Genomic DNA, 57,671 nt, shown 5'->3' with positions numbered 1-57,671 from the left:
TTCCCCGGCGCCTATATTCCTCGTCAACAGTGATGGTTGTGGGAAAGGCGTAAAGCCATGTTGCAGCAGCAGCGCACGAACAGCCGGGGTGAAAAGTACGTCATCGGTCCGACCGGTGCGCCTCTAACCCTGTCGGATCTTCCGCCCCCGGAAACCCAGCGTTGGGTGATCCGGCGAAAGGCAGAGGTGGTGGCCGCCGTCCGCGGTGGTCTCCTCTCGCTCGACGAGGCGTGTGATCGTTACAAGCTGACCAACGAGGAATTCCTCGCCTGGCAGCAGTCGATCGATCGCCACGGTCTGGCGGGTCTGCGGACCACCCGGCTTCAGCAGTACCGCTAAACGGCGGAAAAACTGAAAGGGCGCGAGGGGTTATGCTCCGTAAAGCGCCCGAACGGTCTGATCAGCGGCCGCGCCCCCCAGGGCGCGGCCGCGACCATTTGGCGCCTATGGAGGCGGGTTCTCGCCTCAAATCTAAAGCCGTCGTTAACCATCGACTGGGTAAATCCTGCCTAGCGACGGCGGACTTCCATCCGTCTCGCTTGCGATCCGTTCGGACGCAGTTTGAGGGACAGGCCCAGTGGATAAATTCCTGAGCGCGATTCAGAAGTTCGGCGTCGGCCGACTGGCCGCCCTGGCGGGCGTCGCCGTCGGCTCCATCGCCGTGCTGGCCGCGGTCGTGATGATGCTGGGCAAGCAGCCGAGCGAGCTGCTGTATTCGAATCTCGACCTCAAGGAAGCTTCGGCCGTCACCCAGGCGCTGGACCAGGCTGGCATCAAGTACGAGACCAAGGGCGACGGCTCGACCATCATGGTCGCCCGCGACAAGGTCAATTCCGCCCGCCTGCTGGTTTCGGGCAAGGGTCTCGTGACCTCGGGCTCGATCGGCTACGAGATCTTCGACACCGGCAACGCCATCGGCCAGACCGACTTCGTCCAGCAGCTGAACCGCCAGCGCGCCCTGCAGGGCGAGCTGGAACGCACCATCCGCGGCTGGCAGGGCGTGCGCGACGTCCGCGTCCACCTGGTGCTGCCCAAGCGCCAGCTGTTCGAGGAAGACGCCGAGCAGCCGTCCTCCGCCGTCACCATCGGCACCGCCGGCCGCGAGCCGTCGTCGGACATGGTCGCCGCCGTCCAGAACCTGGTCGCCGGCTCGGTCCCGGGCATGAAGCCCGAGCGCGTCAACGTCATCGACGACCACGGCAAGACCCTGTCGGCCGGCGGCGACGAGAGCCTGGCCGGCCGCCTGGCCCAGGACCGCAAGTCCGAGGCCGAGGCCCGCATCTCCAAGAGCGTCAAGGAAATGCTCGACGGCGTCCTGGGCCCGGGCAAGGCCCGCGTCACGGTCACCGCCGACCTCGACCTGAACCGCATCACCACCCAGGAAAAGCGCTACGATCCGGACGGCCAGGTCGTGCTGTCGGAAAGCACCAGCGCCAACAACGCCTCCGAGACCAAGAACGACGACACCGGCGGCGTCACCGCCACCCAGAACATCCCCGGCGCCGCGCCGGCCGGCATGCAGCCGCTGGGCTCGACCTCGGGCGCCAATGAGACGACGACCAACTACCAGAACTCCGAAACCGTCCGCACCGAAGTGGTCGAGCCGGGTTCGATGAAGAAGGTCGCCGTGGCCGTGGCCGTGGACGGCGTCACCGCCGCTCCGGGCAAGGACGGCAAGCCGGGCGCCTACACCCCGCGCACCGCCGAGGAGATCGCCCAGATCGAAGAACTGGTGAAGACCGCCATCGGCTACGACGCCGCCCGCGGCGACCAGGTGAAGGTCACCAACATCCGCTTCCCGACCGCCGAGGACCAGGGCCTGGACGGCAAGGGCGGTCTGATGGCCGGTTTCGACAAGAACGACCTGATGCGCGTCGCCGAGATCGGCGTCCTGGCCATCGTCGCCCTGCTGATCCTGCTGTTCGCCGTGCGCCCGTTCATCAAGAGCCTGACCCAGCCGGCCGGCCAGCATCCGATCCAGCTGGCCCTGGGCCAGGGCGACCAGCCGGTGACCCGCCTGGTCACCCTGTCGGACGGCACGACCCAGCAGGTCGTCGTCGACCAGTCGGGCGAGCCGATCGCCATCGCCGGCCCGGTTTCCGACATCGACCAGCGCATCGACATCGCCAAGATCGAAGGCCAGGTGAAGGCCTCGTCGATCAAGCGCGTGTCGGAGTTCGTCGAGAAGCACCCCGAAGAGTCGGTCGCGATCCTGCGCAACTGGCTGCACGAGTCGGAGTGATCGGATGAAGGCCGCCGTCACAGACATCGCCAAGCTGGCCGGGCCCGAAAAGGCCGCCATCGTCCTGCTCGCCCTGGGTGAAGACCACACCAAGATCTGGGAAGCGCTGGACGACGAGGAGATCAAGGAAGTCTCCCAGGCCATGGCCAGCCTGGGCACGGTTTCGGCCAGCGTGGTCGAAGAGCTGCTGGTCGAGTTCGTCTCGGGCATGAGCTCGACGGGCGCGATCATGGGCTCCTACGAGCAGACCCAGCGCCTGCTGATGTCGTTCATGGCGCCCGAGAAGGTCGACCAGCTGATGGAAGAGATCCGCGGTCCGGCGGGTCGAACCATGTGGGACAAGCTGGGCAACGTAAACGAGGCGGTGCTCGCCAACTACCTGAAGAACGAATACCCCCAGACCGTCGCTGTCGTGCTGTCGAAGGTGAAGAGCGACCACGCCGCCCGCGTTCTGGCCTGCCTGCCGGAAGACTTCGCGCTGGAATGCGTCACCCGCATGCTGCGCATGGAGCCGGTGCAGCGCGAGATCCTGGACAAGATCGAGCAGACCCTGCGGATCGAGTTCATGTCGAACCTGGCGCGCACGTCCAAGCGCGACAGCCACGAGATGATGGCCGAGATCTTCAACAACTTCGACCGCCAGACCGAGGCCCGCTTCATCGCCGCCCTGGAAGAGCGCAACCGCGAGGCGGCCGAGCGCATCCGGGCCCTGATGTTCGTGTTCGAGGACCTGTCGAAGCTGGATCCGGGCGGCGTGCAGACCCTGCTGCGCGCCACCGGCAAGGAGCAGCTGGCCCTGGCCCTGAAGGGCGCCTCGGACAAGCTGCGCGAGATGTTCTTCTCCAACATGTCCGAACGCGCCTCGAAGATCATGCGCGAGGACATGGAAAGCATGGGTCCGGTGCGTCTGAAGGACGTCGACCAGGCCCAGGTCGCCATGGTCCAGATCGCCAAGGACCTCGCCGCCAAGGGCGAGATCATGCTGGCCGGTTCGGGCAGCGACGACGAGCTGATCTACTGAGGCGCGCGGGATGAGCAACGGAACCTATCAGCGCTTCGCCTTCGACACGGTCTTCGACGACCGTGGCGGGGTGGCCTACGAGGCCCCCAAGGTGAAGAAGAGCTTCACGCCAGAAGAGGTCGAGGCCGCTCGCGCCGAAGCCTTCGCCGAGGGCGAGCGTTCGGCCGTGGCCCGCGCCGAGCAGGAGGCCGCCCAGGCCATGAACGCGATCGCCCACGCCGTGCACGGCGCGCTGGCGACCCTGACGGCCGTGGCCCACGAGCACCGCGAGCATTCGGCCCGCCTGGCGCTCGCCTGCGCCAACAAGATCGCCGACGCGGCTCTCGACCAGTTCCCCGAGGCCCCGGCCTCGGCGGCCCTGCTGGCCCTGGCCCGCGAGGTCGAGGCCCAGCCCAAGCTTTCCGTCCGCGTCGCGCCGCACTTGGTCGAGCGCACCCAGGCGGCCCTGGAGCAGACCGCCCAGGCCATCGGCTTTCCGGGCGCGATCGTCGCCCGCGCCGACGGCGCCCAGCCCCCCGCCGCCTTCGTCCTCGACTGGGGCGATGGCCGCGCCGAGTTCAATCCCGACGAGGCGGCGCAGCGCGTCGCCCAGGCCCTGGAAGCCGCCATCGCGGCCGAGGGCCTGCACGCCGAACCCCTGCTTCCTAGCGAAGGCTGACCGCCATGTCCGACGACCTGACCCTCAACGATTTCAACGGCGGCATGCTGGCCTCGGAAATCCCGGTCGAACTGAGCGACAAGATCGCTTCCGACCTGGCGCCGGTGTTCGACGTGCCCGTCAACATCTCGGCCGTGCTCGGCCGCTCGAACATGTCGGTGGCCCAGCTGCTGCAGTTGCAGGCCGGTTCGATTCTCGAGCTGGACCGCAAGGTCGGCGAGGCGATCGACATCTACGTCAACAACCGCCTGGTCGCCCGGGGCGAGGTCGTCGTCGTCGACGAGCGCCTGGGCGTGACCATGACGGAAATCATCAAGGACGGCGACGCCGCGGGCTGATCCCCGCAGCTTCTCGTCCACCCCAGTCCGCGCCTTCTGAAAGAGGGCGAAGCAGTAGAAGATCGGTCCGGAAGGGCCGCCCGGAGACAAGACAATGCGCCTCTTGGTCGTTGGTAAACTGAACGGTCAGCTCTCGGTCGCCGTGAAGATGGCGATGAACGCCGGGGCCAAGGTTTCGCACGTCGAGACGACGGAGCAGGCGACCAACGCGCTGCGGGCCGGGCAGGGCGCCGACCTGATGATGGTCGACTACGGCCTGGACATCGCCGGCCTGATCGCCGCCAACGAAAGCGAGCGCATCCGGGTGCCGGTCGTGGCCTGCGGCGTCGACGCCGATCCGATGCGCGCCGCCGGCGCCATCAAGGCCGGGGCCAAGGAATTCATCCCGCTGCCGCCGGACGCCGAGCTGATCGCCGCCGTCCTGGCCGCCGTCACCGACGACAACCGTCCGATGATCGCCCGCGACCCCAACATGGAGCAGGTGATCAAGCTGGCCGACCAGGTCGCGCCCTCGGACGCCTCGATCCTGATCACCGGCGAAAGCGGTTCGGGTAAGGAAGTGATGGCCCGCCACGTCCACGCCAAGTCGCGTCGGGCCAAGGCGCCGTTCATCAGCGTCAACTGCGCCGCCATTCCCGAGAACCTGCTGGAAAGCGAGCTGTTCGGCCACGAGAAGGGGGCCTTCACCGGCGCCCTGGCCCGCCGCATCGGCAAGTTCGAGGAAGCCAACGGCGGCACGCTGCTGCTGGACGAAATCTCGGAAATGGACGTGCGTCTGCAGGCCAAGCTTCTGCGCGCCATCCAGGAGCGCGAGATCGACCGCGTCGGCGGCACCAAGCCGGTGAAGGTCGACATCCGCATCCTCGCGACCAGCAACCGCAACCTGGCCGAGGCGGTCAAGGAAGGCGTGTTCCGCGAAGACCTGCTCTATCGCCTCAACGTCGTGAACCTGGCCCTGCCGCCGCTGCGCGAACGCCCGGGCGACATCATCAATCTGTGCGAGCACTTCGTGAAGAAGTATTCGGCCGCCAACGGCATCGACCTCAAGCCGATCTCGGCCGAGGCCAAGCGTCGCCTGATCGCCCACCGCTGGCCGGGCAACGTGCGTGAACTGGAAAACGCCATGCACCGCGCGGTGCTGCTGTCGACCGGCGCCGAGATCGAGGAGTTCGCCATCCGCCTGCCGGACGGCCAGCCCCTGGCGCCGGCCCCCGACGCAGCCGTGGCCCGCGGCGCCTCGATGGCGGCGGCCGAGGCCGTGGCCAGCGCCGCCGCCCGCAGCTTCGTCGGCCAGACCGTGGCCGAGATGGAGCAGACGCTTATCATCGACACCCTGGAGCACTGCCTGGGCAATCGCACCCACGCGGCCAACATCCTGGGCATCTCGATCCGCACCCTGCGCAACAAGCTCAAGGAGTACGGCGACGCCGGCGTCAACGTGCCCCCGCCGCAGGGCGGCGTCGGCGCGGCCGCCTAAACCTCAAGTGTAGAATCTGTTCGGCGCCCGCGACGATCGGTCCGGCGCCGAACATGGCTAATTTCGATTAAGGAGATGGCGGGCCGTCACAAATCGCTTCAAGCGGAACGGTCCACCTCAGTCGACAGCAGCAAGGCTTTCCATGGCTGACGCCGCCGCCCCCAAGGCCGCTTCCTCGATCCCCAGCGCCAGGTCGCTGTGGGAAGGGATCCTGCGCGGCGAGATGGGCCTGGCCGTCGGCGTCGTGGGCATCATCGTCCTGCTGATCCTGCCGGTGCCGCCGGCGCTGCTCGACATCCTGCTGGCCGTGTCGCTGACCGGCTCCGTGCTGATCCTGATGACGGCGGTGCTGATCAAGAAGCCGCTGGAATTCACCTCTTTCCCGACCGTCCTGCTGGTCGCGACCCTTTACCGCCTGGGCCTCAACATCGCCTCGACCCGCCTGATCCTGGGCAATGGTCACGAGGGCGGCCACGGGGCCGGCGCGGTCATCGCCGCCTTCGGCAACCTGATGATGCAGGGCAACTTCGTCATCGGCGTGATCATCTTCATCATCCTGGTGGTGGTGAACTTCATGGTCGTCACCAAGGGTTCGGGCCGCATCGCCGAAGTGGCCGCGCGCTTCACCCTGGACGCCATGCCCGGCAAGCAGATGGCCATCGACGCCGACCTGTCGACGGGCCTGATCGACCAGGACCAGGCCAAGATCCGCCGCAAGGAACTGGAGCAGGAAAGCACCTTCTTCGGCGCCATGGACGGCGCCAGCAAGTTCGTGAAGGGCGACGCCGTCGCCGGCCTGATCATCACCGGCATCAACATCGTCGGCGGCATCCTGATCGGCGTCGTGCAGCACAAGGTGCCGATGGGCGAGGCCGCCTCGACCTACACCCTGATGACCATCGGCGACGGCCTGGTCAGCCAGATCCCGGCCCTGATCATCTCGATCGCCGCCGGTCTGGTGGTGTCGAAGGCCGGCGTCGAAGGCAGCGCCGACAAGGCCCTGACCACGCAGCTGGCCATGAACCCGGTCGCGCTGGGCATGGTCTCGGCCTCGTCGGGCGTCATCGCCCTGATCCCCGGCATGCCGCTGCTGCCGTTCGCGGGCCTGGCCGTTGGCGCGGGCTTCCTCGCCTATCGCCGCGCCCAGCAGGCCAAGGAAGCGCCGGCGAAGGAGGCCGCCGCCGCGGCGGCCGCCGCGGCAGCCGAGGCGCCTTCGGAGCCCGAAGAGGAGCCGATCAGCGCGGCCCTGGCCATCGACGACGTCAAGATCGAGCTGGGCTACGGTCTGCTGACCCTGATCAACGACCTGGAAGGCCGCCGCCTGACCGACCAGATCCGCGCCCTGCGCAAGACCCTGGCCACCGAGTTCGGCTTCGTCATGCCGCCCGTGCGCATCCTCGACAACATGCGCCTGGCCAACCAGGGCTACGCCATCCGCATCAAGGAGATGGAAGCGGGCCTCGGCGAAGTGCGCCTGGGCCACCTGATGGCCATGGATCCGCGCGGCGGCCAGGTGGAGCTGCCCGGCGAGCACGTGCGCGAGCCCGCCTTCGGCCTGCCGGCCACCTGGGTCGCCGACGACCTGCGCGAGGAGGCGACGTTCCGCGGCTACACGGTCGTGGATCCGGCCACGGTGCTGACCACGCACCTGACCGAGATCCTCAAGGAGAACATGGCCGACCTGCTCTCCTACGCCGAGGTGCAGAAGCTCCTGAAGGAGCTGCCGGAAAACCAGAAGAAGCTCGTCGACGACCTGATCCCCGGCGTCGTCAACGCCGCCACGATCCAGCGTGTGCTGCAGGCCCTGCTCAAGGAGCGCGTCTCGATCCGCGACCTGCCGCAGATCCTGGAAGGCATCGGCGAGGCCGCCCCGCACACGGCTTCGGTCACCCAGCTGGTCGAGCAGGTGCGCGCGCGCCTGGCCCGCCAGCTGTGCTGGGCCAATCGGGGCGAGGACGGCGCCCTGCCGATCATCACCCTGTCGGCCGACTGGGAGCAGGCCTTCGCCGAAGCCCTGATCGGGCCGGGCGAGGACAAGCAGCTGGCCCTGGCCCCGTCGCGCCTGCAGGACTTCATCCGCGGCGTGCGCGACACCTTCGAGCGCGCCGCCCTGCAGGGCGAGTCGCCGGTGCTGCTGACCAGCCCGGGCATCCGCCCCTATGTCCGTTCGATCATCGAGCGCTTCCGCGGCCAGACCGTGGTGATGAGCCAGAACGAGATCCACCCCCGGGCCCGCCTGAAGACGGTGGGGATGGTCTAGGGACGGGCGAGCCGACTGCTTGCGCGATCCGTGGCGGACGTTGGATGCTCCCCCTCTGGGGGAGCTGTCGCGGAGCGACTGAGGGGGTAGGCGCCGCGCCGGCCCCCTCCGGCCCTCCGGGCCACCACCCCCAAAGGGGGAGGATCTCGTGCACCCTTAGCCGGCAGTCAGTTCTTCAGCTCCGCGGGGGCGTTGAAGGTCCCGGCGCCCTAAGCCCCGAACGCCGTGTGGTAGGTCACCGCGCCGCGCGGCGGGCGGCCCTTGAACACCAGCCGCTGCAGGTAGGGCGAGGACTCGCCGCCGTAGGTCAGGGCCTCGTCGGCCACGAAGCCGAACCGTTCGTAGTATTTGGGTGAGCCCAGCAGCACGCAGCCGGCCGCGCCGCGCGCTTCCAGCTGTTTCAGGCCCTCGCGGATCAGGGCCTGGCCAAGGCCCGTACCCTGCTGGTCGGGGCTGACCGACACCGGACCAAGGCCGTACCAGTCGCCTGACGAGACCTCGATGTCGACCGGCGAGAAGGCGATGTGGCCGGCGACCTGGCCGTCGACCTCGGCCACCAGCGATAGCGACAGCGCGCCCGCCGCGCGCAGGGCGGCGACGATCAGGGCCTCGGTCTGGCTGCTGTAGGGGCGGCCCAAGAAGGCGGCGGACGTCACCGCGCCGATGGCGGCGACGTCTTCGGGGCGCTCGGGACGGATCAGCATGGCTCAGGCTTCCAAGGTGGCGAGGACGAAGTCGGCGCGGGCGGCCACCGACGTCTTTGGCAGGACGACGACCTCGTAGTCGAGGGCGGGCAGGGCGGCTTCCAGGCGGCCATATTCCTCCAGCGCCGCGTCGAGGCCGTGGCGGCGCTCGGCGTCGGCGACGTGGATCTGCGGCCAGGGCGGGGCAAGAAAGACCCGGCGATGATAGCGGTGGGCGCGGTCCAGCGCCCGCAGGCTGGGCTCGCCGGTGGCGGCCTCCAGGGCGCTGGCGGCGTCGACCAGGCCGCGGTCGAAGAACACCCAGCCATGCAGCCCGCGCGCGGCCTCGCGATCGGCCAGGGCCAGCTCGACGGCGCGGCGGGCGAAGGCGGCGGGATCGTTCCAGGGCAGGACGGGGTCGTCGGGGCCTTTCGCATGCCGGACGATGCGGCGGCCGGGCTCCTCGACGACGGCGTAGCCGCGGGCGGCCAGCTGCGCCAGCAGGCTGGACTTGCCGCCGCCCGAGCAGCCGGTGATCAGGACGAAGTTGTCGGCCATGAGTCGCCCTCCGGCCGTGATCCTAGCCTAGCGGGTCATCCAGGGGCGCGACTTGCCGGTCGGCGCGACGGCGTCGGCCTTGTCGACCTTGCCGCTGGAGGCCTTGGGCCCGTGGCCATGGCGACCCTGGGCGGCCTTCTTCAGGCGCAGGGCGCGCTGCATCGGGGTTTCGTTCGGCGGGGCGTCGTTGGTCTCGTTGCTCATCGGCGCGCTGTAGCACGCCTGGACGCCCCGCGCCCGCGCTTAGTGCCCTCCCGAGCGGTCCGGGTGGGGAACCTTCGCCACGTCGGCGGCCGTCACCGGCTTGGCGTAGGCGTTGCCGAAGTGGGTGCGCACATAGGTGACGACCTGCGCGATCTGGTCGTCGTCCAGCGTGCCGGCGAAGGGCGGCATGCCGCCCTGGCCGCGCACGACCACCATGGAGACGTAAGGCACGGCGGCCAGTTTCGGATTGCCGGCCAGGGCGGGAATCGTCCCCGCGCCGGTTCCGCCCTTGGCGTCGGCCATGTGGCAGGCCTGGCAGACGGCCTCGTAGACCTGCTGGCCGGTGATCGGCTTTTGCACGCGGACCACGCCGCCGCCGGTGTCGCCGCCGGGCGGGGCCTGGGCGACGGCGGGGATGGCGCAGGCGAGGGCGGCGATGAGCGCCGACGCCGCGACGAGAACGGGACGGGTCATGCTTCAGGCCTCCAGGGCGCGCTTGTGCAGGCGGGTGATGGCGTCGAGAGACGAGAGCAGGGCGCCCTCCATCCAGCAGCCGACATAGGAGGCGTGCTCGCCGGCCAGCACGATCCGCCGGTCCATGGCCACCAGGGTCTGGTAGTGCTCTTTACGGGTCTCCTCGGTCCAGCGGGCGCAGCAGCCCAGGGCCCAGGGCACGCGGCTCCAGGCCACCGAGGCGCCGTTCGAAAATTCCTTGCGATAGCTCTGCGGGTGCAGGACCGAGCCCTGTTGCAGGGCGACCTCGATGCGCTGCTGCGGCGTCATGCCGGCCAGGCGATAGGCCCCCATCTCGCGGGCGAAGGCCCCCAGCAACACGGCCGGCCCGTTCCCGAACAGATTGTTGTTGGGATAGGAGATCAGGGCGATCTCCTGGTCGGTGAAGCTGTGGCCGCCGTAGATGGAGTCTTCCTCCTCCCAGAACCGCCGTTTCATCTCCAGGCCGATCTTCACCTGGCCCGAATAGGGCACGGCCTTGATGGCTGCGGCCAGGTCGTCGCTGATCTCGCTGTCGATCTGGCCGAGGATGGAAAGTGGAATGGTGCAAACGCACCAGTCTGCTTTGGCGGTCTCGACCTTGCCCGTGGCGGTGTCGCTGAAGGTGACGGCCACGCCCTTGTCGTCCTGGGCGATCTTCGTGACCTTGGCGTTGAAGGTCGTCAGGCCCTCGACCTGCCTGGCGAAGGCCTTGCCGATCATGTCCATGCCGCCGACCGGCTGGAACATGGTGGTCTGCATCTCGTGACCCATGAAGAAGGCCATCGAGGTCCAGACCTGCGGGTCGAGCACGTCGTGCAGGGCGTAGAGGTCGGACGGGATCGGCGCGCCGTCGATGCCGCCGCCGGGCGGCCGGTCGTAGCCTCGGTGGGCCGAACTGCGCAGGCCCTTGGCGTAGCGATAGTCGCCGTCGAGCATGCCCCAGCCCTTCAGGGCCTCCAGCAGCTTTTCTCGGTCCTCGGGCGTGACCGCATCATCCAGCGCCTTGGTGTTGATCGATTTGGCCAGCAGCTCGGCGACATTGCCCTCGAAGTCGGCCGCGGCCGACTTGAAGCGCACGGGCTTGCCGTCGAACGCGGTCGAGGAGTGGACCCAGGTGTTGTGGTTGAACTGGATGAACGGCTCCAGCACCACGCCGAACTGCTTGCAGTAGTGAAGCAGGGTGCGGTGATGGTGCGGGATGCGCCACGGGCCGGGGTTGAAGTAGTTGCCGGTCGCGAAGCCGACCTTCTGGGTCGCGCCGCCCAGCTCGGTATAGGTGTCGCCGCCCCGCAGGGACCAGTTCCGGCCGCCCGCGCGGCCCTGGTATTCGAGGATCCGCACCTTGTAGCCGGCGCGGGTCAGCTCATAGGCCGCCAGCAGGCCGGCGAGGCCCGCCCCCAGCACCAGCACCGAGGCGCCGGGCCTGGCGCCCCCAAGGTTCGGCGGGCCGTGGAACTGGGTCTCGGCGGCGTGACCAAGGGTGGTCATGGCCTGGTACAGCGCCGCCGTGCCGCCCACCTGGGCGATCGCGGTCAGCAGCTGTCGTCTGGTCGGTACGCGGACTCCGTCTGGCATCGTGCTCGGCCCTATCCCCTTCGCCGCCGCCCGCGACCGGGCGGCTCGCGAGGCCGAGCTAAGCAGGGCGGCTTGCGCCCCCGCCGCCCACTTTGTTGGCGTGGCGAGCGGATGGGTTCGCGGATCACCGTTCCGCAGCGTTCGGACGATGGGGCTGCGCAGGAAACGGGCAGGCTGGAAGCGGGGGCTCGCCTTGGTTAGGGTTTCTCTCGTTAAGCGGGAGTCGCCTTGAGCTTCGCGGATTGCATCGTGTTCGCCGACGAGAGCGGGTCGCCGGTCCTGGAAAGCCCGGACCCGACCTTTCCGCTATTCGTCTTGAATGCTGTCCTGGTCGGCAAGGAGGCCTATGCGGCAACGATCGTACCTCGCCTGCAGCGCCTGAAGTTCGACTTCGTGGGTCATGATCAGTTGATTTTGCACGAGCGAGACATTCGTCGTCAGCAGAATGCCTTCGCCTTTCTCCAGGCGAGCGTGGAGAAGCGAGAAGCCTTTATCGAGCGCATCAACGAGATCGTGGCGATCAGTGATTTCGAGATCGTTGCGGCTGTGATCGACAAGGTCCGGCTGGTTGATCGCTATGCCGATCCGTGGAGTCCCTACGAACTCGCGCTGCATTTCTGCCTGGAGAAGTTGCTGGAGCGTCTTCTTGCGTTGGGGCAAGCAGGGCGGCTCGTACATGTCGTCTTCGAAGGCCGTGGGCGGAAGGAGGATGCGGCCCTGGAGCTGCACTTTCGGCGTATTGTCTCCAACGAAGTACGCTGGGGCTATCGGCAACCCGATTTCAGGCAGGTTCTCTGGGAGCCGCTATTCGTCGACAAGAAGAGCAACTCGTCGGGCCTGCAGTTGGCGGATCTTATGGCCAGACCGATCGGATTGAAGGTTTTACGGCCGGTGCAGGAGAACAGGGCGTTCGAAATTCTTCGACCCAAACTGGCGTTCGGCGGCCTGAAGATCTTTCCATGAAGCAGAAGGGCCCCCGAGAGATCCCAGGAGCCCGACGCCGACCGAGAAACCCCAGTCCATTTGCAATACATAATAGTCGCTGAGAGCTGTCTCGGCAACGCCCGGCGATCTACGGAACCTCAGGCACCGCCCACGGAGCGAACGCCTGCCGGCTCTTCAGGCGGGCGTAATAGGCCTCGACCGCCGGCAGGGCGTCGCGGTCGATGGGGGAGGCGGCCCAGCGGTGGACCGAGACGCCCAGCACCACGTCGGCCAGGGTGAAGGTCTCGCCGGCCGCGAAGGCGCCGGTGCGCTCCAACTGGCGATCGAGCAGGGCCATGGCGCCGTTCCAGGCGCGGACGCTGGCGGCGATCTGGGCCGGGTCGTCGAAGCCGGGCATGCGGCGCACGAGGCCCGCGAAGGCGTAGCGCCAGGCGGTGTTCAGCTCGGTGGCCTGCCAGTCCATCCATTGCTCGACGGCGGCCCGGCCGCGTGGCTCGGTCGGCAGCAGGGCTTCGCCGCCGACGTGGCGCGAGGCCAGATAGCGGCAGATGGTGTTGGATTCCCACAGCGGCCCGTGCTCGTCGATCAGCACCGGCACCAGGGCCTTGGGATTGAGGGCCAGGAAGGCCGGATCGCTCGTCGAGGCATAGCCCATGCCCCAGTCCTCGCGCTCGTAGGCGAGATCAAGCTCGCCGCAGGTCCACAGCACCTTGCGGACGTTCAGCGACGAGGTGCGGCCCATTATCCTGAGCATGGGGATCTTGAGCATGTGGCCTCCTGAAGCGCCTTGATCTCTAGCATTTCGGAGACGGGCGGCCGGCGGAGAAAATCTGCAAGGCGCGGCGGGCGGCGACTCGTTATGTGGTTGGCTTACATAACGAGGGGATTTCATGCTGTTTCGCTCCGTACTGCTCGCCGGTTCGCTGCTGGCCGGCGCCGCCCACGCCCAGGGCGACGTCTATGCGCTGGGCGAGGTGCAGGTGACCGCCCGCAACGCCGCCGGCGAAACCGTGGGCGGCAGCACGGTCAAGGGCGAGGCTCTGCGCAAGTTCGACAAGGCCAGCGTCGACCAGGCGCTGGACCTGATCCCGGGGGCGGCGGCGGGCAACAGCGGCGGCTCGCGCAACGAGCGGCTGGTGTTCATCCGCGGTTTCGACCGCTTCCAGACCACCCTGTCGATCGACGGCGTGCGGGTGTTCCTGCCGGCCGACAACCGCATCGACTTCGCGCGCTTCCTGACGGCCGACCTCTCCGAGGTCCAGGTTTCCAAGGGCTATGTCTCGGTGCTGGACGGTCCGGGCGGCCTGGGCGGGGCGATCAACCTGGTCACCCGCAAGCCGTCGCAGCCCTTCGAGGGCGAGATCCGCCTGGGCGCGGGCTTCGACGGCGACGGCTCGCTGAACAGCAACACGGTGTCGGGCCGCATCGGCGGCAAGACCGACCGATTCTACGTCCAGGCCAGCGGCGCACGCAGCGAGCGCACCCACTGGCGGCTGCCCGACGACTACAAGGCCACGGCGCTGGAGAACGGCGGGAACCGCGACCACTCCGAAAGCGAGGACTGGCGGGTCAATCTCAAGGCCGGCTTCACGCCCAACGCCACCGACGAATACTCGATCACCTACGCCCGCCAGGAGGGCGAGAAGAACGCGCCCTACCACGTCACCGACACGGCCAGCACCCGTTACTGGTCCTGGCCCTACTGGAACATCGACAGCCTGGCCCTGCTGACGCGGACGCAGATCGCCGACAACGCCGTGCTGAAGGCCCGCGTCTATCGCAACACCTTCGAGAACGCGCTCTATTCGTGGGACAACGCCCGCCAGAACAGCCAGATCCTGGGGCGGGCGTTCCGCTCCTATTATGACGACGTGGCCTATGGCGGGAACCTGGAGCTGGACGTCGACGTCACCGCCAGCAACACCCTGAAGGCCGCCGCCTTCTACCGCCGCGACGAGCACGTCGAGTGGCAGCAGAGCTTCGCCCCGGCCGGGACCGAACCGCGCCAGACGGTGATCGAGGACACTACCTCGGTCGCCCTGGAGGACACCCAGCGCTTTGGCGACAAGGTCGACCTGGTGGTCGGCGTGTCGCGCGACCGCCGCGACCTGGTCACAGCCCAGGACTACAACTCGAACGCCTTCGTCTTCTATCCGCTGACCGACGACGTGGCCTGGAACGGTCAGGCGGCCCTGGTCTGGCGGCCGCTGCCCGACGTGCAGCTGCATGGCAGCGTCTCGTCGCGCGCCCGCTTCCCGACCCTGTTCGAGCGCTATAGCGCCCGCATGGGCCAGGCTGTGCCCAATCCGGACGTCAAGGCCGAGCGGGCGATCAACTACGAGCTGGGCGGCGCGGTCGACTTCACGCCGCTGCTGAAGATCGAGGGGGCGGTGTTCTACAGCGACGTGCGCGACGCCCTGATCTTGATCCCCGTGGCGCTGGGGCCGCCCTATGGCACGGTCAACCAGACCAAGAACGCCGGCGACGGCGAGTATTACGGTCTGGAAGGCGCGGCGACCTTCAAGGCCGGCGACCACCTGACCCTGGGCGGCAACTACACCTACCTGCACCGCAAGCTGACCGACCCGACCAACGCCGCCTTCCGCCCGACCGGCACGCCGGACCACAAGCTCTTCGTCTATGCCGACTGGACCCTGAACGACCGCCTGTCGCTGACGCCCAGCGTCGAGGCGGCGTCCAGGCGCTGGACGGTGACCTCGAGCTCGCTGGTCAGCCCCGCGCGCTACTACCGCACCGGCGGCTACGTGCTGGCCAACCTGACGGCCCAGGTGACGGTGACGCCGAAGATCGACGTCATCCTCGGCGCCCGCAACCTGCTGGACCAGAAGTACCAGCTGGTCGACGGCTTCCCCGAGGAAGGCCGCAACTTCCGCGCCGACCTGCGGGTCAAGTTCTGAGGAGCTCCGACATGCGTCTTGCCCTGATCCTCGCCGCTGGCCTCGCCCTGGCCGCGCCGGCCGCCTTCGCCCAGACGACGCCGGACGCGGCCTGTGCGCCCGGCGTCGAGGCCGGTCTGCCGCCAGAGCTGGCGGCCTGGTCGGCCAGGGCCCCGCTGGCGGCGGCGACTTCGTTGGCTGGACTGCCCAGGGCCGTGCTGGCGCCCGGCCATGCCTATGCCGCCGCCCTGTCGCCGACGCCGGACGTCGCCTACGCCGTCCAGCCGGAAAAGCCCGGCGGCACGGTCAGCAGGGGCGGCCTGTTCTCGCTGAAGGTCGAGACGGCGGGCTCCTATGTGATCGCGCTGGGGACCGGCGCCTGGATCGACGTGCTGAAGGACGGCGCGGCCCAGCGCTCCACCGCCCATGGCCGGGGTCCGGCCTGCTCGACCGTGCGCAAGATGGTGACCTTCGACCTGACGCCCGGCGACTACCTGATCCAGATCTCGGCCAACGCCCAGGCCGAGCTGCCGATCATGGTCGCCCGCAAGCCCTGACGCGACGGGGAGGGGCGTGAAGCTGGAGGCCTATGGCAAGGCGCTGGCCCTGGCGGCCGGCCTGTTGCTGACCGCCGCCTTCGCGCCCGCCGCCGTATCGGGCTTCGACTGGAAGCTGCCGGCGGGCGCAGCGCCGCCACCGGTTCCGGCCGACAATCCGATGTCGGAGGCCAAGGTCGCGCTGGGGCGCAGGCTGTTCTACGACGCCGACCTCTCGATCGACGGCACGATGTCGTGCGCCACCTGCCACGAGCAGCGGCGCGGCTTCACCGACAGCAACCGCACCCATCCGGGCGTGCATGGCGACCCGGGCAAGCGCAACGTCCAGACCCTGGCGAATGTGGGCTACTTCCGCGCCCTGACCTGGGGCGATCCGGGCGTGAAGACGCTGGAAGCCCAGGCCCTGATCCCGATCGCCGGAACCAAGCCGGTCGAGATGGGCTTTGCCGGCCAGGAGGCCGTGCTGACCGCGCGTCTGGCCGGCCAGGGCTGCTATCGCAGGATGTTCGGCGAAGCGTTTCCGGAAGCCGGCGGCGAGGTCAGCATGACCACCATCGCCAAGGCCCTGGCCGCCTTTCAGCGCACGCTCGTCTCGTTCGACAGCCCCTATGATCGGCGTCGACGCGGCAAGGCGGTCGCGGTGTCGGCCGAGGCCTTGCGCGGCGAGCGGCTTTTCAAGGCAACCTGCAGCGGCTGTCATGCTGGGCCGCTGTTCACCGACGCCGACAAGGCCCGCTTCCACCGCATCGATGCACCGTTCACCGGTGACCAGGGCCTCGCCGATGTCACAGGCGAGGCGGCCGATGCTGGGCGCTTCCGCACGCCTTCGCTGCGCAATGCAGCCCTGAGCGCGCCTTATCTGCACGACGGCTCGGCCCCGACGCTGGAGACGGCGATCCGCCGGCACCGCGTGGCGATGCGGCTGGAGGATCGCCAGGTCGCGGAGCTCGTCGCGTTTCTGGGTACGCTGACCGAAGAGGCCTTCGTCACCGATCCGCGGTTTTCCCTGCCCAAGTCTGGGTGCGGATCCTAGTCTTCCGGAATGGTCCCCGCCGCAGCCGCCAGGGCGGCCGCGGCCGCGGCTTGAAATTGGGCTGCGACCTGGGTCTGGGCGATGGCGGCTTGGAGGGCTTGGGCGGCCCGTTGCATCGCCGCCTGCACTGCCGCGTTCGCCGACGCCATGGCGGCTTGAGCGGCTTGGTTGGCCTGTTGCATCGCCGCCTCCTGCGCCGCCAGGGCGGCTTGGATGGCCTGTTCCATCGCCGCCTCGGAAGGGGCGCTCGGCGGTGCAGGCGGGGTGGCGGCAAGGATATTCTGGGTCGCCTCGCCGGCGCTGGCGGTATCGACCGACAGCAGCGTCGAGACGCCCTGCGTCGTCGAGGCCTGCATCGTCACGTTCGACTGCTGCTGGCTTTCCGTCGCGTTGTGGGCGGCGTTCGCCAGGGCCTGGGCGGTGGCCTGGAACAGGTTGCCCATGGCGATGGCGGGCGCGTCGCCCAGAACCTTGGTGTTCACCTGGCTGACGGAGTCGGTGATCTGGGCGTTGACGTTGGTCGGGAAGGCCATGGCGCGTCTCCGTACTGGATCGGGCGGCCTTCAAAGGAAAACCGCGGCTCATCCACTATGGATGGCCGCGGCTTTCGGAATAGGAAATTTCGCACAAGGGAGGGCGCAGGGCCCCGACCATCAATCCTCGTCCATCTTGAGGGCGGCGATGAAGGCTTCCTGCGGGATCTCGACCTTGCCGAACTGGCGCATCCGCTTCTTGCCTTCCTTCTGCTTGTCCAGAAGTTTGCGCTTCCGGCTGGCGTCGCCGCCGTAGCACTTGGCGGTCACGTCCTTGCGCAGGGCGCGGACGGTCTCGCGGGCGATGATCCGGCCGCCGATGGCCGCCTGGATCGGGATGACGAACATGTGCTGCGGGATGAGTTCCTTCATCTTCTCGCACATGCCGCGGCCGCGGCTTTCGGCGCGGCTGCGGTGGACCAGCATCGACAGGGCGTCGACGGGCTCGCTGTTGACCAGGATCGACATCTTTACCAGGTCGCCGGCGCGATAGTCCTCGAGCTGGTAGTCGAAGCTGGCGTAGCCCTTCGAGATCGACTTCAGGCGATCGTAGAAGTCGAACACCACCTCGTTCAGCGGCAGGTCGTAGATGACCATGGCGCGGTTGCCGACGTAGGACAGCTCGCGCTGCATGCCGCGACGGTCCTGGCAGAGCTTGATGACGCCGCCCAGGAACTCGTCCGGGGTGAAGATCGTCGCCTTGATCCAGGGCTCGGCGATCTCCTCGATCTGCATCACGTCCGGCAGGTCGGCCGGGTTGTGCAGCTCGATCTCTTCGCCGTTGCGCATCTTGATCTTGTAGACCACCGAGGGGGCGGTCGCGATCAGGTCGAGGTCGAACTCGCGGCTGAGGCGCTCCTGGATGATCTCCAGGTGCAGCAGGCCCAGGAACCCGCAGCGGAAGCCGAAGCCCAGCGCGGCCGAGCTTTCCATTTCGAAGGTGAAGCTGGCGTCGTTCAGGCGCAGCTTGCCGACGGCGGCCCGCAGGTCCTCGAAGTCGGCGGCGTCGACCGGGAACAGGCCGCAGAACACCACCGGCACGACTTCCTTGAAGCCCTTCAGCGGTTCGGCCGTCTGCTTCTTCTCGTCGGTGATGGTGTCGCCGACGGCGGCGTCGGCCACTTCCTTGATCGAGGCGGTGAAGAAGCCGACCTCGCCCGGGCCCAGCAGCGCCACGTCGGTGGCCTTGGGCGTGAACACGCCGACCTTGTCGATGCGGTGGGTGGCGCCGGTCTGCATCATGCGGACCTGCTGGCCGGCCTTCAGCGTGCCGTCGAAGATGCGCACCAGCACGACCACGCCGAGATAGGCGTCGTACCAGGCGTCGACCAGAAGGGCCTTCAGCGGCGCGTTGACGTCGCCCTTGGGGGCGGGCAGGCGGGTGACGATGGCTTCCAGCACGTCGGGAATGCCGATGCCGGTCTTGGCCGAGCACTCGACGGCGTCGCTGGCGTCCAGGCCGATGACGTCCTCGATCTGGGCCTTGACGCGATCGACGTCGGCGGCCGGCAGGTCGACCTTGTTGAGGACCGGCACGATCTCGTGGTTGTTGTCGATGGCCTGGTAGACGTTGGCCAGGGTCTGGGCTTCCACGCCCTGCGAGGCGTCGACGACCAGGATCGAGCCTTCGCAGGCGGCCAGCGAGCGCGACACCTCGTAGGCGAAGTCGACGTGCCCGGGGGTGTCCATCAGGTTCAGGACGTAGGTCTCGCCGTCGGCGGCCTTGTAGTTCAGGCGCACGGTCTGCGCCTTGATGGTGATGCCGCGCTCCTTCTCGATGTCCATGTTGTCGAGAACCTGGGCGCTCATCTCGCGCGCGGTCAGGCCGCCCGTGGTCTGGATCAGGCGGTCGGACAGGGTCGACTTGCCGTGGTCGATGTGGGCCACGATCGAGAAATTGCGGATTTTATCCAGGGGCGTAGAGCTCATGCGCGTGCGTCTATCACATTTGCACCGGTTCGCGAGGGGGCGTGACGGGTTTGCGTCATCGACCCCGTTCACGGCGGCCGTCAAATCGTCTAATCCGACGCGATGATCCAGCGTCGACGACCCGTCCCCTTCGAACTCGGCCCCGTGCACTTCATCGGCATCGGCGGCATCGGCATGTCCGGCATCGCCGAGATCATGATCCGCATCGGCTACACCGTGCAGGGCAGCGATGCGAAGGCCAGCGCCAATACCGAACGGCTCGAGAAGCTGGGCGCGCGCATCTTCGTGGGCCACGATGCGGCCAATGTCGAAGGCGCCTCGGCCATCGTCTATTCGACGGCGGTGAAGGCCGATAACCCCGAGATGGTCGCCGGCCGCGACAAGCGCCTGCCGCTGGTCCGCCGCGCCGAGATGCTGGCCGAGCTGATGCGGCTTCAGTTTTCGGTCGCCGTGGGCGGCACCCACGGCAAGACCACGACCACCTCGATGGTGGCGGCCCTGCTCGACGCGGGCGGTCTCGACCCCACGGTCGTCAACGGCGGCATCATCAACGCCTACGGCACCAACGCCAAGGTCGGCGAGGGCGACTGGATCGTCGTCGAGGCCGACGAGAGCGACGGCTCGTTCCTGAAGCTGAAGTCGACGGTGGCCATCGTCACCAACATCGACGCCGAGCACCTGGACCACTGGGGCGACTTCGACGCGGTGAAGAAGGGCTTCCAGGACTTCATCGAGAACATCCCGTTCTACGGCTTCGCGGCGGTCTGCACCGACCACCCCGAAGTGCAGGCCCTGACCTCGCGGATCGAGAACCGCCGCCTTGTCACCTATGGGACCAATCCGCAGGCCGAGGTGCGCGTCTCCAACGTCGAGATGGGCCCGGAAGGCGCCAGCTTCGACATCGTGATTTCGCCGCTGGAAGGCGAGGCGATCCGCTACGAAGGCCTGAAGATGCCGATGGCCGGGCACCACAACGTGCTCAACGCCACCGCCGCCGTGGCCGTGGCCCGCGAGCTGGGCGTCGACGCCGACGGCATCCGCGCGGGCCTGGCGGCCTTCGGCGGGGTCAAGCGCCGGTTCACCACCACGGGCGTGGCCAACGGGATCCGCGTGGTCGACGACTACGGCCACCACCCGGTCGAGATCGCCGCCGTGCTGAAGGCCGCCCGCGCGGTTTCGACGGGCAAGGTGATCGCCGTGGTGCAGCCGCACCGCTACACCCGCCTGCGCGACCTGATGACCGAGTTCAGCAGCTGCTTCAACGACGCCGACACCGTGGTCGTCGCCGACGTCTATACGGCCGGCGAGCAGCCGATCGAGGGCGTCGACCGCGACCACCTGGTCGAGGGCCTCAAGAAGTTCGGCCACCGCCGCGCCCTGCCGCTGGAAAGCCCGGCGGCCCTGCCGGCGTTGATCGCGGCCGAAGCGACCAGCGGCGACCTGGTGGTGCTGTTGGGCGCCGGGGACATCACATCCTGGGCCTACGCCCTGCCGGGCCAGCTGGAAGCCCTCTCCAAGTAAGGGATGGCGAAGTAAGCCCGATGACCTGGAAGACCAATCTCCCCGCCGTGCGCGGCAAGCTGCTGATCGACGAGGCCCTGGCTCCGTTCACCTGGTTCCGCGTCGGCGGCCCGGCCGACGTGGTGTTCCTGCCGGCCGACGAGCAGGACCTGGCCGACTTCCTGAAGGCCCTGGACCCCGCCGTGCCGGTCATGGCCATCGGCGTGGGGTCGAACCTGCTGGTCCGCGACGGCGGCGTCGAGGGCGTGATCATCCGCCTGGGCAAGGGCTTCAACACGGTCGAGGCCCTGGGCGACAACCGCATCAAGGCCGGCAGCGCCGTGCCCGACGCCATCCTGGCCCGCAAGGCGGCCGAGGCCGGCATCGCCGGCCTCGAGTTCTACGCCGGCATCCCCGGCACGATCGGCGGCGCGGTGATCATGAACGCCGGCTGCTATGGCTCGGAGACCGTCAATGTCGTCAAGTCCGTGCGGGTCATGGACCGTGCGGGCGTGGTGCGCGAGCTGTCGGTCGGCGACCTGCACTACACCTACCGTCACAGCGTCCTGCAGGACGGCGACACGGTGATCGTGCTCGACGCGACCTATGAAGGAACCGCCGACGAGCCGGCTGCGATCAAGGCCCGCATGTCCGAGATCACCAGCCGCCGCGAGACCACCCAGCCGATCCGCGAAAAGACCGGCGGCTCGACCTTCAAGAACCCGCCGGGCCACTCGTCGTGGAAGCTGGTCGACGAGGCCGGCTGGCGCGGCAAGCTGTTCTCTGTAAGTGGGAAAGAGGGGGGAGCGATGTTCTCGCCGCTGCACAGCAACTTCCTGATCAACACCGGCGAGGCCAGCGCTGCCGACCTGGAAGGCCTGGGCGACACGGTCCGCGCCGACGTGCTGGCCAAGACCGGGGTGCAGCTGGACTGGGAAATCAAGCGGATCGGGCGTCCGTAAGACCCCCTCAGTCGCTCCGCGACAGCTCCCCCAAAGGGGGAGCATCTCGAGCCGGCGCCGATAGATCCTCCCCCTCTGGGGGAGGTGGCCCGGAGGGCCGGAGGGGGGACGTTTTCAGCTTGCTCGGAGGTGGCCGGCTTCGCAGCCGCTTCCCCATCCGTCGGCTGCGCCGACACCTCCCCCTTCAGGGGGAGGATCTCGCTAGACGTCCTTCTTCGACAGATACTCCGCCACGTCGATCTCCTTCTCCCACCGCGCCACGGCCGTGGCGATCGACAGGTCGCAGGTGACGTTGGGCACGGTGCGGATCATGTCGAGGATGCGGTCGAAGGGCAGGATGAAGCCGACGATGATCGCCGTCTGGGTGGGGCCGACGCCGATGGTGGCCAGGACCGCGGCCAGTACGAACAGTGAGCCCGAAGGCACCGGCGCTACGCCCATGGCCACGATGGTCGTAGTGACCGCCACCAGGGCGTAGTCGGCCAGGGTCAGCGGCACGCCGAAGGCCTGGGCGGCGAACATGGTCAGCATGGCCACGTACATGGCCGTGCCATCCATGCCGATGGTGGCCCCAAGCGGCAGGACGGTGGACGAGATCGACGGCTTCACGCCCAGGTTCTCTTCCGCCACCCGGATCGCCACCGGCAGGGTCGCCGAGCTGGACGAGGTCGAGAAGCCGACCAGGATGGCGTCCATGCAGCCGCGGTAGAACGGCAGCAGCGGCAGCCAGGCGCCCAGCCGCACCACGGCGGCGTGGGTGACGAAGGTCTGGATGGCCGCGCCGATGATCACGCAGACCCCCAGCTTGGCCACGTGCAGGAAGGTCTCGGGCCCGTTCGTGCCCATCACCACGGCGATCAGGGCGAACACCCCGAACGGGGCGGCCTCCATCACGAAGCCGACGATGCGCAGCATCACCTCGCTGGCGCTGGCCAGCAGCCGGGCGACCGGCTCGCCGTCCTTGCCCGCGACTATCACGCCGGCCCCCACCAGCACGGCGAAGAAGATTATCGCCAGGGTCTCGCCTTCGGCCAGGGCCTTGATCGGGTTGAGCGGCACGATGCCGATGAACAGCTCGGCCGGCGACTTGGGCGGGGCCACGGCCTGGGGGGCGGTGTTGTGCAGGTCGGCGCCGACGCCGGGCCCCAGAAGGGTGGCGATGGCCAGGCCGATGCTGACCGCGATCAGGGTGGTCAGCACGTACATGGCGATGGTCTTGACGCCGATGCCGCCCAGCCGCCGGGCGTCGCCCAATTGGGCCACGCCCGATGCGATGATCACGAAGACCAGCGGGGCCACCATCATGCGGATCAGCCGCACGAAGATGTCGCCCATCCACTTCAGGCTCGTCGCGCCCTCACCCCAGAAATAGCCGACCACGGCCCCGACCACGAGGGCGGCCAGGATCCGTTTCCACAGCGAGATTCCGAACCAGACCTGCAGCGGGTTCCTGCGGCCGGGTGGCGGAGGCGGGGGCGGCGCGTCGGCTGTTCTTGGGGCGAGGGCGTCGGTCATGCCCGCCAGAGCACGGCGTTATGCGAGGTGGGTCAAGCGTCTTGCGCCAGGTTCCGCTGATCGGTGCTCGGCGGCTGCGCCTACCGAACCCTCTCCCAGAGGGAGAGGGAGGGCTGCTCACAGCCACAGCCCTTCGGCGTCGACGCCGTCGCCCCAGAACCCCGTCGCCGGCGGCGTGATCCGGCCGTTCACGACGCGCAGGCCGCCGGGGTGGTCTTCCTTCAGCCACCACGGTCCGTCGAGGTCGGCGAAGGCGCATTCGGCGGCCAGGTGCAGCGCCGGCGCGATGGCGAGAGACGAGGCGACCATGCAGCCGGTCATCAGGGTGAAGTCCAGGTCCTTGGCGGCGCGCAGCATGGTCAGCGCCTCGGTCAGGCCGCCCGACTTGTCGAGCTTGAGGTTCACCGCCTGGTAGCGCGCGCGCAGGGCCGGCAGGTCGGCGGCGGTGTGCACCGACTCGTCGGCGCAGATCGGGAAGGGGGGCGCATAGCCCTCCAGGGCGGCGTCCTCGCCGGCCGGCAGGGGCTGTTCGACCAGGGCGATGTTCAGCCGCGACAGCTGGTCTTCCAGGCCGCGCAGGATGTCGAAGGTCCAGCCCTCGTTGGGGTCGACGATCAGGGCGGCGTTCGGCGCGGCGGCTGCGACGGCGGCCAGGCGGGCGGCGGGGTCTTCGGCCGAGAGCTTGATCTTGATCAGCGGCGCGTCGGCGACCTTGGCCGCGGCCTGCGCCATGGCGTCTGGCGTGTCGAGGCTGACGGTGATGGCGGTGACTAGGGCGGGCGGGACGGCGAGGCCCGTGGCGGCGGCGACCGACACGCCGGAGGTCTTGGCCCGCAGGTCCCAGATCGCGCAGTCCAGGGCGTTGCGGGCCGCGCCGGCCGGCAGCAGGGCCAGGGCCTCGGACAGATCGCCGCCCATGGCGATGAGCCGGGCGGCGGGGGCCAGCTGCGCCTCGACGCCCTGCACCGTCTCGCCGTAGCGGGCGTAGGGCACGCTCTCGCCGCGACCGATGTGGCCGCCTTCCGCGATCTCGACCACCACCACCTCGGCGGCGGTCTTGACCCCGCGCGAGATGCGGAACGGGGCGGCGAGCGGATGGCTGACGGGACGGACGGCGACGAGGCGGCTCATGCTCCCTGGCTTGGCGCCGTTCGACGTATTTGGCGAGGCGTTTGACGAGGGGGTCAGCGCCTGGAGAAGCGCGGGATCGGCGAGTCGGCCCGGCGCTCGGCCATCACTCGCAAGGCCAGGCGTGGGCGGATCATGAAGAGGCCGGCCCAGACCAGCAGCACGCCGGCGTAGCTGACCGAGCCCCAGAGCCCGGCGGGGCGGCCCGGACGGGTCCGGCGGACGGAGGCGCTGCGGACGGGCGCGTCGAAGAACTGGGTCATGGCGATGTCGGTCATGGCTTCCTCCGTGGACGCTTTCGACCCTGCGCCCTGGGTGCGTCATAACCGGACGTATAGCCGAACGCCTCGCGCATCCTTATGTCAGGGGCGCAACACGCCTTTGGAGTTCCCATGTCGAAGCCCGTCACCATCAACATCCCGCACGAACTCGGCGTGGCCGAGGCCAAGCGACGGATCGAGAACGGCTTCGAACAGCTGGGCGCGCAGATCCCCGGCGGCCTGGCCAACGTCACCAAGGCCTGGCGTGACGACGTGCTGGACTTCTCGGCCCTGGTCATGGGGCAGAACATCACCGGCAAGCTGAACGTGGCCGCCAACGTGGTGATCGTCGAGGTCGTGCTGCCGGGCCTGCTGGGCATGATCGCCGGCAAGATCACCGGCCAGGTCAAGAAGCAGGGCACGCTGCTGCTCGAGAAGAAGTAGACGCCGGCCTGCACCGAATATCCACGCCGCCTCCATCGGCCTTCGTGGCAGGGTGAGGCATGCTTCCGGTCGTGGAGACCGGGAGTGCGGTGATGGACCTGCCTGTGAAACCAATTCACGTGAGAACGACCGGCTGGGGGCTGGCGGCGCTGCTGCTGGCTGCGCCGTGGCTGGCCATGCGGGTGACCGACCAAGTGGCGTGGAGCCCATGGGACTTCGCCCTCTTCGCCGCCATACTGGGCGGGGCGGGCTTGATGCTGGAGCTGGCGGCGATGAGAAGCCGCGACCTGGCTTATCGAGCTGGAGCCGTACTGGCCGTCGGCGCGGCCTTCCTGATGATCTGGGCCTGCCTGGCGGTGGGCGTCGTCGGCGACGAGGGCGATGCGATCAACCTGGCCTATCCCGGCGTCGTCGTTCTAGGCCTGGCGGCGGCGGCCATGGGGCGGTTCAAGGCTTTCGGCCTTGCGAGAGCCATGCTGATCGCGGCCCTGGCGCTTGTCGCCGTCGCGGTCTTCGCCCTGGTGTCCGGGCGGGGTCCGGTCATGGAGATCCTGGTCGCCAACGGCGTGTTCGCAGCGCTCTTCGCCGGCTCGTCGCTGCTGTTCGCCTCGGCCGCGCGGCGAGGCGGCTAGGCCTTGCTCCTGGCGGGACGCCTGGTGGGCGTCCGCTTGCGCGGCGTGGGCTTGGCGCCGCGCTTCTCACGCAGGGCCGCCACCTTTTCCAGTCGGCTGTGCGCCAGCTCGGCGGCCTTCTTGCAGCGGGCGTGGAGCGCGTCGAGCTCCTTCTCCGAGAGCTTCTCGATGCCGACGAAGTCGTTGTCGGCGGTCGAGGTCAGGATCAACTCGTCGAGCTTGGTCTGAAGAGCCTCGCTGTCGCGGTTCTGGGTGTTCTGGATCAGGAACACCATCAGGAAGGTGATGATCGTGGTGCCGGTGTTGATCACCAGCTGCCAGGTCTCGGAGAACTTGAAGACCGGCCCCGAGGCCGCCCACAGGAGCACCAGCGCCAAGCAGGCGAGGAAAGTGGCGGGCTTGCCGGCGGCCTGGGCCGTGGCGTTGGCGAACCTGGCGAAGAACTTGTCCAATGGCGGGCTCCGGCGTCGCTTGAGAAACGCCGAAGCCGCGCCCGATGTTTCACAGCCGTCGCGGGTCGTGGTCGTGACGCCCCAGGCTCTCGAACTTGCCTTCCTCGGCCTTGTTGACGAACTGCGAGGCCACCAGCCAGGCCTTCACGGGGCGCAGGGTGGCCAGGCATCCGAGGATCAGGGCCGGGAACACGGTCACGAAATGCACCCAGATCGGCGGGCGATAGACCACCTCGACCCAGGCGAAGGCGAAGGTCACCAGGATGCCCACGCCGCTCATCACGAAGAAGGCCGGGCCGTCGGCCGGCTCGGCGAAGCCATAGTCCAGGCCGCAGTGGTCGCAGGACGGGGCCAGCGCCAGGAAGCCCTTGAACAGCTTGCCCTCGCCGCAACGCGGGCAGCGTTGGCGAAGGCCGCTGACGATGGGCGAGGGCGGATCGAAAAACTCGTGTCCGGGCGTCATGACCCCTACCTACAATCCGAAAATTGATCCATACATTGTGCGATAAATGTATGGATCAATGATGGTCGACGCAAGAGACGCCGCTCTGCCGGCGGGCGCTGCATGGCTGCGGCGGGTCGCCGCGGGCGAGGGGCCGATCTATCGACGGGTGTTCGAGGCCCTGCGCGCGGCGGTCGCCGACGGCGAGCTGTCGGCGGGCGAGCAGTTGCCGCCGCAGCGCACGGTGGCGAGCCTGCTGGATGTCGACTTCACCACCGTCACTCGGGCCTACGCCCTGGCGCGTGAGCACGGGCTGGTCGAGGGCGCGGCCGGGCGCGGCACCTTCGTGCGCCGAAGGGCGGGCGAGGAGGAGGCGGGTCTCGTCGACCTGTCGATGAACCTGCCGCCGCCGCCGCAGGGGCTGTCGCTGGCCGCCATGCTGCGCGAGACGACGGCGGGGGTGCTGGCCCGCACCGATCCGGCCACGCTGATGGCCTATCACGCTGGTCCAGGCTCCCTGGCGCAGCGCGCGGCGGGGGCGGCCTGGCTGGCGCCGGGGCTGGGCGTGGTGGATCCCGAGCGGGTGGTGGTCTGCGCTGGAGCCCAGGCGGCCCTGTCGGCGATCCTGGCGGTGGAGACCGCGCCTGGCGATGCGGTGATCGTCGAGGCCCTGACCTATCCCGGCCTGCTGGCGGCCCTGGCCGCGCGCGGCGTCCGCGCCATCGCTTGTCCGATGGATGGGGAGGGGATCGTGCCCCAGGCCCTGGCCGAGCGGCTGGCCGCCAGCGGCGCGCGCCTGGTGGTCGTCACCCCCACCTGGCAGAACCCGACCACGGCGACCATGAGCCCCGCCCGGCGGGCGGCGGTGGTCGAGGCCTGCGCGAGGGTCGGCGCCCGCATCGTCGAGGACGACGCCTATGGCCGGCTGCCGGATCCTGCGCCGCACGCCCTGGCGGCGTTGGCGCCGGAACGGGTTTGGCACGTGGCCACCTTGGCCAAGGCCCTGACGCCGGGCCTGCGCATCGCCTACACGGCCGCGCCGGACGCTGAAGCCGCCGGGCGCCTGGCGGCCGCCGGCCACGCCGTGTGCCAGATGCCCGCGCCGCTGATGGCGGCGGTGGCCGCCACATGGATCCGCGAGGGGGCGGCCGAGGCGATCCTGGCTGGGGTGCGCGCCGAAGCGGCTGAGCGTCGGAGGCTGGCGGCCCAGATCCTGCCCGAGGCGATCGGACCCGAGGGCTGCCTGCATGTCTGGCTGGATCGCGCCGCCGGCGGCTCGGCCGAGGGGCTGACGCTGGCGCCGGCCTTGCTGTTCGCCGCGCCCGGCGTCCAGGCCAAGGGCGCGCGGCTGTCGCTGGGCGCGCCTGGCAAGCAGGCAGTGCTGGCCTCGGCCCTGCGGCGCCTGGCCGGCTCGCTGGCCTGAGGTCCACGAAAAAGGGGCGGACCCGAAAGTCCGCCCCTGATCGTCAGTCTCGAGTGACCAGCACCGGTTCTTCCTGGTGCGTTCCGTGGCCCGGATGGTGGTGGGAGTGGCCGAAGACCTTTCCCAGCATCCTGGTCGACCAGTTCTTGATCTGGTCCATGAACACGAACACGACCGGGATGTAGAGCAGCGACAGGAAGGTCGAGGTGATCAGGCCGCCGATGACGGTGATCGCCATCGGCGCCCGGAACTCGACGTCGGCGCCGAAGCCGACGGCCACCGGCACCATGCCCGCGCCCATGGCCACGGTGGTCATCAGGATCGGTCGGGCCCGCTTGTGGGCGGCGTCGAGCAGGGCCTCGCGCCGGGTCATCTTGCCGTCCTTCATCGCCATGATCGCGTACTCGACCAGCAGGATCGAGTTCTTGGCGGCGATGCCCATCAGCATCAGGATGCCGATCAGGCTCGACATCGAGAAGCTGCTGTTGACCAGCTTCAGCAGGGCGAAGGCGCCGCCGATGGCCAGCGGCAGGGCGGCCATGATGGTCACCGGGTGGGCGAAGCTGCGGAACAGCAGCACCAGCACGACGTACATCAGCAGCAGGCCGGTGAAGAGGGCCATGGCGAAGCCGGCGGCCATCTCGGCCATGAACTCGGCGTCGCCGGCGGCCACTTCCTTGACGCCGGGCGGCAACTGCTTGACCGACTCCAGGGCGTGGACGCGCTTGCCGGCCTCGCCGACCACGATGCCGTCGAGTTCGGCGGTGATCTCGGCCACGCGCGAACGGTCCTGGCGGCTGATCTGCGAGGGGCCGGCGCCGAAGCGGATGTCGGCCACCGCGTTCAGCGGCACCGACGCGCCGGTGGCCGACGGCACCTTCAGCGTCTCAAGCACCGACAGGTCCTCGAGCGCGTTCTGCGTCAGGCGCAGGCGGATCGGCACCTGGCGGTCGCCCAGATTATACTTGGGCAGGGACTGGTCGATGTCGCCGATGGTGGCCACCCGCACGGCCTGCGAGATCGCGCCGGCCGAGACGCCCATGCGGGCGGCCTGGTCGGGACGCGGGGTGACGATGATCTCCGGACGGGCGATCGAGGCGGTATTGACCACGTTGGCCAGGCCCGGGACCGTGCGCATCTCGGCCTCGACCTTGCGGGCGGCGGCTTCCAGTTCGGGGCCGTCATCGCCGACCAGGCGCAGGGTGTAGCTGCCGCCGTCGCCGGGGCCGCCGCCGCTGTTGTTGCCCGCGCCGATGCGCGCGCCGGGGATGGCCTTGAACTGGTCGACCATCAGGCGGCTGAACTGCTGCTGGTTCATCCGCTCGCCCTTCGGCACGAGGTCGGCGGTGATCCGGGCCTTGTTGACCCCGTCGCTGCCGACCGAGGCGTAGACGCTCTTGACCTCCGGACGGGCCTTCAGTTCGCGGGTGACGCGCTCGGCGATGGCGTCGGTCTCGTCCAGCGTGGCGCCGGGCGGCAGCTCGATCGAGAACGGCGCGCGGCCGCGGTCGGCCGCCGGCTGGAACTCGAACGGCAGGCTCTTGGCCAGCAGCACCGAACCGACCAGGATCGGGATCGCCATCAGGGCGACCTTCCACTTGTTGTTCAGCGCCCAGCCCAGGCTCTTCAGATAGCCCGGCATCCAGAAGGGATCGGTGTCGGGCTTGTGGTGGGGCTTGAGCATGTAGGCGCCCATCAGCGGCGTCAGCATGCGGGCGACCAGCAGCGAGAACAGCACCGAGACGCAGGCGGCCAGGGCGAAGGCCTTGAAGAACTGGCCGATGATCCCCGGCATGAAGCCGGTGGGCGCGAACACCGCCACGATGGTGAAGGTGGTGGCCACCACGGCCAGACCGATCTCGTCGGCCGCCTCCATCGCCGCGTTGTAGGGCGACTTGCCGCCGCGCATGTGGCGGACGATGTTTTCGATCTCGACGATGGCGTCGTCGACCAGGATGCCTACGGTCAGCGACAGCGCCAGCAGGGTGACGCCGTTCAGCGACTGGCCCAGCGGCGCCATGATCGCGAAGGTCGGCAGCAGCGACAGCGGGATGGCCACGGCCGCCAGGAAGGTGGCGCGCCAGTCGCGCAGGAACAGCAGCACCACCAGCACGGCCAGCACCGCGCCCAGGATCAGCGCTTCCATCGAGGCCCAGTAGCTTTCCTCGATGTATTTCACGTTCGAGGTGATCTCGGAGATCGTCAGTTCGGGATGTTCCTTGTCGAGCTTCTCGATCGCGTGGCGGACCTTCTCGGCGACCTTGACCTCGCTGGCGCCGCGCGAGCGGACCATGTTGAAGGTGACGACTTCCTGGTTGTCGAAGCGGGCGCGATTACGCGGCTCGGCCCAGCGGTCGGTGACCTCGCCCAGGTCGCCCAGCCGGACGGTGCCGCCGGAAGACAGCGGGATGCGGGTCTCGCGCAGCTGTTCCACCGAGCCAGCCGCGCCCAGGGTGCGGATGGCGCGCTCGGAGCCAGAGACCGTCACGCGGCCGCCGGGCAGGTCGGCGTTGGTGCTGGCCAGGGCCTGGCTGACGGAGGCGGCGGTGACGCCGCGCGACGACAGGCGGTCGGGGTCCAGCGCCACCTGGATCTCGCGACTGACGCCGCCCAGGCGGTTGACCTCGCCGATGCCGCGGATCGCCAGCAGGGTGCGGGCCACGTCGTTGTCGACGAACCAGCTGCGCTGCTCGGGCGTCAGGCCGGGAGCCTGGACCACGTAGGTGATCAGCGGGTCGCCCGAGATGTCGATGCGGGTGACGTTGGGGATCTGCATGTCCTGCGGCAGGGCCGATTGCAGGTTGGACATGGCGTTGCGCACGTCGTTGGTGACGCGCTCGTGGTCGACGCCCAGCTCGAACTCGATGAAGGTCGACGAGAAGCCGTCGCCCACGGTCGAGGTGATGTGGCGCACCTGGCCCAGGCCCGCGATCGAATCCTCGATCAGGCGGGTGACCTGGGTCTCCAGTTCGCTGGGCGCGGCGCCCGGACGCGAGGCCGACACCACCACCAGGGGCAGGTCGACGTCGGGGTTGTTGTTGATCCGCATGCTGTTGAAGCCGACGATGCCGGCCAGGGTCAGCATGACGAACAGCATGAGGACGGGGATCGGGTTCTTGATCGCCCAGCGCGAGATGTTGTTGGCGTCCATCGTCGGGCCCTAGCGCTTGGCGGCGGACAGGGTCGGGGCGGGCTGGTGGACGGCCACCCGCACGGCGTCGCCGTCGCCCAGGAAGCCCGCGCCCTGCACGACCACTTCTTCGCCGGCCGAGACGCCGGTGACTGCGGTGACGTCGCCGGTGCGGGCGACGATCCCGATCTTGCGGAACTGGGCCTTCCTGTTGCGGTCGACCATGAACACGCCGGGCTGGTTCTGGCGGTAGAGGATCGAGGCGCTCGGCACGACGGGCGAGGCCTGGTCGCCGGCCTGGATCTGGGCGCGGGCGAACATGCCCGGCCGGAAGGCGCCCATCGCGGTCAGGGCGATGCGGGCCACGCCCAGTCGGGTCTGAGGGTCGACTTCCGAGGTGACGAGGCGCACCGCACCGTCGGCCTTGCCGACCTGCTCGGAGGTGATGACGGCCGGCATGCCGGCCTTGACGACCCCGAGGTCGGTCTCGGGCAGTTCGGCGTCGAGTTCCATGCGGCCGTCGCGGACGATGCGGAACAGCTCGTTGCCGGCGTTGACGATCTGGCCCTTGGTGACGCTGCGGCGGACGATCAGGCCCGAGACCGGCGCGCGGATCGAGGCCTGGGCGACGCGGGCGGCGGTCTCGCCCCGGGCGGCCTCGGCGGCGGCGACCTGGGCGGCGGCGGTGGCCTGGCGGGCGGTTGCGGTGTCGAGCGACGCCTGTGACAGGAAGCCCTTGGCCAGCAGTTCGCGCGAGCGCTTCAGCGAGGCCTCGGCCTCGGCGAGGGTGGCGCGGGCGCTGGCGACCGAGGCGTCCTGCTGGCGCAGCTGGGCGCGCAGGAGGGTGTCGTTCAGCGCGACCAGCACCTGGCCCTGGCGGACGAACTGGCCTTCCTCGGCGTTGACGGCGGTGGCGGTCAGGCCGCCGGTCTCGGCGCCGACCGGCACCTCTTCCCAGGCCGAGATGGTGCCCGAGGCGTTGATGACGCGCGGCAGTGGCAGGACGGCGACCGGCGCGACGCTGACGGTCTGGGCGGCGACGGGCTTCTTGCCCTTGGCCTCGGCCTTCCTGTCCTTGCCGCAGGCGGAAAGGCCGGCGGCCGCGACCGTCAGAACCAGGGCCAGCGCTGTCGTGCGCCCGATCGACCCCTTGAACCCGTAACCCACGACATGCCCCTTTTTCGTCAGATTCCCAGCAGGGACTTCTAGACGAGAAACGAAGTTCGACGAGTTAAATCGGGGTAAGGCGCGGAAGCGAGGGTCAGGCTTCCTTGCGGGTCGCCGGCGTGTCGGCGGCCGAGGCCGCACGGATCAGTTCCAGCACGTCGACGATGATCGCCTGCATGGCGCTTTGGGCGGCCACGGCGTCGCGGGCGATGATCGCGTTGGCGACGTCCTCGTGCGAGGGGATCGAGGCGGTGCGGCCCTTGATGCGGTTGGTGAAGCGGATCGAGATCCGCAGCGCCGTGTTCACCAGCTCGTGCAGCTCGATGTAGAACGGGTTCTTGGTCGCGCTGAGGATCGCGATGTGGAAGGCGATGTCCGAGGCGAGGGGATCGTCCTCGCCCTCGCCGGCGGCCTTCATCCGGGCCAGGCCCTTGCGGATGGCGTCCAGGCCCGCCTCGTCGGCGTTGCGGGCGGCCAGCGCCGCGGCGGCCGGCTCGATGCCCAGCCGCATCTCGGTGAAGTCCGACAGCAGCTTCAGCGAGAACTTGCGTTCCAGCAGCCAGCGCAGCACGTCGGGGTCGAGCAGGTTCCAGTTGGCTTCCGGCTCGACCACCGTGCCGTGGCGGGGGCGGGCGCTGAGCAGGCCCTTGGCGGTGAGCATCTTCACCGCCTCACGCGTCACCGTGCGGCTGGCCCCGAACTTCTTCGACAGTTCGCCTTCAGTGGGAAAACCCACCTCGGCGTACTCGCCGGTGACGATGGCCTGACCAAGCGATTCCACGAGGCCGTAGGTGAGGCTCAGTCCAGGCTGGGTGCGCATCGCCAAAGTCTTCTTTTCTATACGTTGGACGCGAAACGAATCGCCCCTGTGTATCGTGGTTCGGGCAGGCCAGGAACGGTCACGTCATACGCGAATACATCGCCGGCGTGTGGTTGTCTGACCAATTCGTCGTCCGAGAGCTCGTCACGCGCCGAAGTGACGTAAAGCGTGCGCAGGTCCTCGCCGCCGAACGCCACGCAGGTGGGCTGGCTGGCGGGCACGCGCAGGGTCTCCAGCACGCGGCCGTCGGGCGCGTGGCGCACAACGGTTCCGGCGGCCCAGCGGGCGCTCCACAGGCAGCCCTCGGCGTCGACCGTGGCGCCGTCGGGATAGCCTTCGGTCACTTCGGCGAAGATGCGGCGGTTCGAAAGCGTGCCGTCCTCGTCGAGGTCGAAGGCGAAGATGGTCTGCAGCGGGCTGTCGGAAAAATAGGCGGTCTTGCCGTCGGGGCTGAACGCCAGGCCGTTGGCGATCTGCACGCCGCCGAAGTGGGGCGTAAAGTCGCCGGCATGGTCCAGGCGCCAGACGCTGGCTTCCGCACGATGGCGGATGGTCTCGTCCTCGACCATGGTGCCGGCCCAGAAGCGCCCGGCGCGGTCGACGCGGCCGTCGTTGAAGCGGCGGCCGTTGGCCTCTGCTTCGACGCGGTGCAGCCACTCGACCTGTCCCGAGGCCAGGTCGAACAGGCCAAGGCCGGTCTCGAAGGCGGCGATCACCCGGTTGCTGTCGTCGGGCAGCAGCGCGATCGAACCGATGCGCTCGGGGGCGGCGAAGGTCTCGACCGCGCCGCTGGCGGGGTCGAAGGCGCGCAGGCGGCGGCTCTGGATGTCGGTCCACAGCAGGCGGCCGGTGTCCCACAGCGGCCCCTCGCCGAGCACGTCGCCGGCCGCGATGATCGCGGCCGGCTGCGGGTTCGAAATCACCACCACGTGGCGTACAGCGCGATCAGGATGATGATCACGCCCAGGCCGGCGACATTGAAGCCGGTGGTGGTCTTGTAGGAGACGCCCTCGAGGCTGACGACGTTGACGTCCTTCTTCTGCGGGAAGACCAGCGAGACGACCACGGCCGCGGCCAGGCTCATCAGGAACACTACGCCGACGCGGTTCATGAACGGCATGGTGAAGATCGCCTGCTCCTGCAGCCACCAGAAGATGGCCGACATGGCGGCCGAACCGATGGCGGCGGTCAGGGCGCCGGCGGTGGTGGCCCGCTTCCAGAACATGCCCAGGATGAAGATCACGACGATCCCCGGCGTGAAGAAGCCGGTGAACTCCTGGATGAACTGGAAGGCCTGCTCGGCGCCGCCCAGCAGCGGCTTGGCGGTCAGGATGCCGATGATCACGGCCACGACGGCGGTGACGCGGCCGACCAGCACCAGGTGCTGCTCGCTGTTGCCCGGCTTGAGCTTGGCGTAGAGGTCGAGGGTGAAGATGGTGGCGATCGAGTTGATCTTGGCCGCCAGCGACGCGACGATCGCGGCCACCAGGGCGGCGAACACCAGGCCCAGCAGGCCGGGCGGCAGCAGTTTCATCATCTCCGGATAGGCCTGGTCGGGCTTGATGGTCCCGTCGACCAGCACCAGGGCGGCGATGCCCGGCAGCACCACGATGACCGGCATCAGGAGCTTGAGGTAGGCGGCCAGGGCGATGCCCTTCTGGGCTTCCGGCAGGTCCTTGGCGCCGAGGGCGCGCTGGATGATGTATTGGTTGAAGCCCCAATAGCTGATGTTCATGATCCACAGGCCGCCGAACAGGACGGACAGGCCCGGCAGGTCCTTGTAGTGCGGGCTGGCCCGGTCGAGGATCATGTCGAAGTGGTCGGGGAACTGGGTGGTCAGGTGGTGGAAGCCGGCCACGACGCCGCCGGCGCCGCCGATCTTGTCCAGCGACAGCCAGGCGATGATCAGCCCGCCGGCCACCAGCAGGGCCACCTGCACGATGTCGGTCAGGGCCACGGCCTTGAGGCCGCCCCACAGCTGGTAGGCCAGGGCGAAGACGCCGATGGCGGCCAGGGCCCACATCTGGTCCATGCCGGTCACGGTGTGCACGGCGATCGAGCCCAGCCACAGGATCGAGGTCAGGTTCACGAACACGTACAGGCCCAGCCAGAACACGGCCATGATGGTCCGCACGCTGGGGCCGTACCGCTGCTCCAGGAACTGCGGCATCGTGACGATGCCGTTCTTGATGAAGATCGGCAGGAAGAACTTGCCGACGATCAGCAGGGTCAGGGCCGCCATCCATTCATAGGAGGCGATGGCCAGGCCGATGGCGTAGCCCGAGCCGCTCATGCCGATGATCTGTTCGGCCGAGATGTTGGCGGCGATCAGCGAGGCGCCGATCGCCCACCAGGGCAGGGCCTTCGACGCGAGGAAGTAGTCGGTCGAGTCCTTCTTGTGCCCGCCCTTGTCGCGGGAAACCCACTGAGCCAGGGCGAAGATCGCCACGGCGTAGATCGCCAGGATGGCGAGGTCGATGGTTGCTAGTGTCACGTGGGCTTCCCCCCTTTAGGGCTGCTCTTTGTTATGACGGTAAGACGGCTCAGCCGGCGGTCTGCGCAGTCCAGGCCGCGACCAGGGCGCGAGCCCGCTCGCCGACCTCGGCCGCCGTGTAGCCGGGGCGGTAGAGCTCGCCGCCGACGCCGATGCCGGCCACGCCGATGTCGAGCCAGGGCTTGAGGTTGGCCGCGCCGACGCCGCCGACGGCGTAGATCTCGATGTCCTTGGGCAGCACGTCGCGCACGGCCTTCAGGTGGCCGGGGCCGAACGAGCCGGCCGGATAGAGCTTCAGCGCCTTGGCGCCGGCCTTCACGGCGACGAACGCCTCGGTCGGGGTGGAGAAGCCGGGCATGACGGTCAGGCCCAGTTCGACGGCGCGCGAGATCACGTCGGCGTCGATGTTGGGGGTGACGATCAGCTTGCCGCCGACCGCGGCCACGTCGTCGACCGCCTGCGGGGTCAGGACGGTGCCGGCGCCGCACAGGGCCTTGTCGCCGTAGGCTTCGCAGAGCTTGCCGATGCTGACCAGCGGCTCGGGCGAGTTCAGCGGGATCTCGATATAGCCGATGCCGGCGTCGACGAGGGCGCCGGCGATCTCGACGATCTCGTCGGGCTTAACGCCGCGCAGGATGGCGACGATGGGCGGGGCGTCAGGCAAGGACATGGGCATCACGCGTGATTGAGGATGAAAGGGAAGACAGGCCTGCGAGCACGGCGGCGTCGCCGTCGATCTCGAAGCTGTCGCCGCCGGCGGCCTTGATGGCCTTGGCGTAGAGGGCGTTCAGGGTGGGGGCGCCGATCAGGGCGACCTTGCCCAGCTGGCCGAACCAGCCGGCCGCGCCGGCGGCGTCGGCGCCGATCAGCAGGCCTGACAGGAAGCCCATGGCGTCGGCCTTGGGCAGGCCGTCGATCAGCTGGCGGCTGCGGGTCTCGAACAGCAGGTGGGGCAGCAGGGCCGCGCCCTTGTCGGTGATCCGCGACAGGCCCAGGTCGAAGCCTTCCGGCGTCGCCGGGGCGTCGCCGGCGGCGGCCTTGGCCAGGATCGAGTGTTCGCGCAGCACCGCGAAGGTCTCGCCGACCGGGGCGGTCAGGAAGCTGGCGATCGCGCCGTCCTCGACCACCACCCACTTGGTGTGGGTGCCGGGCATGGCCAGCAGGTGGCGGCCGGTCTTGAGCTCGGGGTTCAGCGCCAGGGCGCCCAGGATCTGGGTTTCCTCGCCGCGCATCACGTCGGGTCCGCCCAGCGGGTTGGTGCAGGACAGGCCAGGCACGATCGAGACGGTCAGGCCCTGGGCCTCGACCCTGACCAGCCGCTCGCTGATCGCCGCCGCGTCGGCGGGGCAGGGGGCGTAGGGGGCTTCGATCCAGCCGTTGCGCGAGCCGACCATGCCGCACAGCAGGATGGTCTCGGGCCCGACTTCACGCCAGTCGCCGACGAGGTCGAGGAAGGTCTGCTCGGGCGAGGCGCTCAGCGAGCCGATGCCGGGGCCGTCGCGACGGTCCAGCACGCTCTTGCCCTGGCGCAGGTAGAGGCGCAGGCGCGAGGTGCCCCAGTCGCCGAAGATGGTGATGGAGGGATCGGACGCGACCATGTCAGCTATGTTCCCGGTCGGCCTGGGAGAAGTTCTGGTTGGCGTCGCGCCCTCGGCTGCGTCCGCCTGCGATCCCGTGGTTCATGGCCGTCCCTAAAACGTCGCCGACGGTCCAGCCGGCGGCGCAGCATTTATAATATAATATCGGCCCACGCAAACGCCGGCGGCTAGCCGCCAATACGGCCGAATGTTTCACGCGCCCCCGGGTAGGCTGTGGTTTGGGGGCCACTGTGTCGGGATTAATCACATTAATCCTTTGATCGCTTGCTTGCGAGTTACCGGTATCATATAGGTCGCTCCATCCCGCGCGGCAGCGAAAAGACAGCGCTGTCCCGTTTCGACCACAAGTTCAACAAACGTCCACTGCGCCTTGAGAGCGCTGGGGCGACGATCATGGGAGGGAAGCATGAGGCACCCCAATTTCACGCGCCGTGCGCAACTGGCCGGCGTTTCGGCCATCGTCATGGCCGCCTTCACCGCCGTACCGGCCTTCGCGCAAGAAGCGCCCGCCGACACGGCCCAGTCTGACACCGCTGTCGAAGAAGTCGTCGTCACCGGCGTGCGGGCCAGCCTGCGCTCGGCCCAGGCCATGAAGCGCGACGCCAGCCAGATCGTCGACTCGATCGTCGCCACCGACATCGGCAAGCTGCCCGACCGCAACGTCGCCGAGGCGCTGCAGCGCATCCCGGGCATCCAGATCGATCGCAACTACGGTGAAGGCGCCAACATCGCCATCCGCGGCCTGACCCAGGTCCGTACCGAGATCAACGGTCGTGACAGCTTCACCGCCGGCGAAGGCCGCGGCCTGAGCTTCGAGGACGTGCCTTCGGAAGTGCTGGCCGGCGTCGACGTCTACAAGAACCCGGCGGCCGACCTCATCGAAGGCGGCATCGGCGGTCTGGTGAACCTGCGCACCCGCATGCCGTTCGACTTCTCGGGTCGCAAGCTCTCGGCCAGCATCACTTCCAACACCTACGACTTCGTCGAGAAGACCAAGCCGTCGGCCTCGCTGCTGGTCAGCGACCGCTGGAACACGAGCATCGGCGAGATCGGCGTGCTGGCCAACATCGCCTATCAGAAGGGCGCGTTCCGCCAGGACACCATCTCGACCGAGCCGTTCTACACCCTGAAGCCGGGCGACGCGAACTACGTCAACTACCCCGGCTACGAGGGCAAGACCGTCACCGTGCCGCACGGCGCGGGCGTCAACACCACCCTGGGCGACCGTACCCGCAAGGGCGGGGTGCTGGGCCTGCAATGGCGTCCGAACGACCGCACCGAGATCTACGGCCAGGTCGTGCACTCGGACTACAAGTTCGAATGGCAGGACTATTCGGTGTTCGCCTACACCGGCTCGAACTCGATCCTTCCGGTCGCCGGCAGCACCTTCAAGTTCGATGAGAACGGTGAGTTCATCAGCGGTTCGTTCGCCAATGTGCCGTACGACTCCAACACCAGCTTCACCCAGCGCCACTCGGTCACCACCGACTACTCGATCGGCGGCAAGTGGGACGCGACCGACGACCTGACGCTCAGCACCGACTTCCAGTACGTCCGCGCGATCACCGACTCGGTGCGCTCGATCGTCAACGTCGGCGCCACGATCCCGGTGTTCAACCACGACATCTCGGGCGACATCCCGGTGATCACCACCGGCCCGTCCGGCTATGCCAGCAACCCGTCGAACTTCAACCTGGGCTACTATCTCGACCACATCGACAAGTCGGTGGGCACCGAGAAGGCCTGGCGCGCCGACGCAGAATACAAGCCGGCCGACGCGGGCATTCTGCGCTCGATCAAGGTCGGCATGCGCTACACCGACCGCGAGGCGGTGACCCGCTCGAGCACCTATCGCTTCGTGGGCTTCTTCAGCCCGCTGTCGAACTACCCGAACCTCTACGAGGTCAACCAGTTCGACAACTTCTTCCGTGACAAGGTCGACTCCTTCGGTCCCACGGTGGCGTTCAAGCGCTCGATCGCGCTGGACTACCGCGCCACGCTCAACGCCCTGGGCTTGTCGGAAGGCGTGGGCTACGGCCCGGCCGACACCAACACTCAAGGAGAGAAGACCTACGCCATGTACGGCGTGGCGCGCTTCGGCTTCGACGCCGGCCAGTTCCCGGTCGACGGCAATGTCGGCCTGCGCGTGGTCCGCACCAACGTGACCTCGTCGGGCTTCGAAGGCATCACGCCGATCGTCAACTACGGTCAGGTCGGCGAGACTTCGGGCACGACCATCTATTCGCCGGTCGAGGTCGCCCAGTCCTACACCAAGGCGCTGCCGAGCCTGAACCTGCGGATCCACCTGCAGGAAGACCTGCAACTGCGCCTGGCTGCCTCGAAGGGCCTGTCGCGTCCGACCTTCAACCAGCTGAACGCCAACGCCAACATCGGCCAGCCCGGCAGCACCCAGCAGGGCCGCAACTCGGTGACCTTCGGCAACCCGAACCTGCGTCCGCTCGAGGCCGACCAGTTCGACGCCTCGCTGGAGTGGTACTTCAACAAGACGGGCATGCTGTACGCTGCGGCCTTCTACAAGAAGGTCGACGGCTTCATCTACAACGTCACCCGCAGCGACGTGCCGATCGTCTTCCCGGACGGTCGCACCGCCCTGTTCGACATCACGCGTCCGGAAAACGGCGACGACGGCAAGATCAAGGGCTTCGAAGTCGGCTACAACCAGTTCTTCGACTTCCTGCCGGGCCTGTGGTCGGGCCTGGGCGTCCAGGCCAACTACACCTATGTCGACAGCTCGGCGCCGAACCCCACGGCGCGCGACACCTCGGGCGTGGACCTGCCGAACGTGCCGCTCGAAGGGCTGTCCAAGCACAGCTACAACGTGGTCGGCATCTACGAGAAGGGTCCGATCTCGTTCCGCCTGGCCTACAACTGGCGTGACGACTTCGTTCGCACCACCTCGGGCAACGGCACGGGCAACCTGCCGGTCTACAGCAAGGCCTTCGGCCAGCTGGACGCCTCGGCGACCTACGACATCAACGACCACATGGCCTTCACCATCGAAGGCGTGAACCTGACGGACACCCAGCGCGACACCTTCTTCGGCAAGGAAACGCGTCCGCGCGACAGCATCCTGGTCGATCGTCGCGTCTCGGCGACCCTGCGCGTCGACTTCTGATCCGGCGGCGCCCGCTCTTTCCTTCGGGGGAGGGCGGGCCTGTCACCGCGAGGTTCCTCCCCGAACTCGCGCCTTCCTGCAGCCGCGGACCGCCTTGGCGATCCGCGGTTTTTTCTTGCTTGGAATGGCCTCGAGGCGAACAAAAAGGGTTGCCTCTTCATTTGTATGATTATACGTATCGTTCCATCGGCGGAGGGCGATCTCGGATCGCTTTTCGTCCTGGTGACCTTCGGTCGTCAGCGCATCGCGCGAACTCTCCTCCCCGAGACCGCGCGTTTCTTTTCCCGCGCATCGCTCCTGCGGCGATGCGCGGATTTTTTTGTCTTTTGTCTCATCGTTACAAAGAGTTGCTCGGTGCGCCGCCCCTTCCGGAGCAGGCGAAAACCGGTTGCAATCGCGGCCGCCTCCGTTAATTGTCGTATTTATAAGAATGGTAGCGGTAACGAGTGGGCGGGGCTGAAGTCTCTCGCGCGACCGCCGGAACGGGAGGAGGCGAGGGGATGTCCATCCCGATTGACAGCGCTTACTTTCCGCCGCGGGCGACCGACGCAGGCATAGGTTCCAGACCGGCTCGCCAGCATGGAGGTTCCCCGCGTGACGTTTTCCCGCAAGCCCAAGTGGGGCAAGCACGGCCTTGCCGCCGTCGGCGCTATCCTCAGCCTGGCCGTCGCTGCGCCGTCGTTCGCGCAAGGCCCGCTGCCCAAGCTGGTGACCAAGGACGGCAAGCATGCCCTGCTGGTCGACGGCAAGCCGTTCCTGATGCTGGGCGTCCAGGCCAACAACGCCGCCAACTATCCCTCGCAGATGCCCAAGGTCTGGCCGGCCGTGAAGGCCCTGCACGCCAACACCCTGGAGATCCCGATCGCCTGGGAGCAGATCGAACCGGTCGAGGGCAAGTTCGACTTCTCCTATCTCGACCTGCTGCTCAAGCAGGCGCGCGAGAACGACACCAAGCTGGTCATCCTGTGGTTCGCCACCTGGAAGAATAACGGCCCGCAGTACGCCCCCGAGTGGGTCAAGCTCGACAACAAGCGCTTCCCGCGCCTGGTCAATGGCAAGGGCGAGGTCAAGAACTCGCTGTCGCCGCACTTCCGCGCGACGCTCGAGGCCGACAAGAAGGCCTTCGTCGAGCTGATGCGCTTCATCAAGGCCAATGATCCGGACCACACCGTGATCATGGTCCAGCCCGAGAACGAGGTCGGGGCCTACAGCGCCATCCGCGACTTCTCGCCGACCGCCCAGAAGATCTTCGACGGCCCCGTGCCCAAGGATCTGGTCAAGGCGATGAACAAGAAGCCGGGGACCTGGAAGGAAGTGTTCGGCAAGGACGCCGACGAGTTCTTCTACGCCTGGTCGATCGGCCGCTACGTCGACGAGATCGCCGCCGCCGGCAAGCAGGTGCTGCCGCTGCCGATGTACGTCAACGCCGCCCTGCGCGACCCCTTCAACGACCAGGACCCGTTCACCTATTCGTCGGGCGGCCCGACCTGGAACGTGCTCGATGTCTGGAAGGCCGCCGCGCCGTCGATCGACGCCCTGGCCCCCGACATCTACATGCGCGAGAGCGAGAAGGTCCGGAAGACGCTGGAGCAGTACGGCCGTCCCGACAACGCCCTGTTCGTGCCCGAGATCGGCAGCGACAAGGCCTATGCCCGCTACATCTACGACGTGCTGGGTCACCAGGGCATCGGCTTCGCCCCGTTCGGCCTCGATTTCACCGGCTATTCCAACTACCCGCTGGGCGCCAAGACGGTCGACGCCAAGACGCTGGAGAACTTCGCCGTCCACTACCGCCTGCTGTCGCCGATGGCGCGCGAGTGGGCCCGCCTGTCCTACGAGGGCAAGGTCTGGGGCGTGGGCGAGCAGGAGGGCGGCAAGCCCGAGACCCTCGACCTGGGCGGCCGCTGGAACGTGCGCGTCACCTACGGCGAATGGCAGTTCGGCTCGATCGAGGCCCCATGGATGGCCAAGGCCGAGAAGCAGCCCGACCGCGAGGTCCCCGACGCCGGCGCCTTGATCGCCCAGCTGTCGCCCGACGAGTTCCTGATCACCGGCTATCGCGCTCGCCTGACCTTCGGTTCGGCCAAGGGCGAGCGGTTCATGGTCTCGCGGGTCGAGGAAGGCCACTTCGACGACAAGGGCCAGTGGGTGTTCGACCGCGTGTGGAACGGCGACCAGGTCGATTACGGCCTGAACCTGACCACCTTGCCCCAGATCCTGAAGGTGAAGCTGGCGACCTACTAGGTCGGTGCGTGATCCTCGTCCTTCGACAAGCTCAGGATGAGGATCATTGCCGACCCCGAGCCTACCCGAACCCTCATCCTGAGCCTGTCGAAGGATGAGGGTTTCGCCCCAGATAAAAGAACGAGAACAGGGAAGAACGAAGACATGCGCAGCCTCTATGCGGGCCTGGCCCTCTCCCTGCTGGCTTCGACCAGCGCCTTCGCCCTCGACGGCGGCTTCGAGAAGACCGCCGACGGCGTGGTCGTGACCCCCGCCTCGGGCCCGGCCAAGAAGGTTCGCCTGCAGGTGATGGGTGAGCGCATCATCCACGTCACCGCTTCTCCCACCGATACCTTCGACAACCCGCCCAGCCTGATGGTCACGGCCAAGCCGGTCACCAGCGGCTTCACCGTCGACGAGAAGGGCGGAGTGCTGACGCTGAAGACCGCCAGGGCGACCGCGCAGGTCTCGCTGAAGGACGGCACGGTCGACTTCCTGGACGCCGCCGGCCGCAAGGTGCTGGCCGAGCGCGACCGCGGCGCGTTCACGCCGGTGAAGGTCGAGGGACAAGACTTCTATAGCGTCCGCCAGCAGTTCAATCCGGGCACGGACGAGGCCTTCTACGGCCTGGGCCAGCACCAGAACGGCCAGATGAACTACAATGGCCGCGACGTGGAGCTGCTGCAATACAACCGCGCCATCGCCGTGCCGATGCTGCTGTCGTCCAAGGGCTATGGCCTGCTCTGGGACAACAACTCGATCACCCGCTTCGGCAATCCGGTCCCTTATGACGTCGCCTCGCGCGACCTGAAGGTCTTCGACGCCGACGGCAAGGCGGGCGGCTTCACTGCGAAATACTACCAGAACGGCCAGCTGAAGGTGACGCGGGTCGAGAAGGACATCGACTACCGCTTCCTGAAGGACCTGCCGAACTGGCCGAGCGAGCTGCAGGACGCCGCCAAGAAGAACCTGCCGGGCCAGACCGTGACCTGGGAAGGCTTCGTCCAGACCGACAAGGCCGGCGAGCACAACTTCAAGCTCTATTCCAGCGGCTACGCCAAGGTGTGGCTGGACGGCCAGCTGGTCATCGACCGCTGGCGGCAGAACTGGAACCCCTGGTATCACAACTTCGACGCCAAGCTGACGCCGGGCAAGAAGCACAAGGTGCGCGTCGAGTGGACGCCCGACGACGGCTATATCGGCCTTCTGCACAACGACCCGATGCCGGCGCTCGACCGCCATTCGCTGCAGCTGACCTCGGACGTCGGCAAGGCCATCGACTACTACTACATCGGCGGCGAGGACCTGGATCAGGTGGTCTCGGGCTATCGCGACCTGACCGGTTCGGCGGTGATGATGCCGCGCTGGGCCTACGGCTTCTGGCAGTCGCGCCAGCGCTACGAGACCCAGGACCAGATCGTCGGCGTGGTGAAGGAGTACCGCAGGCGCGGCCTGCCGCTCGACAACATCGTCATGGACTGGCGCTACTGGAAAGATCCCGAGTGGGGCACGCACAAGTTCGACGAAACGCGCTTCCCCAGCCCGCAGAAGATGGTCGACGACATCCACGGGATGAACGCCCACTTCATGATCTCGATCTGGCCGAAGTTCTATCCGACCACGGACAACTTCAAGGAGCTCGATGCGGCTGGTCACATGTATCACCGCAATATCGAGCAGGGCGCGCTTGACTGGGTCGGTCCCGGCTACCTGAACTCGTTCTATGATCCCTATTCGCAGGAAGCCCGCGACATCTACTGGAAACAGGTCAAGCGCGACCTGAAGGTCTATGGCGTCGACGCCTGGTGGATGGACGCCTCCGAGCCCGACCTGCACTCCAACGTCGACGTGCCCGAGCGCACCCTGCGCATGAGCCCCACGGCGCTCGGCCCGGGCGCGGAATACTTCAACAGCTACGCGCTGGAGCACACCCGCGGCGTCTATGAAGGCGAGATCAAGGACAGCCCCGACGTCCGCCCGTTCATCCTGACCCGTTCGGGCTTTGGCGGCTTGCAGCGCAACGCCTCGGCGGTGTGGAGCGGCGACGTGGTGGCCCGCTGGGACGACTTCCGCGACCAGATCTCGGCCGGCGTGAACCTGTCGATGTCGGGCATCCCCAACTGGACCACCGACATCGGCGGCTTCTCGGTCGAGAAGCGCTACGAGACCAAGGACCCCGCCCACTGGGCCGAGTGGCAGGAGCTGAACCTGCGCTGGTTCCAGTTCGGCGCCTTCAGCCCGCTGTTCCGCAGCCACGGCGAGCTGCCATTCCGCGAGATCTACGAACTCGCCGACGAGGGCAGCGAGGTCTACAAGTCGCTGGCCTGGTACGACGAGCTTCGCTACCGGCTGATGCCCTACGTCTACACCCTGGCGGCCGACACCTATCATCGCGACGGCAGCATGATGCGCGGCCTGGTGATGGACTATCCGAACGACGCCAAGGCCCGGAACGTCGACGATCAGTACCTGTTCGGCCAGGACTTCCTGGTCGCCCCGGTCACCGCCTTCAAGGCCCGCTCGCGCGGCGTCTACCTGCCGGCCGGGACTTGGTACGACTTCGAGACCGGCAAGGCCTTCAAGGGCGGCCAGACGGTCAAGGCCGACGCGCCGTTGACCCGCATGCCGCTGTTCGTCAAGGCCGGCGCCATCGTGCCGACCACGGTCGTCCAACAGTATGTCGGCGAGAAGCCCGACGCGCCGATCACCCTGCTGATCTTCACCGGCAAGGACGGCAAGTACGAACTGTATGAAGACGATGGCCTGTCCAACGGCTACGCCCGCGGCGCCTGGGCCCGCACGCCGATCTCCTATGACGATGCGACCGGCCGGGTGACCATCGGCGCCCGCTCGGGCAGCTTCAAGGGTCTGGTCGAAAAGCGCACCTTCAAGGTCCGCTTCATCGGCAAAGGCGGGAGGCCGAGCGACTTCGACGCCGCCGCCGACCTGACGGTGGAGTACGACGGCCAGCCGGTGGTGCTGACCCGGAAGTAAGGAGCGCAAGTTCCTCGCCCTTCGACAGGCTCAGGGTGAGGAACTTGAATGCACGAGCCTTGCCTTGGTCCTCACCCTGAGCGCGTCGAAGGACGAGGACCACGCACAGTTGATAAGCCCCGGCGCCGCAAGCGCCGGGGCTTTGCTTTGCGGGAAAGGGCGGTCCACCTTGGCGGCGACGAATCCGAAGAGGGCTGCTCCATGTCCAAGTTCATCGCCGCCGCCGCGCTCGCGGCCTCGCTGACCGCCGTTCCGGCCTTTGCCGGCGACTGGTCGCTGGCCATCCACGGCGGGGCAGGGGTGATCAACCGCGGCAGCTTGACGCCTGAGAAGGACGCGGCCTATCGCGCCGGCCTCGACGCGGCGCTGAAGGCCGGCTCGGCGGTGCTCGACAAGGGCGGCTCCAGCCTCGACGCCGTCGAGGCGGCGGTGAAGGTGCTGGAGGACAACCCGCTGTTCAACGCCGGCCGCGGCGCGGTCTTCACCGCCGAAGGCAAGAACGAGCTGGACGCCTCGATCATGGACGGCGCTACCCTGAAGGCCGGCGCGGTGGCGGGCGTGACCCGTACGAAGCACCCGATCAGCCTGGCCCGGACGGTGATGGAAAAGTCGCCGCACGTGATGCTGGCCCGCGAGGGCGCCGACAAGTTCTCTGTCGAGCAGGGGCTGGAGCAGGTCGATCCCAGCTACTTCCGCACCGAGGAGCGCTGGAAACAGCTGGAGGCCTGGCGCGCCAAGCAGAAGGCGGCGCTGGATCCCACCCACCTCTACGGCACGGTCGGCGCCGTGGCGATCGACGCCAAGGGCCACCTGGCGGCCGCCACCTCGACCGGCGGCATGGTCGGCAAGAAGTGGGGCCGGATCGGGGATTCGCCGATCATCGGCGCGGGGACCTACGCCCAGGACGGCGTCTGCGCGGTCTCGGCCACGGGCTCTGGCGAATACTTCATCCGCACCAGCGCCGCCCACCAGGTCTGCGCCCGCATCGCCTGGAAGGGCGAGGACCTGAAAACCGCCGGCGACGCCACGATCAAGGCCATCGGCGATATCGGCGGCGACGGCGGCATGATCACCATGGACGCCAGGGGCGAGGTCGCCTTCCCGATGAACAGCTCGGGCATGTACCGGGGCTGGGCCACGGCGAAGGGGCGGGGCACGGCGATCTACGCGGACGAGGGGAAGTAAGAGGGCGCTCGTTTCTTCCGTAAAATCCCCGCGAAAGCGGGGACCCAGGCTTTTTCTGAAGCCCTCGGCGCTCGACGGTAAAACACCTGGGCCCCCGCTTTCGCGGGGGTTTTACGGTTTAAAAGTCCGACGGAGCGCTTACGCCGCCGCCACCAGCTTCGGCTGGATCAGCGCCGCGGCGTTGATCCGCCGGCCGCCGGGCTTGATGACCTCCAGGTGCACGTGGTCGGTGATGCCGGGATAGTGCTTCTGCAGGCTGGCGACCTTGCCGATCACCTGGCCCAGGCGGATGGTCTGGCCGACCTCGACGTCGGGGTCGACGTAGAAGGCGCGGGCCACGTAGCCGAGGGCCGGGTTGGTGATCTCGACGAAGCGCAGGTCCGGTGCGTCGGCGTAGGCATAGCCGATCTTGGTGACATAGCCCGACATCGGGGCCTTGGCGGCCTGGCCGGCGGCGGCGACATAGTCGACGCCCTCGTGCTTGCGCGAGCCGCCGTCGCGGCGGGCGCCGAACGCGCCGTCGCCGAAGTCGTCATGTTCGCGCGGGGCTGCGCCCGTGGGATTGGCGAAGTCGGGCGCGCCGTCGCCGTCGACATCTGCGCCCTTCCAGACGGTCTCCATGCGCACGGGCTGGGGCGGCGCCTCGTCCAGCCTGTTCAGCAGGGCCTGCACCGCCGGCCGAGCCGCCCGGTTCGCGTGCGGGTTTTCCATCGCCAGACCCGCCATCGGCGCGAAGAGCACCGTCAGACCCAGGGCGATCCGCGCCTGGGGAGGAAGCTTCTTCAGCGCCGGAAAATGCATGTCGCCATCCTATGGATCGTTTCGCGTCGTGGGGCGTTCAGCGCGCCACGGGGCGTCGTTAACCATTCAGATAAGGCGATGAAAAGGCAGGATTGCTGCGTCAGGACGACGCGCATGTGCTTGGCTATGCTCAAGCTGAACGTCTGAGATTCAATCGAACATTGTTCGAATGTCGACTTACGCGCCGGCCAGGACTGAGCGGATGCGGTCGGCCAGTTCCCTGTTCTCGAAGGGCTTGCGCACCATCGACAGGTCGGTCCGATCGGGCGTCACGTCGGCGTGGCCGGTGACCAGGATCACCCGGATTCCCGGCGACAGGTCCTCGGCCGCGCGGGCCAGTTCCAGGCCGGTCATGCCGGGCATGGCGAAGTCGGCGATCATCAGGTCGGGGCCGGCCTCGCGCACCTTGCGCAGAGCCTGCTCGCCGTCCTCGGCCTCGATCACCCGGTGGCCGAGGTCGCGGACCATGGCCACGGTCACCGCCCGCACGGTCGGATCGTCGTCGACCACCAGCACGGTGCGCGACGGCTGTCTGTCCAGGGCGGTCTCGGCCGGCGCGCAGTCCTCGCCTGGGCCGCAGTCGCCCGAGCCGCGCGGCAGGTAGAGGTTCACCGCCGTGCCTTCGCCAGGCTGGCTCTCGATGTCGATCGCCCCGCCCGAACGCTGGGCGAAGCCGTAGACCATGGAGAGGCCCAGACCCGTGCCCTTGCCCACCGGCTTGGTGGTGAAGAACGGCTCGAAGATCCGGGCCATCAGTTCGGGGCTGATGCCCTCGCCGGTGTCGCGCACGGTGACCAGCACGTAGTCGCCGTCGGGCAGGTCGTGGCGAGCGGTCGGGCCGGCCATGGCGAAGTTGCGGGCGCTGATCGAGATCACCCCGCCGCCAGGCATGGCGTCGCGGGCGTTGACCGACAGGTTCAGCACGGCCAGTTCCAGCTGGTCGGGTTCGACATGCGCCGACCACAGGTCGGCCGGCAGGTCCCAGGCTATGCGCATCGCGCCGCCCAGGGTGCGAACCAGGATCGCGTCCATGCCCATCAGCGTGTCGGCCACGTCGACCACCTTGGGCTGGCTCTCCTGCTGGCGGCTGAAGCCCAGCAGGCGGTGGGTCAGGGCCGCGCCCTTGCGGGCCGCCAGGCTGGCGTTGTCGAGATAGCGCCGCACCTTCTCGGCGTCGGGCAGGCGACGGCCGGCCAGTTCCAGGCTGCCCAGGATCGCGGTCAGCAGGTTGTTGAAGTCGTGCGCCACGCCGCCGGCCAGGGTGCCCAGGGCTTGCAGCTTGTCGGCCTGGCGCAGGCGGATCTCGGCCATCTTCTGGTCGGTGACGTCGCGCTCGATGACCAGCAGGTGGCCGGCCTCGTCGCGCAGCGGCACGTACTGGCGCTCGGTCCAGACCGGGCCGGCCAGGGTGGCTTCTTCGGTCACCACCTGCACCGGCTGGCCGGCGGCCAGGGCCTCGGCCGCCTGCGGGGCGTCGGCGAAGGGATGCTCTTCGGCGGCGTTGGTGCGCACGACCCGGCCTTGCGCGTCCTTGAAGGCGATGACGGCCGGTATGCTGTGCATCAGGCCGCGCAGCAGGGCCTGCTCGGTGCGCAGTGCGCGGCGCAGGCGGGTGCGCTCGACGCCTGCAGCCACTGCCGCGCGCAGGGCCTCGGGCTCCCAGGGCTTGGCGACATAGCCGCTGACGCCGCCCAGGTTCAGGGCCGCGACCACGGCCGACAGGTCGGCGTAGCCGGTCAGCAGGATGGAGTCGGCGTCGCTGATCGAGCGGGCGGCGGCCAGGAACTGGTCGCCGGTCAGGCCGGGCATCCGCTGGTCTGACAGGATCAGGGCGATCGTCGGCTCCTGGGCGAGGATGTCGAGGGCCTTGCCCGGCGCGTTGCTGGTCAGCACGCGGTAGCGGTCTTCCAACAGGTCTTCCAGGGCGACCAGGATGTCGGGCTCGTCGTCGACCACGAGGATCGTCGGGCGTTCTCCCCCCGAGGCGCTCATCGGCCTTCTCCGTCGTTGGCAGGTGGCGGAATGGTGATGGTGAAGCGCGCGCCGCCCAGGTCGCCCTGGTCGATGGCGATCGCGCCGCCGTGGGCGCGCACCACGTTGTAGGCGATGGCCAGGCCAAGGCCCGTGCCGGCTCCTACGGGCTTGGTCGTGAAGAACGGTTCGAAGATGCGGTCGCGCAGGTCGGCCGGCACGCCGGGGCCTGAGTCCTCGATCACGATAACGAAGTCGCCGCCCTCGTCGCGCGTGGTGACGGCGATGACGCCCTGGCCGCCGTTGGGCCCCTCCAGCGCGTCGGCGGCGTTGCCGACGATGTTCATCACCACCTGGTTCAGCAGGGCGGGCGAGCCCTCCAGGGTGTTGCGGGCGGCGTAGGCGCGGCGCACCTCGATGCCGTCGCCCAGCTTGTGGGTCAGCAGGGCCAGCACGGTCTCGATGGAGTCGGCGGCGTCCAGCACGTGGCGGTCGCCCTCGTCCAGGCGCGAGAACTTGCGCAGGTTCAGGACGAGATCCTGGATGCGCTTCATGCCCACCCGCATCGAGGCCAGGCGCGCCCTGGCCTTGTCGAGGCCGGGGGAGGGGGTCTCGTCGGCGGCCGCGGCGACCAGGCGCTCGACGGTGTCCTGGTGGCCCAGCAGGAAGGCCAGCGGGTTGTTGATCTCGTGGGCGATGCCGGCCACCAGTTCGCCCAGCGAGGCCATCTTGGCGGCCTGGACCAACTGCCCCTGGGCGTCCTTCAACTGGCGGTTGGCGCTGGCCAGGTCGTCGGCGACGGCGGCGCGGGCCTCGGCCCGGGCCAGCGCCAGTTCCTGGGCGCGGGCCTGGCCGGCGCTGCGGCGGGCCTCGTCGGCCATCAGCTTGCGACGCAACTGGGCGCGGACCCGGGCGCGGACCACCTCGTCGTTGGCCGAGGCGGGCACCACGTCGTCGGCCCCGGCCTCCAGGGCGTCGGTCAGCAGGTCGCGGTCGGTCTCCTCGCCGCCGAAGGCCAGGAGCTGGAACGGCGCGGGCAGGCGCGCGCGGCGGGCGTCCAGGGCGGCCAGCAGCGCCAGGTCGTCGCGATCGCCGCCCCGCACGCCGACCACCACGCCGTCGAGCTCGCCGTCGAGGGCGGCGGCGTCGGGATCCAGCCGCTCCAGCGTCGCCACCTCGTAGCCGTCGTGCTCCAGCAGGTGACCCAGGCGCAGGCGCAGCGTGGCGCTGGGATGGGTCACCAGCACCCGGGCGCGGCGGAAGGGTTCGGAGGCCTTGGGGGCGGCGGTCTCGGCGCGGGCCCGGCGCAGCAGCGCCTTCAGCCGCACGATCACCACCTTGGGGTCGGCCGACTTGGCGACATAGGCGTCGGCGCCGCTTTCCAGGCCCTGGCGCTCCAGGTCGCTTTCGCGGGCGCCGGTCAGCATCAGCACCGGCAGAGCGCGGGTGCGGCCGTTGAGGCGGATCTGCCGCGACAGCTCCCGGCCGTCCATGCCCGGCAGGTGGAAGTCGGCGACGATCAGGTCGGGCAGGTGGGCGTTCAGGTGTTCCAGCGCCGCCTCGCCGCTGGTCGCGCACGACACCGAAAAGCCTTCGGCCTCCAAAAGGCCACGCAGGCGCAGGGCCTGGGTTTCGGAATCCTCGACGACCAGGACGGAAGCGGTCATGCGTCCTCCCGGCGCTTGGCCAACTGGGCGATGCGCGGGCCGATCAGGTCGAGGCTCAGCACCGCGCGGGCCGCGCCCAGCTTCACGGCGGCGGCGGGCATGCCGTAGACCACGGCGCTGCTCTCGTGCTCGGCGATCGTGAAGCCGCCGGCGGCGCGCAGTTCGGAGAGACCCTTGGCGCCGTCCTCGCCCATGCCGGTCAGCAAGGCCGCCACCGTGCGCGAGCCGACCGACCGGGCCAGCGACTGAAAGAGCACCGTCGCCGACGGTCGCTGGCCGCTGACGGGCGCGGCGCCCGACAGCCGCAGCACGCCGCCGGGCGTCAGGGTCAGGTGGCGGTCGCCGGGAGCGACATAGGCGCGGCCGGGCAGGGCCAGCTCGCCGTCCCTGGCGACGGCGATGCGGATCGGCGACAGCCCATCCAGCCAGCCGGCGAAACCTTCCATGAAGGCCGCGCCCATGTGCTGGACGATCAGGATCGGGGCGGGGAAGTCGGCCGGCAGGGCGTCGAGCACCCGGGCCAGGGCCGGCGGACCGCCGGTCGAGGCGGCCAGGGCCAGGTAGCCCAGGTCCTGGAAGTCGGCGGCCGTGGCGATGGGCGCGGCCTCGCGCGGGGCTCGCGCTCCGCCGCCGATGGCCCGCCTGCGGATCACCGGCACGCTGCTCATGATGAACAGCTGGGTGCAGATGGTGTCGGCCAGCCGCTCGTAGCCGTCGGTAGCCAGGCCCACGGGCTTCTCCACCACCGTCAGGGCGCCGGCCCGCAGGGCGTTCATCGAGATCTTCAGCGAGGCGTCCTCGACCGCGTCGGCGATGACGACGATCGGGGTCGGATGATCCGACATGATCCGCGCGGTGGCCTCCAGCCCGTCCATGCCGGGCAGGCGGATGTCCATCGAGATCACGTCGGGCCTGACGCTGGCGATGCAGGCCAGAGCCTCCTCGGCCGAGGCGACGGCGGCGGCGACGGTCAGGCGCGGGTCGCGCTCGACGATGTGGGTCAGGAGGACCCGCACCACCATCGAGTCCTCGACGATCATCACCCGCACGGGCTTGCCCGAGGCCTTCACAGCAGTTGCCCGATCGCCGCCAGCAGCTCGCGCTGGTCGAACTTCTGCTTGGTGATGTAGGCCTCGGCGCCCAGATCGAGGCCGCGGCGCACGTCGGCGGCGTCGGCGCGCGAGGTCATCAGGATCACCGGCGTGGCGGCCAGGGCCGCGTCGGCCTTGACCGCCTGCAGCAGCGAGAAGCCGTCCATGCGCGGCATCTCGATGTCGGCCACGACCAGGTCGATCATCGCCTGGCCCGAACGCAGCAGGTTCAGGGCGTCCAGTCCGTCGACGGCCAGCAGCACGCGATAGCCCTGGGCCTCCAGTATGCTCTTTTCCAGCGTCCGGGTGGTGATGGAGTCGTCGACCACCAGGATTGTCCGGGTCGTCTCGTCGGCGTCCTCGGCCTCTTCGGCAAAGCCCAGGCCGCTCGCGGCCAGCTGGCGCTGGTCGCGCAGCCAGCGGCGCACAAGGGCGTCGGGATCGAGCGCCAGGGCCGGCGCCTGGTCGTCCAGCTGCACGGCGCCGGCGATCAGGTCGGCGTCGAGGTCGTCGGCGTCCAGGTCCTCGACCAGGGCTGAGCGCACGTCGCAAAGGGCGTCGACGGCCAGGGCCACATGGCGACGGCCGTGGCTGAGCAGAACGGCCGACACGGCGCCGGCGTGGACGGGAACCTCGGCGGCGACGCCGGACAGGAGAGCGGAAAGCGGGACCATTGGGACGATAACGTCGTCCCCGTCGATCGCGATCCGTGCGGCCGGGTGTCCTTCCACCGTTTCCAGCCTGGTGGCGTCCAGGCGCAACAGTCGGCGCACGCCCAGCGAGGGCAGGGCGGCCTGGCGGCCCTGGATGTCGACGAACAGCAGCGACTGCCGCGCGGCCGACAGCGGGGTCGACAGCGCCACCCGCGCGCCCCAGGGGCGACCGGCGGTCAGGCGCAGCTCGCCGCGCAGCTTGCGCACGGCCTCGGCGACGACGGACAGGCCCATGCCGCGGCCGGCCAGCTTGTCGACGCCCTGGGCGGTGGAGACGCCGGGCGCGAAGGCGTGGGCCAGAAGCTCCTCGGGCGTCGGGGCGGGCGCGCCCTCGGGGCGGGGCGGCATCAACCCCTTCTCGACGGCGGCGGCCTCCAGCCGGGCGAGGTCGGGACCGGGACCGTCGTCGGCGATGTCGATGCGTAGCCGGCCAGAAGCGGCCGATACGGCCATGACCACGGTCAGGCGCTCGGGCTTGCCGGCGGCCGCGCGGGCCTGCGGCGTCTCGCGACCGTGGCTGACGGCGTTGCGCAGCAGGTGCATCACCGGGTCCTTCAGCGCTTGCAGCACCCGGCGGTCGGCGCGGGTGTCCAGGCCCGTGACGCGCACGTCGACCGGCACACCGGCCTCGCGGGCGATGTCGCGGACCATGGTGGCGAAGCCGCCGAACACGGTTTCGGCCGGGGCCTGACTTATCTCCTCGACCCGGCCGCGCAGGTCCGACAGGCCCTGGTCCAGCGCCCAGCCGGCCCGCACCCGGCGCACCGACAGTTCGTTGAGGGCGCGCGACAGATCCTTCAGGCCCTGCTCGACCTCGCGCGCCCGGACCGCCGCGCCGCCGCGCGTGTCGCGCCAGCGGCGTTCCAGCTTGCGGGCGTCGGCGGCGAGGCGGCGCAGATCCTCGTCGATGGCGCCGTGGTCGAGCACGTCGCCCGACAGCGTCTGCATGGCGCGCGACAGGCCCGATACCGCCTCGACGTCGATGCGGACGTATTCCACGGTTTCGTCGGCGGCCGGTGCGGCAGTCGCGGCCGGTTTGGGCGCGGGCGGGGCGTAGGCGGCGCCGGCGGCGTCCTCCACAGCGTCGAGCAGGCCCTCAAGCGCCGCCGTTGTCTCGGCGTCGAGCGTCCGCTGGCCGTCCATCAGTTCGGCGCACAGGCTTTCCAGTGCGTGGGCGTGCTCCTCGACGGCGGGCAGGTCGACCGCCCGCGCGGCGCCCTTCAGGCTGTGGGCCCGGCGGAAGATCTCGCGCGTGTCGGCCTCGCCGCCGGCCGCTATGGCCTGGCGGATCGCCTGGAGGTGCTCGCGGTGCTCGAGGTCGAACGCCGCCAGAAGCTGTCGCCGGATGTCGGGCACGTCGCGATCAGGTCCGGTAGCGCTCGGACAGGGCCAGAAGCTGGCGCGACAGGTCCGACAGGTTGGCGGCGGCCTCGTCCAGCTGGCGGGTGCCGGCGGCGGTCTGCTGGCTGGCTTGGCGGATGTTCTGCAGCGCGCCCATCACCTGCTCGATGCCCAGCTGCTGCTGGTTGGTCGAGGCGACGATCTGCTGGAAGGTCTGGACGCTTTCCTGCACCCGGCCGGTGATCTCGGTGATCGTGCGCTGGGTGGTGTCGGTGCGCTCCTTGCCGGCGGCGACGCGCTTGACGGCCTCTTCAGTCAGCATCACCGAGGCGTTGATGCCGCGCTGGATGTCGCCGAGGATCGAGCGCACCTGGGTGGTGGCCTCCTTGGCCTGGTCGGCCAGCATCTTCATTTCCGAGGCCACGACCGCGAAGCTGCGGCCGTTCTCGCCGGCCGAGGCGGCCTCGATGGCGGCGTTGAGGGCCAAGAGGTGCGAGCGCTCGGAGATGTCGTTGACGGTGGCGATGATGTCGCCGATCGCCTGGGTCTTCTCCGACAGGGCGACGATGTTCTCGGCCACGGCCTCGGCCTGCTCGCGGATGGCGTCCATGGCCTTGGCGGTCTCGTCGACGGCGCGCAGGCCCTCGTTGCTGGTGTGGGCTGTCGCTTGAGCCGAAGCGATCACTTCCTGGGCGCGCTTGCCGATCTGGGCGCCGGAGTGGGTGATCTCGTCGACGGTGGCGGCGGTCTCCTGCACGGCGGCCAGCTGTTCCTCGACGCTGGCGGCCTGCTCCTGGGTCGAGGCGCGGATCTCGGCGGTGGCGGCGTTGAGGTTCTCGGTGGCCTCGCGGCTCTGGCGGGCCAGCACGACCAGGCCGTCGACCATGGTGTTGAGCGTGCCGCCCAGCTTGCCGATCTCGTCGGTGCTGGTCGCGGCCGCGCGGCCGGTCAGGTCGCCTTCGCCCACCTTGCCGACGAAGCCCATGAAGGCGCTTAGGGGCCCGACGATCGAGCCGCGGATGGCCCAGGTGATCGCGCCCGAGATCGCGGCGGCCACGATCAGGGCGATGATGATCGACACCTGGCTGACCTTGTAGACGTCGTTGATGCGGCGCTGGCCCGACAGGATGGCGTCGTCCAGCACGTCTTCCGCGCCCTGGATGCCGCGCCCGAACTCTCCGCGACGCTGGACGAGGGCGGTCTGGGCGGCGGCGACGCCGGCGCTGTCGTTGCGGCGGATGGCGCTGAACAGGTTCTCGGTGTCGGTCCGGCCCTGGCGCGAGGAGGCGGCGGTCTGGTTCAGGTAGTCCTCGATGCGGCGCCAGGCGTCGGCGCGCTCGGCCGACAGGGCGCTTTGGCGATAGTCGCGGGCGGCCGCGGCGGCCTTTTCCAGGGCCGTGTCCATGTCGACGCCGCGCTGGCGCCAGCGGGTGACGGGGTCTTCCTCGTTGCCGCCGACTCCGCCGGCCGAACGAGATAGATAGCTGGTGATCACCGCGTCGCTGGCCGCGCGCATCTCGTTGGCGGTGGTGCGGATCTGGGCGACCTGGCGAACCACGGCCATGTCGCGGGTGACGATGGTCTCGGTGGTGTCCTTGACCACGCCGATCTGGACGAGGCCGAACAGGCCCACGCCCAGCAGCAGGACGGTGACGGCCGCGAAGCCGAGGATGATGCGGTTGGCGATGGTCACTAGGCTCTTGCCCCCAAGGCGGCGGAAAGGTGGTCGGCGACGAGGTCGTCGAGATGAAGAAGGGTGACGGTGCGGCCCGCCAGATCGCCGGGGCCTTCGGCCACGACGCCGCGCGCGCCGCCCTCGAAGGCGTCGGACCCGATCGCTTCGCGGGAGACCTTGGCGGCGCCGGGCGAGGCGTCGACGCGCAGCGCCAGGTTTCCCGCGCCGCGCAGGGCGATGATGAAGCCGGGCGCGTCGGGCGCCGCAGGCGCGCCGCCGGTCAGGCGGGAAAGGTCGAGCACGCGGCGCAGCCGGCCCTCGACGCTGGCGAGGCCCAGGAGACCAGGACGCCCGCCGGCTGGGGTCAGGCGGCGCGGCTCGAACGGGGTCACGCGTTCCACGGCGGCCAGCGGCAGCGCGAAGAGGCCCGCGCCGGCCTGGCACAGCAGCACGTCTTCCAGCGGCGTTTCGGGTTGGGGCGCGATCCGGCGCTCGGCCAGCCGACGGGTGCGCGCCGCCAGGATCGCCTGGGCGCGCGCATCGTCCAAAAGTCCCCCCAATCCGTCGCCGGATACGGCGTCGGCCTTACTCATCTCGTTCTTACACCCCCACGAGCGACTGCAGCAGCAGACGGACGCTCTTGCACAGCTGGCCGGCGTCCAGACCTGCGCCGTGGGCCAAACGCGTGTCCGACGGAACGGTTCCGGCGATCTGGGCGGCGGTTTTCAGCGAACGGGCGGCGGCCTTGCTCCGTCCGCGCTCCAGCAGCAGCAGGCCCAGGTGGTAGTGCGCCAGGGCGAAGCCGCGATCGAGATAGAGCGCCCGCTTGAAAGCCGCCTCGGCCGGAGCCGGACGCCCCAGCGCCCGCAGCACCAGGCCGTCGTGCAGGTGCAGGGCCGGATCCTCCGGCGCGAGCGCCAGGGCCTGCCGGCAGGCGGCCTCGGCGGCGAGGTAGTCGCCGGCGTCGGCCAGGCGTCGCACGCTCTCCACCAGGTCGGCGGCGGGCGGCGCAGGGGAGGGAACGGGCGTCGGGATCGGCGCCGGCCGCCAGAGCGGCGACGGCGTTTCGGCCAGTGGCTGAGGTTCGGGCTCCGGCGCGGCGAAGACTTCGAAGCTCGGTCCTGGCTGGGCCGGGCGCTCCGGATCGGCCGGGCGATAGGCTATGGTGCCCGGCAGCTGGGTCACGTCCAGCAGCTTGCCGAACGCGGGGTTGGGTTCGGCATGGCCCAGCAGCAGCCAGCCGTCCGCCGAAAGCCTACTGCCCAGCGCGCCGACCAGCTGCTCGACCACGTCGTGGTGGAAGTAGATCAGCACGTTGCGGCACAGGATCAGGTCGAACTCGGTCAGCTCCAACGGTGGGGCGGGCCCCAGCAGGTCGAGCAGGTTCTGGCGCTCGAACCGCACCAGGCCGCGATAGGCGCTTTTCAGCGTCCAGGTGTTGCGGGCGGTCTCGGTGAACCACTGGGCGCGGTCGGCGTCGCTGACCGCCCGCAGCGCCCAGC

The 57,671-nt window shown here is 68.9% G+C and carries 48 protein-coding genes (1 of these 48 only partly in view); 20 read left to right on the top strand and 28 right to left on the bottom strand.

Features of this window, described 5'->3' with window-relative positions; all coding sequences use genetic code 11:
* Positions 1–57: 57 nt before the first annotated feature.
* The 7 genes from sciP (at position 58) to flhA (ending at position 7,996) form a co-directional block, all read left to right on the top strand.
* Positions 58–339, top strand: coding sequence for a CtrA inhibitor SciP (sciP, locus tag ACODR1_RS06235; protein ID WP_007675208.1), 282 nt, complete (start codon positions 58–60; stop codon positions 337–339).
* A gap of 238 nt (positions 340–577) precedes the next feature.
* Entirely contained in the window at positions 578–2,242 is a 1,665-nt protein-coding gene (fliF, locus tag ACODR1_RS06230; RefSeq protein WP_488879668.1) for a flagellar basal-body MS-ring/collar protein FliF, read from the top strand.
* A 4-nt stretch (positions 2,243–2,246) separates the two neighbouring features.
* Complete coding sequence (fliG, locus tag ACODR1_RS06225; RefSeq protein ID WP_058346610.1) at positions 2,247–3,263, top strand: flagellar motor switch protein FliG; 1,017 nt, start codon at positions 2,247–2,249, stop codon at positions 3,261–3,263.
* A gap of 10 nt (positions 3,264–3,273) precedes the next feature.
* Positions 3,274–3,921: a FliH/SctL family protein gene (locus tag ACODR1_RS06220; protein WP_488879667.1), complete on the top strand. Its 648-nt coding sequence runs from the start codon at positions 3,274–3,276 to the stop codon at positions 3,919–3,921.
* 5 nt (positions 3,922–3,926) lie between these two features.
* Entirely contained in the window at positions 3,927–4,259 is a 333-nt protein-coding gene (gene fliN, locus ACODR1_RS06215) for a flagellar motor switch protein FliN (protein ID WP_058346608.1), read from the top strand.
* 94 nt (positions 4,260–4,353) lie between these two features.
* Complete coding sequence (gene flbD / locus ACODR1_RS06210; protein ID WP_488879666.1) at positions 4,354–5,736, top strand: sigma-54-dependent transcriptional regulator FlbD; 1,383 nt, start codon at positions 4,354–4,356, stop codon at positions 5,734–5,736.
* A 142-nt stretch (positions 5,737–5,878) separates the two neighbouring features.
* Positions 5,879–7,996 carry a flagellar biosynthesis protein FlhA gene (flhA, locus tag ACODR1_RS06205; RefSeq protein ID WP_116488120.1) on the top strand — a complete coding sequence of 706 codons (2,118 nt, stop codon included), beginning with the start codon at positions 5,879–5,881 and terminating at the stop codon, positions 7,994–7,996.
* 209 nt (positions 7,997–8,205) lie between these two features.
* Here the strand turns inward: flhA and ACODR1_RS06200 are convergent, their stop codons facing one another.
* From ACODR1_RS06200 to ACODR1_RS06180, 5 genes are read right to left on the bottom strand one after another with little or no spacing between them, the layout of a single operon-like run.
* Positions 8,206–8,700: a GNAT family N-acetyltransferase gene (locus ACODR1_RS06200; protein WP_488879665.1), complete on the bottom strand. Its 495-nt coding sequence runs from the start codon at positions 8,698–8,700 to the stop codon at positions 8,206–8,208.
* A gap of 3 nt (positions 8,701–8,703) precedes the next feature.
* Positions 8,704–9,237 carry an AAA family ATPase gene (locus ACODR1_RS06195; protein ID WP_488879664.1) on the bottom strand — a complete coding sequence of 178 codons (534 nt, stop codon included), beginning with the start codon at positions 9,235–9,237 and terminating at the stop codon, positions 8,704–8,706.
* A 27-nt stretch (positions 9,238–9,264) separates the two neighbouring features.
* On the bottom strand, positions 9,265–9,441 hold the full coding sequence (locus ACODR1_RS06190; protein WP_101718037.1) for a hypothetical protein: 177 nt from the start codon (positions 9,439–9,441) through the stop codon (positions 9,265–9,267).
* Positions 9,442–9,480: 39 nt separating this feature from the next.
* Positions 9,481–9,915, bottom strand: coding sequence for a c-type cytochrome (locus tag ACODR1_RS06185; protein ID WP_488879663.1), 435 nt, complete (start codon positions 9,913–9,915; stop codon positions 9,481–9,483).
* Between the two features lie 3 nt (positions 9,916–9,918).
* Complete coding sequence (locus tag ACODR1_RS06180) at positions 9,919–11,511, bottom strand: flavin monoamine oxidase family protein (protein WP_488879662.1); 1,593 nt, start codon at positions 11,509–11,511, stop codon at positions 9,919–9,921.
* 228 nt (positions 11,512–11,739) lie between these two features.
* On the opposite strand from ACODR1_RS06180, the gene ACODR1_RS06175 reads away from it, so the two are divergent.
* A complete protein-coding gene (locus tag ACODR1_RS06175; protein WP_488879661.1) occupies positions 11,740–12,474 on the top strand; it encodes a DUF3800 domain-containing protein in 735 nt (244 codons plus the stop codon).
* 109 nt (positions 12,475–12,583) lie between these two features.
* Here ACODR1_RS06175 and ACODR1_RS06170 read toward each other — a convergent pair whose 3' ends face one another.
* Positions 12,584–13,225, bottom strand: a complete 642-nt coding sequence (locus ACODR1_RS06170) for a glutathione S-transferase family protein (protein ID WP_488879660.1) — start codon at positions 13,223–13,225, stop codon at positions 12,584–12,586.
* A 121-nt stretch (positions 13,226–13,346) separates the two neighbouring features.
* Here ACODR1_RS06170 and ACODR1_RS06165 point away from each other — a divergent pair, with 121 nt between their 5' ends.
* Genes ACODR1_RS06165 through ACODR1_RS06155 form a run of 3 tightly spaced genes read left to right on the top strand, consistent with a single transcriptional unit; the run spans position 13,347 to position 16,943 of the window.
* A complete protein-coding gene (locus tag ACODR1_RS06165; protein ID WP_488879659.1) occupies positions 13,347–15,374 on the top strand; it encodes a TonB-dependent receptor plug domain-containing protein in 2,028 nt (675 codons plus the stop codon).
* An 11-nt stretch (positions 15,375–15,385) separates the two neighbouring features.
* Complete coding sequence (locus ACODR1_RS06160) at positions 15,386–15,910, top strand: homogentisate 1,2-dioxygenase (RefSeq protein ID WP_488879658.1); 525 nt, start codon at positions 15,386–15,388, stop codon at positions 15,908–15,910.
* Positions 15,911–15,926: 16 nt separating this feature from the next.
* Entirely contained in the window at positions 15,927–16,943 is a 1,017-nt protein-coding gene (locus ACODR1_RS06155) for a cytochrome-c peroxidase (RefSeq protein WP_488879657.1), read from the top strand.
* On the opposite strand, the gene ACODR1_RS06150 is transcribed toward ACODR1_RS06155, so the two are convergent.
* Together ACODR1_RS06150 and lepA are read right to left on the bottom strand one after the other, a co-directional pair.
* A complete protein-coding gene (locus ACODR1_RS06150; protein WP_488879656.1) occupies positions 16,940–17,476 on the bottom strand; it encodes a RebB family R body protein in 537 nt (178 codons plus the stop codon). The two genes, ACODR1_RS06155 and ACODR1_RS06150, sit on opposite strands and share 4 nt — an antisense overlap.
* Before the next feature lie 120 nt (positions 17,477–17,596).
* The gene (lepA, locus tag ACODR1_RS06145) at positions 17,597–19,405 is read right to left on the bottom strand and encodes a translation elongation factor 4 (RefSeq protein WP_101718043.1); all 1,809 of its coding nucleotides are present in this window, start codon (positions 19,403–19,405) and stop codon (positions 17,597–17,599) included.
* Positions 19,406–19,507: 102 nt separating this feature from the next.
* On the opposite strand from lepA, the gene murC reads away from it, so the two are divergent.
* Together murC and murB are read left to right on the top strand one after the other, a co-directional pair.
* On the top strand, positions 19,508–20,926 hold the full coding sequence (gene murC / locus ACODR1_RS06140; RefSeq protein WP_488879655.1) for a UDP-N-acetylmuramate--L-alanine ligase: 1,419 nt from the start codon (positions 19,508–19,510) through the stop codon (positions 20,924–20,926).
* 20 nt (positions 20,927–20,946) lie between these two features.
* Positions 20,947–21,867 (top strand): UDP-N-acetylmuramate dehydrogenase, encoded by a 921-nt coding sequence (gene murB, locus ACODR1_RS06135; RefSeq protein ID WP_488879654.1) that lies wholly within the window; start codon positions 20,947–20,949, stop codon positions 21,865–21,867.
* Between the two features lie 201 nt (positions 21,868–22,068).
* On the opposite strand, the gene ACODR1_RS06130 is transcribed toward murB, so the two are convergent.
* The 3 genes from ACODR1_RS06130 to didA all read right to left on the bottom strand — a co-directional run bounded on the left by ACODR1_RS06130 (position 22,069) and on the right by didA (position 24,788).
* Entirely contained in the window at positions 22,069–23,382 is a 1,314-nt protein-coding gene (locus ACODR1_RS06130) for a dicarboxylate/amino acid:cation symporter (RefSeq protein ID WP_488879653.1), read from the bottom strand.
* A 117-nt stretch (positions 23,383–23,499) separates the two neighbouring features.
* On the bottom strand, positions 23,500–24,513 hold the full coding sequence (gene dgcA / locus ACODR1_RS06125) for an N-acetyl-D-Glu racemase DgcA (protein ID WP_488879652.1): 1,014 nt from the start codon (positions 24,511–24,513) through the stop codon (positions 23,500–23,502).
* Positions 24,514–24,566: 53 nt separating this feature from the next.
* Positions 24,567–24,788, bottom strand: a complete 222-nt coding sequence (gene didA, locus ACODR1_RS06120; protein ID WP_488879651.1) for a DNA damage-induced SOS-independent cell division inhibitor A — start codon at positions 24,786–24,788, stop codon at positions 24,567–24,569.
* Positions 24,789–24,902: 114 nt separating this feature from the next.
* Here didA and ACODR1_RS06115 point away from each other — a divergent pair, with 114 nt between their 5' ends.
* Entirely contained in the window at positions 24,903–25,214 is a 312-nt protein-coding gene (locus ACODR1_RS06115; RefSeq protein ID WP_058346591.1) for a polyhydroxyalkanoic acid system family protein, read from the top strand.
* A 92-nt stretch (positions 25,215–25,306) separates the two neighbouring features.
* Positions 25,307–25,846, top strand: coding sequence for a hypothetical protein (locus ACODR1_RS06110; RefSeq protein ID WP_488879650.1), 540 nt, complete (start codon positions 25,307–25,309; stop codon positions 25,844–25,846).
* Here the strand turns inward: ACODR1_RS06110 and ACODR1_RS06105 are convergent.
* Positions 25,843–26,298: a low affinity iron permease family protein gene (locus tag ACODR1_RS06105; protein ID WP_488879649.1), complete on the bottom strand. Its 456-nt coding sequence runs from the start codon at positions 26,296–26,298 to the stop codon at positions 25,843–25,845. The two genes, ACODR1_RS06110 and ACODR1_RS06105, sit on opposite strands and share 4 nt — an antisense overlap.
* Positions 26,299–26,347: 49 nt before the next feature.
* Positions 26,348–26,761: a DUF983 domain-containing protein gene (locus ACODR1_RS06100; protein ID WP_116488133.1), complete on the bottom strand. Its 414-nt coding sequence runs from the start codon at positions 26,759–26,761 to the stop codon at positions 26,348–26,350.
* A gap of 61 nt (positions 26,762–26,822) precedes the next feature.
* Between ACODR1_RS06100 and ACODR1_RS06095 the strand changes: the two genes are divergently transcribed.
* A complete protein-coding gene (locus ACODR1_RS06095) occupies positions 26,823–28,163 on the top strand; it encodes an aminotransferase-like domain-containing protein (RefSeq protein WP_488879648.1) in 1,341 nt (446 codons plus the stop codon).
* A gap of 43 nt (positions 28,164–28,206) precedes the next feature.
* On the opposite strand, the gene ACODR1_RS06090 is transcribed toward ACODR1_RS06095, so the two are convergent.
* From ACODR1_RS06090 to ACODR1_RS06060, 7 genes are all read right to left on the bottom strand, one after another.
* A complete protein-coding gene (locus ACODR1_RS06090; RefSeq protein ID WP_488879647.1) occupies positions 28,207–31,314 on the bottom strand; it encodes an efflux RND transporter permease subunit in 3,108 nt (1,035 codons plus the stop codon).
* Positions 31,315–31,323: 9 nt separating this feature from the next.
* On the bottom strand, positions 31,324–32,460 hold the full coding sequence (locus ACODR1_RS06085) for an efflux RND transporter periplasmic adaptor subunit (RefSeq protein WP_488879646.1): 1,137 nt from the start codon (positions 32,458–32,460) through the stop codon (positions 31,324–31,326).
* 94 nt (positions 32,461–32,554) lie between these two features.
* Positions 32,555–33,280, bottom strand: coding sequence for a FadR/GntR family transcriptional regulator (locus ACODR1_RS06080; protein WP_488879645.1), 726 nt, complete (start codon positions 33,278–33,280; stop codon positions 32,555–32,557).
* Between the two features lie 17 nt (positions 33,281–33,297).
* Complete coding sequence (locus tag ACODR1_RS06075) at positions 33,298–34,209, bottom strand: SMP-30/gluconolactonase/LRE family protein (RefSeq protein ID WP_488879644.1); 912 nt, start codon at positions 34,207–34,209, stop codon at positions 33,298–33,300.
* Positions 34,200–35,774 (bottom strand): sodium/sugar symporter, encoded by a 1,575-nt coding sequence (locus ACODR1_RS06070; protein ID WP_488879643.1) that lies wholly within the window; start codon positions 35,772–35,774, stop codon positions 34,200–34,202. Before ACODR1_RS06070 ends, ACODR1_RS06075 begins: the two co-directional genes overlap by 10 nt.
* Positions 35,775–35,823: 49 nt before the next feature.
* On the bottom strand, positions 35,824–36,444 hold the full coding sequence (locus ACODR1_RS06065) for a 2-dehydro-3-deoxy-6-phosphogalactonate aldolase (RefSeq protein ID WP_488879642.1): 621 nt from the start codon (positions 36,442–36,444) through the stop codon (positions 35,824–35,826).
* Entirely contained in the window at positions 36,431–37,372 is a 942-nt protein-coding gene (locus ACODR1_RS06060) for a 2-dehydro-3-deoxygalactonokinase (protein WP_488879641.1), read from the bottom strand. Before ACODR1_RS06060 ends, ACODR1_RS06065 begins: the two co-directional genes overlap by 14 nt.
* A gap of 406 nt (positions 37,373–37,778) precedes the next feature.
* Between ACODR1_RS06060 and ACODR1_RS06055 the strand changes: the two genes are divergently transcribed.
* From ACODR1_RS06055 to ACODR1_RS06040, 4 genes are all read left to right on the top strand, one after another.
* A complete protein-coding gene (locus ACODR1_RS06055) occupies positions 37,779–40,508 on the top strand; it encodes a TonB-dependent receptor (protein ID WP_488879640.1) in 2,730 nt (909 codons plus the stop codon).
* 594 nt (positions 40,509–41,102) lie between these two features.
* A complete protein-coding gene (locus ACODR1_RS06050) occupies positions 41,103–42,752 on the top strand; it encodes a DUF5597 domain-containing protein (protein ID WP_488879639.1) in 1,650 nt (549 codons plus the stop codon).
* A gap of 144 nt (positions 42,753–42,896) precedes the next feature.
* Positions 42,897–45,725 carry a TIM-barrel domain-containing protein gene (locus ACODR1_RS06045; protein WP_488879638.1) on the top strand — a complete coding sequence of 943 codons (2,829 nt, stop codon included), beginning with the start codon at positions 42,897–42,899 and terminating at the stop codon, positions 45,723–45,725.
* A gap of 201 nt (positions 45,726–45,926) precedes the next feature.
* On the top strand, positions 45,927–46,910 hold the full coding sequence (locus tag ACODR1_RS06040; protein WP_488879637.1) for an isoaspartyl peptidase/L-asparaginase family protein: 984 nt from the start codon (positions 45,927–45,929) through the stop codon (positions 46,908–46,910).
* Between the two features lie 138 nt (positions 46,911–47,048).
* On the opposite strand, the gene ACODR1_RS06035 is transcribed toward ACODR1_RS06040, so the two are convergent.
* From ACODR1_RS06035 to ACODR1_RS06000, 8 genes are all read right to left on the bottom strand, one after another.
* Entirely contained in the window at positions 47,049–47,711 is a 663-nt protein-coding gene (locus ACODR1_RS06035) for a peptidoglycan DD-metalloendopeptidase family protein (RefSeq protein ID WP_488879636.1), read from the bottom strand.
* Positions 47,712–47,888: 177 nt separating this feature from the next.
* Positions 47,889–49,703, bottom strand: coding sequence for a response regulator (locus tag ACODR1_RS06030; protein WP_488879635.1), 1,815 nt, complete (start codon positions 49,701–49,703; stop codon positions 47,889–47,891).
* Positions 49,700–51,349, bottom strand: a complete 1,650-nt coding sequence (locus ACODR1_RS06025; protein WP_488879634.1) for a response regulator — start codon at positions 51,347–51,349, stop codon at positions 49,700–49,702. The genes ACODR1_RS06030 and ACODR1_RS06025 overlap by 4 nt, the downstream gene beginning before the upstream one ends.
* Positions 51,346–52,419: a chemotaxis-specific protein-glutamate methyltransferase CheB gene (gene cheB / locus ACODR1_RS06020; RefSeq protein WP_488879633.1), complete on the bottom strand. Its 1,074-nt coding sequence runs from the start codon at positions 52,417–52,419 to the stop codon at positions 51,346–51,348. The genes ACODR1_RS06025 and cheB overlap by 4 nt, the downstream gene beginning before the upstream one ends.
* A complete protein-coding gene (locus tag ACODR1_RS06015) occupies positions 52,416–54,509 on the bottom strand; it encodes a hybrid sensor histidine kinase/response regulator (protein ID WP_488879632.1) in 2,094 nt (697 codons plus the stop codon). The genes cheB and ACODR1_RS06015 overlap by 4 nt, the downstream gene beginning before the upstream one ends.
* 7 nt (positions 54,510–54,516) lie before the next feature.
* Positions 54,517–56,187 (bottom strand): methyl-accepting chemotaxis protein, encoded by a 1,671-nt coding sequence (locus ACODR1_RS06010; protein WP_488879631.1) that lies wholly within the window; start codon positions 56,185–56,187, stop codon positions 54,517–54,519.
* The gene (locus ACODR1_RS06005; RefSeq protein WP_488879630.1) at positions 56,187–56,762 is read right to left on the bottom strand and encodes a chemotaxis protein CheW; all 576 of its coding nucleotides are present in this window, start codon (positions 56,760–56,762) and stop codon (positions 56,187–56,189) included. Before ACODR1_RS06005 ends, ACODR1_RS06010 begins: the two co-directional genes overlap by 1 nt.
* A 7-nt stretch (positions 56,763–56,769) precedes the next feature.
* On the bottom strand, positions 56,770–57,671 hold the 3' portion of the coding sequence (locus ACODR1_RS06000) for a CheR family methyltransferase (protein ID WP_488879629.1). Its footprint extends 529 nt past the window's final position; 902 of the gene's 1,431 nt are visible here — the last part of the coding sequence; its start codon lies beyond the right edge, outside the window; it ends in the stop codon at positions 56,770–56,772.

The organism is Caulobacter sp. FG7 (assembly GCF_057808875.1).
Note: the sequence above shows the minus strand (reverse complement) of the source record. Positions and strands in the feature narration are given on the sequence as shown.

Coding starts and splice junctions, on each gene's coding strand:
- ACODR1_RS06090 (WP_488879647.1), bottom strand. CDS start 31,314: ATGGACGCCAACAACATCTCGCGCTGGGCGATCAAGAACCCGATCCCC.
- lepA (WP_101718043.1), bottom strand. CDS start 19,405: ATGAGCTCTACGCCCCTGGATAAAATCCGCAATTTCTCGATCGTGGCC.
- ACODR1_RS06100 (WP_116488133.1), bottom strand. CDS start 26,761: ATGACGCCCGGACACGAGTTTTTCGATCCGCCCTCGCCCATCGTCAGC.
- ACODR1_RS06200 (WP_488879665.1), bottom strand. CDS start 8,700: ATGCTGATCCGTCCCGAGCGCCCCGAAGACGTCGCCGCCATCGGCGCG.
- sciP (WP_007675208.1), top strand. CDS start 58: ATGTTGCAGCAGCAGCGCACGAACAGCCGGGGTGAAAAGTACGTCATC.
- ACODR1_RS06045 (WP_488879638.1), top strand. CDS start 42,897: ATGCGCAGCCTCTATGCGGGCCTGGCCCTCTCCCTGCTGGCTTCGACC.
- didA (WP_488879651.1), bottom strand. CDS start 24,788: ATGACCGACATCGCCATGACCCAGTTCTTCGACGCGCCCGTCCGCAGC.
- flhA (WP_116488120.1), top strand. CDS start 5,879: ATGGCTGACGCCGCCGCCCCCAAGGCCGCTTCCTCGATCCCCAGCGCC.
- ACODR1_RS06150 (WP_488879656.1), bottom strand. CDS start 17,476: ATGGCCTTCCCGACCAACGTCAACGCCCAGATCACCGACTCCGTCAGC.
- ACODR1_RS06110 (WP_488879650.1), top strand. CDS start 25,307: ATGGACCTGCCTGTGAAACCAATTCACGTGAGAACGACCGGCTGGGGG.
- ACODR1_RS06040 (WP_488879637.1), top strand. CDS start 45,927: ATGTCCAAGTTCATCGCCGCCGCCGCGCTCGCGGCCTCGCTGACCGCC.
- murB (WP_488879654.1), top strand. CDS start 20,947: ATGACCTGGAAGACCAATCTCCCCGCCGTGCGCGGCAAGCTGCTGATC.
- ACODR1_RS06160 (WP_488879658.1), top strand. CDS start 15,386: ATGCGTCTTGCCCTGATCCTCGCCGCTGGCCTCGCCCTGGCCGCGCCG.
- ACODR1_RS06030 (WP_488879635.1), bottom strand. CDS start 49,703: ATGAGCGCCTCGGGGGGAGAACGCCCGACGATCCTCGTGGTCGACGAC.
- ACODR1_RS06180 (WP_488879662.1), bottom strand. CDS start 11,511: ATGCCAGACGGAGTCCGCGTACCGACCAGACGACAGCTGCTGACCGCG.
- ACODR1_RS06005 (WP_488879630.1), bottom strand. CDS start 56,762: ATGAGTAAGGCCGACGCCGTATCCGGCGACGGATTGGGGGGACTTTTG.
- ACODR1_RS06095 (WP_488879648.1), top strand. CDS start 26,823: ATGGTCGACGCAAGAGACGCCGCTCTGCCGGCGGGCGCTGCATGGCTG.
- ACODR1_RS06060 (WP_488879641.1), bottom strand. CDS start 37,372: ATGGTCGCGTCCGATCCCTCCATCACCATCTTCGGCGACTGGGGCACC.
- ACODR1_RS06220 (WP_488879667.1), top strand. CDS start 3,274: ATGAGCAACGGAACCTATCAGCGCTTCGCCTTCGACACGGTCTTCGAC.
- dgcA (WP_488879652.1), bottom strand. CDS start 24,513: ATGAGCCGCCTCGTCGCCGTCCGTCCCGTCAGCCATCCGCTCGCCGCC.
- ACODR1_RS06195 (WP_488879664.1), bottom strand. CDS start 9,237: ATGGCCGACAACTTCGTCCTGATCACCGGCTGCTCGGGCGGCGGCAAG.
- fliG (WP_058346610.1), top strand. CDS start 2,247: ATGAAGGCCGCCGTCACAGACATCGCCAAGCTGGCCGGGCCCGAAAAG.
- ACODR1_RS06025 (WP_488879634.1), bottom strand. CDS start 51,349: ATGACCGCTTCCGTCCTGGTCGTCGAGGATTCCGAAACCCAGGCCCTG.
- flbD (WP_488879666.1), top strand. CDS start 4,354: ATGCGCCTCTTGGTCGTTGGTAAACTGAACGGTCAGCTCTCGGTCGCC.
- ACODR1_RS06055 (WP_488879640.1), top strand. CDS start 37,779: ATGAGGCACCCCAATTTCACGCGCCGTGCGCAACTGGCCGGCGTTTCG.
- ACODR1_RS06170 (WP_488879660.1), bottom strand. CDS start 13,225: ATGCTCAAGATCCCCATGCTCAGGATAATGGGCCGCACCTCGTCGCTG.
- ACODR1_RS06035 (WP_488879636.1), bottom strand. CDS start 47,711: ATGCATTTTCCGGCGCTGAAGAAGCTTCCTCCCCAGGCGCGGATCGCC.
- ACODR1_RS06165 (WP_488879659.1), top strand. CDS start 13,347: ATGCTGTTTCGCTCCGTACTGCTCGCCGGTTCGCTGCTGGCCGGCGCC.
- ACODR1_RS06190 (WP_101718037.1), bottom strand. CDS start 9,441: ATGAGCAACGAGACCAACGACGCCCCGCCGAACGAAACCCCGATGCAG.
- ACODR1_RS06185 (WP_488879663.1), bottom strand. CDS start 9,915: ATGACCCGTCCCGTTCTCGTCGCGGCGTCGGCGCTCATCGCCGCCCTC.
- ACODR1_RS06130 (WP_488879653.1), bottom strand. CDS start 23,382: ATGACCGACGCCCTCGCCCCAAGAACAGCCGACGCGCCGCCCCCGCCT.
- ACODR1_RS06115 (WP_058346591.1), top strand. CDS start 24,903: ATGTCGAAGCCCGTCACCATCAACATCCCGCACGAACTCGGCGTGGCC.
- murC (WP_488879655.1), top strand. CDS start 19,508: ATGATCCAGCGTCGACGACCCGTCCCCTTCGAACTCGGCCCCGTGCAC.
- ACODR1_RS06080 (WP_488879645.1), bottom strand. CDS start 33,280: ATGCGCACCCAGCCTGGACTGAGCCTCACCTACGGCCTCGTGGAATCG.
- ACODR1_RS06065 (WP_488879642.1), bottom strand. CDS start 36,444: ATGTCCTTGCCTGACGCCCCGCCCATCGTCGCCATCCTGCGCGGCGTT.
- fliN (WP_058346608.1), top strand. CDS start 3,927: ATGTCCGACGACCTGACCCTCAACGATTTCAACGGCGGCATGCTGGCC.